The organism is Shewanella oncorhynchi, assembly GCF_012584455.1.
GTDB classification, from domain to species: Bacteria; Pseudomonadota; Gammaproteobacteria; order Enterobacterales; family Shewanellaceae; genus Shewanella; species Shewanella oncorhynchi.
The window spans coordinates 170,449-228,119 of the sequence record NZ_JABAEB010000008.1 but is presented as its reverse complement, the minus strand read 5'-3'; the positions used below and the strand labels follow the sequence as shown (position 1 = coordinate 228,119).

General features: G+C 44.7%; 50 protein-coding genes (2 of these 50 only partly in view). 30 read left to right on the top strand and 20 right to left on the bottom strand.

The window, feature by feature from the left end; genetic code table 11:
• Positions 1-540, top strand: the 3' portion of a protein-coding gene (locus HGO26_RS14625) for a DJ-1/PfpI family protein (protein WP_168826043.1). 165 nt of this gene lie to the left of the window's left edge; the window shows 540 of its 705 coding nt (coding positions 166-705); its start codon lies beyond the left edge, outside the window; its stop codon occupies positions 538-540.
• A gap of 65 nt (positions 541-605) precedes the next feature.
• On the opposite strand, the gene HGO26_RS14620 is transcribed toward HGO26_RS14625, so the two are convergent.
• Both HGO26_RS14620 and HGO26_RS14615 read right to left on the bottom strand, forming a co-directional pair.
• Positions 606-2,252 (bottom strand): BamA/TamA family outer membrane protein, encoded by a 1,647-nt coding sequence (locus HGO26_RS14620; RefSeq protein WP_168826041.1) that lies wholly within the window; start codon positions 2,250-2,252, stop codon positions 606-608.
• A 191-nt stretch (positions 2,253-2,443) separates the two neighbouring features.
• On the bottom strand, positions 2,444-3,664 hold the full coding sequence (locus HGO26_RS14615; RefSeq protein ID WP_168826039.1) for a threonine/serine exporter family protein: 1,221 nt from the start codon (positions 3,662-3,664) through the stop codon (positions 2,444-2,446).
• Positions 3,665-3,821: 157 nt separating this feature from the next.
• Here HGO26_RS14615 and HGO26_RS14610 point away from each other — a divergent pair, with 157 nt between their 5' ends.
• The 3 genes from HGO26_RS14610 to gntR all read left to right on the top strand — a co-directional run bounded on the left by HGO26_RS14610 (position 3,822) and on the right by gntR (position 8,091).
• Positions 3,822-4,232: an MAPEG family protein gene (locus HGO26_RS14610; RefSeq protein WP_113941441.1), complete on the top strand. Its 411-nt coding sequence runs from the start codon at positions 3,822-3,824 to the stop codon at positions 4,230-4,232.
• Between the two features lie 215 nt (positions 4,233-4,447).
• Entirely contained in the window at positions 4,448-6,871 is a 2,424-nt protein-coding gene (locus HGO26_RS14605; protein ID WP_168826037.1) for a YgiQ family radical SAM protein, read from the top strand.
• A 221-nt stretch (positions 6,872-7,092) separates the two neighbouring features.
• A complete protein-coding gene (gene gntR / locus HGO26_RS14600; protein WP_168826035.1) occupies positions 7,093-8,091 on the top strand; it encodes a gluconate operon transcriptional repressor GntR in 999 nt (332 codons plus the stop codon).
• A gap of 53 nt (positions 8,092-8,144) precedes the next feature.
• Here gntR and gntU read toward each other — a convergent pair whose 3' ends face one another.
• The gene (gene gntU, locus HGO26_RS14595) at positions 8,145-9,488 is read right to left on the bottom strand and encodes a gluconate transporter (RefSeq protein WP_105250511.1); all 1,344 of its coding nucleotides are present in this window, start codon (positions 9,486-9,488) and stop codon (positions 8,145-8,147) included.
• Between the two features lie 70 nt (positions 9,489-9,558).
• Here gntU and HGO26_RS14590 point away from each other — a divergent pair, with 70 nt between their 5' ends.
• Positions 9,559-10,134: a gluconokinase gene (locus HGO26_RS14590; RefSeq protein ID WP_211085921.1), complete on the top strand. Its 576-nt coding sequence runs from the start codon at positions 9,559-9,561 to the stop codon at positions 10,132-10,134.
• Between the two features lie 374 nt (positions 10,135-10,508).
• Here HGO26_RS14590 and HGO26_RS14585 read toward each other — a convergent pair whose 3' ends face one another.
• The 4 genes from HGO26_RS14585 to speFL form a co-directional block, all read right to left on the bottom strand.
• The gene (locus tag HGO26_RS14585) at positions 10,509-11,663 is read right to left on the bottom strand and encodes a porin (protein ID WP_168826031.1); all 1,155 of its coding nucleotides are present in this window, start codon (positions 11,661-11,663) and stop codon (positions 10,509-10,511) included.
• Between the two features lie 124 nt (positions 11,664-11,787).
• Positions 11,788-13,107: a putrescine-ornithine antiporter gene (potE, locus tag HGO26_RS14580; protein ID WP_105250509.1), complete on the bottom strand. Its 1,320-nt coding sequence runs from the start codon at positions 13,105-13,107 to the stop codon at positions 11,788-11,790.
• Between the two features lie 86 nt (positions 13,108-13,193).
• Positions 13,194-15,356, bottom strand: coding sequence for an ornithine decarboxylase SpeF (speF, locus tag HGO26_RS14575; protein WP_105250508.1), 2,163 nt, complete (start codon positions 15,354-15,356; stop codon positions 13,194-13,196).
• 321 nt (positions 15,357-15,677) lie between these two features.
• The gene (speFL, locus tag HGO26_RS22565; RefSeq protein ID WP_224022194.1) at positions 15,678-15,761 is read right to left on the bottom strand and encodes a leader peptide SpeFL; all 84 of its coding nucleotides are present in this window, start codon (positions 15,759-15,761) and stop codon (positions 15,678-15,680) included.
• Between the two features lie 503 nt (positions 15,762-16,264).
• On the opposite strand from speFL, the gene HGO26_RS14565 reads away from it, so the two are divergent.
• The 10 genes from HGO26_RS14565 to HGO26_RS14520 all read left to right on the top strand — a co-directional run bounded on the left by HGO26_RS14565 (position 16,265) and on the right by HGO26_RS14520 (position 30,775).
• Positions 16,265-16,807 carry a YbhB/YbcL family Raf kinase inhibitor-like protein gene (locus HGO26_RS14565; RefSeq protein ID WP_168826029.1) on the top strand — a complete coding sequence of 181 codons (543 nt, stop codon included), beginning with the start codon at positions 16,265-16,267 and terminating at the stop codon, positions 16,805-16,807.
• A 24-nt stretch (positions 16,808-16,831) separates the two neighbouring features.
• Positions 16,832-17,590, top strand: coding sequence for a helix-turn-helix transcriptional regulator (locus tag HGO26_RS14560; RefSeq protein ID WP_168826027.1), 759 nt, complete (start codon positions 16,832-16,834; stop codon positions 17,588-17,590).
• A gap of 49 nt (positions 17,591-17,639) precedes the next feature.
• The gene (locus HGO26_RS14555) at positions 17,640-17,990 is read left to right on the top strand and encodes a YkvA family protein (RefSeq protein WP_168826089.1); all 351 of its coding nucleotides are present in this window, start codon (positions 17,640-17,642) and stop codon (positions 17,988-17,990) included.
• 200 nt (positions 17,991-18,190) lie between these two features.
• Positions 18,191-19,588, top strand: coding sequence for a hypothetical protein (locus tag HGO26_RS14550; protein ID WP_168826026.1), 1,398 nt, complete (start codon positions 18,191-18,193; stop codon positions 19,586-19,588).
• A gap of 2 nt (positions 19,589-19,590) precedes the next feature.
• The gene (locus HGO26_RS14545; protein WP_113941433.1) at positions 19,591-20,628 is read left to right on the top strand and encodes an acyltransferase family protein; all 1,038 of its coding nucleotides are present in this window, start codon (positions 19,591-19,593) and stop codon (positions 20,626-20,628) included.
• A 97-nt stretch (positions 20,629-20,725) separates the two neighbouring features.
• Positions 20,726-21,331, top strand: a complete 606-nt coding sequence (locus tag HGO26_RS14540) for a hypothetical protein (protein ID WP_168826024.1) — start codon at positions 20,726-20,728, stop codon at positions 21,329-21,331.
• Positions 21,332-21,914: 583 nt separating this feature from the next.
• Positions 21,915-23,135: an EAL and HDOD domain-containing protein gene (locus tag HGO26_RS14535; RefSeq protein WP_168826022.1), complete on the top strand. Its 1,221-nt coding sequence runs from the start codon at positions 21,915-21,917 to the stop codon at positions 23,133-23,135.
• Positions 23,136-23,167: 32 nt separating this feature from the next.
• Entirely contained in the window at positions 23,168-25,837 is a 2,670-nt protein-coding gene (locus tag HGO26_RS14530) for a hybrid sensor histidine kinase/response regulator (RefSeq protein ID WP_168826020.1), read from the top strand.
• Complete coding sequence (locus HGO26_RS22530) at positions 25,830-27,080, top strand: response regulator (RefSeq protein WP_168826018.1); 1,251 nt, start codon at positions 25,830-25,832, stop codon at positions 27,078-27,080. Before HGO26_RS14530 ends, HGO26_RS22530 begins: the two co-directional genes overlap by 8 nt.
• 587 nt (positions 27,081-27,667) lie before the next feature.
• On the top strand, positions 27,668-30,775 hold the full coding sequence (locus tag HGO26_RS14520) for an EAL domain-containing protein (RefSeq protein WP_168826015.1): 3,108 nt from the start codon (positions 27,668-27,670) through the stop codon (positions 30,773-30,775).
• Between the two features lie 157 nt (positions 30,776-30,932).
• Here the strand turns inward: HGO26_RS14520 and arsH are convergent, their stop codons facing one another.
• From arsH to HGO26_RS14505, 3 genes are all read right to left on the bottom strand, one after another.
• A complete protein-coding gene (gene arsH / locus HGO26_RS14515) occupies positions 30,933-31,655 on the bottom strand; it encodes an arsenical resistance protein ArsH (protein ID WP_371134955.1) in 723 nt (240 codons plus the stop codon).
• Positions 31,652-32,095: an arsenate reductase (glutaredoxin) gene (arsC, locus tag HGO26_RS14510; RefSeq protein ID WP_168826013.1), complete on the bottom strand. Its 444-nt coding sequence runs from the start codon at positions 32,093-32,095 to the stop codon at positions 31,652-31,654. The genes arsH and arsC overlap by 4 nt, the downstream gene beginning before the upstream one ends.
• A gap of 78 nt (positions 32,096-32,173) precedes the next feature.
• The gene (locus tag HGO26_RS14505; protein WP_168826011.1) at positions 32,174-33,457 is read right to left on the bottom strand and encodes an arsenic transporter; all 1,284 of its coding nucleotides are present in this window, start codon (positions 33,455-33,457) and stop codon (positions 32,174-32,176) included.
• A 357-nt stretch (positions 33,458-33,814) separates the two neighbouring features.
• On the opposite strand from HGO26_RS14505, the gene HGO26_RS14500 reads away from it, so the two are divergent.
• The 5 genes from HGO26_RS14500 to arsJ all read left to right on the top strand — a co-directional run bounded on the left by HGO26_RS14500 (position 33,815) and on the right by arsJ (position 37,707).
• Entirely contained in the window at positions 33,815-34,162 is a 348-nt protein-coding gene (locus HGO26_RS14500; protein WP_105250495.1) for a metalloregulator ArsR/SmtB family transcription factor, read from the top strand.
• Positions 34,163-34,252: 90 nt separating this feature from the next.
• Positions 34,253-35,251, top strand: coding sequence for a permease (locus tag HGO26_RS14495; protein WP_168826009.1), 999 nt, complete (start codon positions 34,253-34,255; stop codon positions 35,249-35,251).
• 11 nt (positions 35,252-35,262) lie between these two features.
• Positions 35,263-35,376, top strand: coding sequence for a thioredoxin family protein (locus HGO26_RS22525; RefSeq protein WP_168826085.1), 114 nt, complete (start codon positions 35,263-35,265; stop codon positions 35,374-35,376).
• A 64-nt stretch (positions 35,377-35,440) separates the two neighbouring features.
• Positions 35,441-36,451: an ArsJ-associated glyceraldehyde-3-phosphate dehydrogenase gene (locus HGO26_RS14485; protein ID WP_168826007.1), complete on the top strand. Its 1,011-nt coding sequence runs from the start codon at positions 35,441-35,443 to the stop codon at positions 36,449-36,451.
• A gap of 5 nt (positions 36,452-36,456) precedes the next feature.
• A complete protein-coding gene (gene arsJ / locus HGO26_RS14480; protein ID WP_168826005.1) occupies positions 36,457-37,707 on the top strand; it encodes an organoarsenical effux MFS transporter ArsJ in 1,251 nt (416 codons plus the stop codon).
• Positions 37,708-38,016: 309 nt separating this feature from the next.
• Here arsJ and HGO26_RS14475 read toward each other — a convergent pair whose 3' ends face one another.
• The 4 genes from HGO26_RS14475 to HGO26_RS14460 form a co-directional block, all read right to left on the bottom strand.
• Complete coding sequence (locus HGO26_RS14475; RefSeq protein WP_105250489.1) at positions 38,017-38,601, bottom strand: YSC84-related protein; 585 nt, start codon at positions 38,599-38,601, stop codon at positions 38,017-38,019.
• A gap of 152 nt (positions 38,602-38,753) precedes the next feature.
• Positions 38,754-39,668 (bottom strand): hypothetical protein, encoded by a 915-nt coding sequence (locus HGO26_RS14470; protein WP_168826004.1) that lies wholly within the window; start codon positions 39,666-39,668, stop codon positions 38,754-38,756.
• 57 nt (positions 39,669-39,725) lie between these two features.
• Positions 39,726-40,124 carry a nitrous oxide-stimulated promoter family protein gene (locus HGO26_RS14465; RefSeq protein WP_071940633.1) on the bottom strand — a complete coding sequence of 133 codons (399 nt, stop codon included), beginning with the start codon at positions 40,122-40,124 and terminating at the stop codon, positions 39,726-39,728.
• A 147-nt stretch (positions 40,125-40,271) separates the two neighbouring features.
• The gene (locus HGO26_RS14460) at positions 40,272-40,631 is read right to left on the bottom strand and encodes a DsrE/DsrF/TusD sulfur relay family protein (protein WP_006083495.1); all 360 of its coding nucleotides are present in this window, start codon (positions 40,629-40,631) and stop codon (positions 40,272-40,274) included.
• Positions 40,632-40,904: 273 nt separating this feature from the next.
• Between HGO26_RS14460 and HGO26_RS14455 the strand changes: the two genes are divergently transcribed.
• From HGO26_RS14455 to HGO26_RS14425, 7 genes are all read left to right on the top strand, one after another.
• Positions 40,905-41,741, top strand: coding sequence for a hypothetical protein (locus HGO26_RS14455; protein ID WP_168826003.1), 837 nt, complete (start codon positions 40,905-40,907; stop codon positions 41,739-41,741).
• A 143-nt stretch (positions 41,742-41,884) separates the two neighbouring features.
• Positions 41,885-42,196, top strand: coding sequence for a hypothetical protein (locus HGO26_RS14450; protein ID WP_113941607.1), 312 nt, complete (start codon positions 41,885-41,887; stop codon positions 42,194-42,196).
• A 9-nt stretch (positions 42,197-42,205) separates the two neighbouring features.
• Positions 42,206-43,660: a protein adenylyltransferase SelO gene (locus HGO26_RS14445; RefSeq protein WP_168826002.1), complete on the top strand. Its 1,455-nt coding sequence runs from the start codon at positions 42,206-42,208 to the stop codon at positions 43,658-43,660.
• 13 nt (positions 43,661-43,673) lie between these two features.
• Positions 43,674-44,021, top strand: a complete 348-nt coding sequence (locus HGO26_RS14440) for a DUF3630 family protein (protein WP_168826001.1) — start codon at positions 43,674-43,676, stop codon at positions 44,019-44,021.
• A 2-nt stretch (positions 44,022-44,023) separates the two neighbouring features.
• Complete coding sequence (locus tag HGO26_RS14435; RefSeq protein WP_113941609.1) at positions 44,024-45,046, top strand: serine/threonine protein kinase; 1,023 nt, start codon at positions 44,024-44,026, stop codon at positions 45,044-45,046.
• Between the two features lie 129 nt (positions 45,047-45,175).
• A complete protein-coding gene (locus HGO26_RS14430) occupies positions 45,176-45,784 on the top strand; it encodes a thiol:disulfide interchange protein DsbA/DsbL (protein ID WP_168826000.1) in 609 nt (202 codons plus the stop codon).
• A 505-nt stretch (positions 45,785-46,289) separates the two neighbouring features.
• Positions 46,290-46,502 (top strand): DUF1107 domain-containing protein, encoded by a 213-nt coding sequence (locus HGO26_RS14425; RefSeq protein WP_006083486.1) that lies wholly within the window; start codon positions 46,290-46,292, stop codon positions 46,500-46,502.
• On the opposite strand, the gene HGO26_RS14420 is transcribed toward HGO26_RS14425, so the two are convergent.
• Complete coding sequence (locus HGO26_RS14420) at positions 46,499-46,720, bottom strand: cell division protein ZapB (RefSeq protein WP_006083484.1); 222 nt, start codon at positions 46,718-46,720, stop codon at positions 46,499-46,501. The genes HGO26_RS14425 and HGO26_RS14420 overlap by 4 nt on opposite strands.
• Positions 46,721-46,899: 179 nt before the next feature.
• On the opposite strand from HGO26_RS14420, the gene HGO26_RS14415 reads away from it, so the two are divergent.
• The gene (locus HGO26_RS14415; RefSeq protein ID WP_168825999.1) at positions 46,900-48,393 is read left to right on the top strand and encodes a Na+/H+ antiporter NhaC family protein; all 1,494 of its coding nucleotides are present in this window, start codon (positions 46,900-46,902) and stop codon (positions 48,391-48,393) included.
• An 81-nt stretch (positions 48,394-48,474) separates the two neighbouring features.
• On the top strand, positions 48,475-48,828 hold the full coding sequence (locus HGO26_RS14410) for a RidA family protein (RefSeq protein ID WP_168825998.1): 354 nt from the start codon (positions 48,475-48,477) through the stop codon (positions 48,826-48,828).
• A 162-nt stretch (positions 48,829-48,990) separates the two neighbouring features.
• Here HGO26_RS14410 and HGO26_RS14405 read toward each other — a convergent pair whose 3' ends face one another.
• A complete protein-coding gene (locus tag HGO26_RS14405) occupies positions 48,991-49,332 on the bottom strand; it encodes a hypothetical protein (RefSeq protein WP_168825997.1) in 342 nt (113 codons plus the stop codon).
• Between the two features lie 13 nt (positions 49,333-49,345).
• Positions 49,346-49,618 (bottom strand): Rho-binding antiterminator, encoded by a 273-nt coding sequence (locus HGO26_RS14400; RefSeq protein ID WP_105251101.1) that lies wholly within the window; start codon positions 49,616-49,618, stop codon positions 49,346-49,348.
• A 218-nt stretch (positions 49,619-49,836) separates the two neighbouring features.
• On the opposite strand from HGO26_RS14400, the gene HGO26_RS14395 reads away from it, so the two are divergent.
• On the top strand, positions 49,837-50,928 hold the full coding sequence (locus tag HGO26_RS14395; RefSeq protein ID WP_168825995.1) for a branched-chain amino acid aminotransferase: 1,092 nt from the start codon (positions 49,837-49,839) through the stop codon (positions 50,926-50,928).
• An 85-nt stretch (positions 50,929-51,013) separates the two neighbouring features.
• Here HGO26_RS14395 and HGO26_RS14390 read toward each other — a convergent pair whose 3' ends face one another.
• From HGO26_RS14390 to acnD, 3 genes are all read right to left on the bottom strand, one after another.
• Positions 51,014-55,540, bottom strand: a complete 4,527-nt coding sequence (locus tag HGO26_RS14390; protein WP_168826083.1) for an EAL domain-containing protein — start codon at positions 55,538-55,540, stop codon at positions 51,014-51,016.
• 371 nt (positions 55,541-55,911) lie between these two features.
• Positions 55,912-57,120, bottom strand: a complete 1,209-nt coding sequence (prpF, locus tag HGO26_RS14385) for a 2-methylaconitate cis-trans isomerase PrpF (protein ID WP_168825993.1) — start codon at positions 57,118-57,120, stop codon at positions 55,912-55,914.
• Positions 57,121-57,213: 93 nt separating this feature from the next.
• Positions 57,214-57,671 carry the end of a Fe/S-dependent 2-methylisocitrate dehydratase AcnD gene (acnD, locus tag HGO26_RS14380; protein ID WP_168825992.1) on the bottom strand. It continues 2,146 nt past the right edge of the window, so the window shows 458 of its 2,604 coding nt (coding positions 2,147-2,604); the start codon falls outside the window, past its right edge; the stop codon is at positions 57,214-57,216.

Genomic DNA, 57,671 nt, shown 5'->3' with positions numbered 1-57,671 from the left:
AAAACCAGCACGCTATTACCCTGTGATGCGGGCGTTAACTTACAACCTAATTACGATTTCGATAATTGTCCGTCGATAGATATCCTTTTAGTGCCTGGGAGCGCAAATCCTTTGGTGCAAATACAGGATGAGCAAGTCATTTCTTTCTTAAAATGCAAGGGGGAGCAAGCCCAATACATTACATCTGTATGCACTGGTGCCTTGATTCTTGCGGCAACAGGTTTACTTAATGGTTATCGCACGACCACTCACTGGGCTTATGCTTCAGTATTGGCACAATATCCTCAAATTACTTTTGAAAATAAACGTATTGTGATTGACCATAATCGGATCAGTGGCGGCGGTATTACTGCAGGGCTCGATTTTGCATTGACTCTTATTGCCAATATAGAGGGGGAACAACAGGCGAAAACTCTGCAGTTATTGTTTGAATATGATCCTAAACCGCCCTTTAATTGTGGCTCACCTATATTGGCTGATGCTCTTTTGGTACAGAGGGTTGAGCAGGAGGTTAGGCAGATAGCGTCAGGATTATTTTAGGCCACAAGGCGTCAAGAATTGTCTTAAAAAGTACATAGTTCATACGATTATTATGTACCTTAGGTTTAAAAACTGCTTTTCACTAGGAATCGCCATTCCCAGCTGTTTACTGACTCGCCGCCCGTATAAGGGAGTGAAAAATCAATATGGGCTACGTTGCCATAGCTGGATCGAGAGGAATAAATCCGTGCGCCTATACCTATGCTACCCAGTGGACCGCTGACTTCGTTATTCTCGGCGAGTTTGCCGCCGGAGGCTTGACCCAGATCGGCAAAGACTGCCCAGCCTAATTCAGCCAGTTGGTATAAGTTGATATTGGGGTAGTTGCGTATCTCGGCGGTCAGTAACCACTGATTATCCCCTTGCTGGTATTCGTTTGGATAACCGCGCACGCCAGTTTCATCCCCTAATCCTTTTGTTAGATCCAGATAAGTGTTCTGTGAAAGGCTAGCCCAAGCTTTGCCATAAGCCGTCCACTTAGGATGGATTTGATAGAAGTATTCGGCTTGAACATCGACCTTATAAGTATCTTTTTGGGTGGTACCGATAGTGCTTGTTCCCCCCATTTCTAACAGCCACAGTTGATCGTTAAACTTATACCCGCCAGTGCTTTGCCAGTTAACGTGGTAGCCTAAGGGATTATTATCACCTATATCATTGGTTTCTATGCCGAATTGCACATAGTGATGCCAACCTAAGTTAAAGTCTTCATTGTTGGTGATCAGGTGAACATTATTCAGTACGTGGAAATCATCTTCGATAAACTCGTAGGCGACCCAAGGGTACATAAAGTCCCTGTCTTGAGGGAGCATGGACGTAGGATAGCGCTCAGAATGGGCAAACTCGTGCTTGTCTTGGGTGACACCAGTAATAAAGCGAGAAAGGTGCTGACTGTTTTTATTAATTAACCAGCCATATTGCAGATTGAGATAGTCGACTGTGTGTGTAAACTCATTCACCTCTTGCCCATTTTGTCTGAGGGTATCTGTACGGTTATCGTCTAAAAACTCCGCCGAATACATGGTACTCGTATTGAGGGAATAGAAGGGCTTACTCACATAAACGTGTTTAGCTTGGCCGTCGCTATTGTCGTAGAACTCAGCGGCAACTGTGCCGTGTTCAATAATGCTGAGCGGCGCTTCAAAAGCAAATTTATAGCCATTCCGGGATTCATTGGATTGATATTTAAGTCGAGTGCGGATCCCCGTTCCAAGCAAGTTGTCTTCTTTGAGCCCGAAGGAGTAACGGGTGTCGCCACCTGAACTACTCAAACTCGCTGTCGGTAATAATGACCAATTATCCCAGGTCTCCACCACCACGGACTCAACGGATGGATCGACATCGGCTTGGGGATCTTTTTCTGCGATATAAATTTTCGCATCGCGAATGTAAGGCATTGCCCGCAAAAGTCGTTGGGATTCGTCGAGATCTTTTTGTGTGACAGTATCATTTTCGCTGAAGGTTAGATTATCGAGAACCACATATTCTTTGGTATTGATATGCAGGGCGTTAGCCCAGCGATGGATAAAAAAAGCATCGGGATCTGACTCATCAAAAATGGGGTTGTTGACCACCACAATCTTGCTGACTTTTTGTTTGGTTTGATCTTGGTTTGAGGGATCGGCGAGCTTAGCCTCTTCTGCTTGGGCAACCCTGATTAGGTTGCCAACACAACAAGATAGGATGCATGCATACTGAAAAAATTTCTGCATAAAAGGCCACTCCCATGAAATCGACGACTGCAGCGAAAACAATTTCACGTTGCAATTCACAATTTAATAACACATGGAAAACGAGTGTTAGTCAAGGAAACATTTTAATAAGTTTCTTATTTTACTTAAGGTTAGCTTAAGATTATCTTGAGGTGGCGGCTGGGCGCGGGCTCCAGCCGGATTAGCGATTGTTACAGTGTACGCCTAGGTGGGACAGCGACGTTAGCAAAGATGAGCCCCGCAATTAGCGACATAAAAATCAAAAAGATTTGCGAGCCTATGTGCGACTGATTGAGCATGGTCTCACCTGAGATCAGTGCATTGAGTCCGATATAGGTTTTACTGCCGGGGACTAAGATCACTATTCCCTGCAACAGGGCGATGGAGGCTGGCGCCTTCATCCAGCGGGCGAAGAGATTAGAATAAATTCCTACTGCCAAGGCACCAAAGAAGATCCCCACCGAATCACCAAAATAATGTCCGCCGAGCATGGCTGAGAAAAACGCCACTATCCCAGCCAATACGCCCCAAGGCGAATCTTGCATCCTTGCTTTGAAGATAAAAACCAGCGCCATAGATAGAATCGGAACCGCCGACCAAATTGCCCAGCGAGGTAAACCCTCAGGTTCTATGTGAATCGCTTCGCCGAACATAGCCTTACCGATTGCCATGCCGAGCACTGCGCCAAAGTACAGCTTAAATAATTGCATGCTCGCATCCATGATGCGCGCCGTGCCAGAAATTAAATCCCGTGCGGCGAGTTCGGCTAAACCTAAGGTTAAGGCTAAGCCGGGAATAAAAATAATAATGGAGGAGAGGATCACTACTGGGATATTAATATTTGGATCGATACGCGCTATGCCACAGGCTGCGATGGCGCAAAGGATAGTGGCGAAGGGTTCGAGCACTTCGGCCATGCGGGCCGAGCGTTCGGCACGGTATACCAAGCCATAGACGAATAAGCCTAATAATCCTGACCAAAATACATCGTTCCAACCCGTGCCCATCAGCATAGCGAAAGCGGCGGCAGAAGTTCCAAAAGAAAAGCAAGTTAATACAGGGCCATAGGGATTGGGTTTATTGGCAATTTCTTCTAAGCGATCTAAGGCCTCGGCCAAAGTGCGTTTACCTGAGGTTAACTCATCGACCAATTCATCGGTGCGGGCGAGTGAGCCTAAATCGAGTTCACCGGGCTTAACGCGAGCGGCATGGTTATATTCTTGATCGGTATCATGTTGCAAAACGAAGGTCATCGACGTTGGAGAAATAAGGAAATAGCCTTCGATACCTAAGGTGCGAGCAACGGTTTGTAAGTGGTTTTCTAGACGATAAGCGGGTGTGCCAAACTTATGCAAGGCTTTGCCTAGCTTTATGATAAATCTGCGTTTTTCGATAAACTCGTCGTTATCCAATCGGGGTATTCACTGTATAAAAAGTTGTAGGGAATGACGCGCGCATATTAACCTATCTTGTCTATAAAAGGTTAATGGCTTTTAACCTTAATACAAATAAATTGCTGATTTTTTGCAGCTCGGGCTATAGTCAGCTTTTTGATAAGGGGAAATAGGCATGTCTTTGATGGTAACGGGTCTTTACGCTAGCCTCACAGGGCTATTAATTGTCGCTTTGGCTTATCGAGTAGTTAAATTAAGGCGAGGTCAGAAAATCGGCCTAGGGGATGGTGGTAACAGCACCTTAGCTTTGGCTAATCGAGTGCATGTTAACCTGATCGAAAATGCGCCTATCGTATTGATTTTAATGCTGGTGGCCGAAGCGGGTGGCTTGCCTGCATTTTATTTACACTGTTTTGGGACTGTGTGGATAGTGGCGCGCTTACTCCATGCTATTGGCTTAACTCAAGGCCAAGGTGGTTACCATTTTGGTCGTTTTTGGGGCGTATTGCTCACTTGGCTAGTGATTATCAGTTTGGCGCTGGTGAATTTGCTGCATTTTGCTCAAGGTTTAGGAAAGGGTCTCTAGGCTCGCAGGTTTGGGCGGTCAATTCCGCCCTAAGCCATATCCATAGCGGATTTAGGGGTATTACGCTTCTGGCTCAAATACCCCTGAAAATGCCTCGAGTGGTGTTTTTTTAATCGCATCTATCCTCCATTCCCTGCTATACTCCGCGTCCCTAAATTGGCGTAACTTATTTTCGTGGCGCCTTTATTTGACATTACGTTTTCGGGTCACAATCCATGCAAGTTGAATCCACACTCTTTAGTCATCCCAAGTATTGGGCCACGGGCGACAGCACTGCGCCTTTCTTACCTATGTCTCGCAAGGAGATGGATAAGCTTGGTTGGGATAGCTGTGACATCATCATAGTCACAGGCGACGCTTATGTGGATCACCCAAGCTTTGGCATGGCAGTGATCGGCCGTATGTTAGAGGCCCAAGGTTACCGAGTCGGCATTATTTCCCAGCCCGATTGGTCGAGCAAAGACGCCTTTATGCAATTGGGTCGTCCAAACCTGTTTTTTGGCGTCACCGCCGGTAACATGGATTCGATGATTAACCGTTACACCGCCGACCGTCGTTTACGTTCTGACGATGCTTATACCGCGGGTGATATTGGTGGTAAGCGCCCAGATCGCGCCGTGACTGTGTACACCCAGCGCTGTAAAGAAGCCTTTAAAGATGTGCCTGTGATTATTGGTGGTATCGAAGCCAGTTTACGCCGTATCGCCCATTACGATTATTGGTCGGATAAAGTACGCCGCAGTGTGATTTTCGATGCCAAGGCCGACATTCTGATGTACGGCAATGCCGAGCGTCCTTTAGTCGAAGTGGCACGCCGCTTAGCTGCCGGTGAACCGATAAGCTCGTTGCACGATGTGCGCGGCACAGCCGTTATCCGTAAAGAGCCACTGCCCGAATGGCGCGGTATGGACTCGCGCAAGATTGACCAATTGCACAAGATAGAGCCGCTGCCGAATCCTTACGGCGCCGATGATGTGGGTTGTGCTAACTTGTCCGGCCCGTCGGATGTGAAAATTTTCGATAACGAAGCCCCTAAGCCTATTAGCGTTCAACCGCCTAAACCTAAGCCATGGGATAAAACCTATGTGCTGCTGCCAGCGTTTGAAAAAGTCTCTGAAGACAAATATTTATATGCCCATGCTTCACGGATTTTGCACCAAGAGCAAAACCCAGGTTGTGCCCGTGCGTTATTTCAACCCCATGGCGACCGCGCCGTTTGGGTGAATCCGCCTGCATGGCCGCTTAATACCGATGAGATGGATGCCGTATTCGATTTACCTTACCAGCGCATTCCTCATCCTATCTATGGCAAGGAAAAAATCCCTGCCTATGACATGATCAAGACGTCTATCAACATCATGCGTGGTTGCTTTGGTGGCTGCTCTTTCTGCTCGATTACCGAGCATGAAGGCCGAATCATTCAGAGTCGTTCACAAGAGTCGATTGTTAAAGAAATCAAAGATATTCAGGATAAAGTGCCCGGCTTTACTGGAGTGATTTCCGATTTAGGCGGCCCTACAGCCAACATGTACCGTTTAGGTTGTACCAGCGAAAAGGCTGAAAAAACCTGTAGGCGTTTATCCTGTGTGTTCCCATCAATTTGCGGCCACTTAGGCACAGATCATAAACATACTATCGACTTGTATCGCGCTGCGCGTGCCGTACCTGGCATCAAGAAAGTATTGATTGCCTCTGGCGTGCGTTACGACTTGGCGATCGAAGATCCGGCTTATGTTAAAGAGTTAGTGCAGCACCATGTGGGCGGCTACTTAAAAATCGCCCCTGAGCATACCGAAGAAGGTCCGCTCAGCAAGATGATGAAACCTGGCATGGGCGCCTACGATAAGTTTAAAGAATTGTTCGATAAGTTTTCTAAGGAAGCGGGCAAAGAGCAGTTCCTGATCCCTTACTTTATTTCGGCGCATCCAGGTACGACCGACGAAGACATGGTGAACTTAGCGTTGTGGTTGAAGGAACGTAAGTTTAAGCTCGATCAAGTACAGAATTTTTATCCGTCACCGATGGCGAATGCGACCACGATTTATCATACCGAGTTAAACTCGCTGAAAAACGTCAAGCACACCAGCGAAGTGGTATCTGTGCCGAAGAAAGGGCGCCAACGTCGCTTGCACAAAGCATTGCTCCGTTATCACGATCCTGCGGGTTGGCCATTAATCCGTGAAGGGTTAACCGCCATGGGGCGTGAAGACTTGATCGGTAATAGTCCGCATCAATTAGTGCCGCCAGAAGGTCGAAATGAGCGCGGACCTAAGTGGATGAAAGATGCCAACCAAGGCCAAAAAGCCTTTACTCGCTTCTCGGGCAATCAATTTGATGACCGCAAGGGCGATGGCAAATCTAAAGGTGCGGCGAAAGGCGGCGCGCAAGCTCAGGCTGGTGCTGAGTCAAAACCCGCCGCTAAAGGCGGAAAACCTGCAGCGAATGGCGCTAAGCCAGCGGGAGCTAAACCCAGTGGCTCTAAACCCAGTGGAGCCCATTCGAGCCGTCCGGGAGCGAAAGCGCCTTTCGGCCAGTCTGGTTTTAAGGCAGGAGGCTCTCAGGCTAAAGGCGGAAACCCATCAAAAACGGGTGGCAAATCTGCAGGCAAGCCCTCTCAGGGGCGCCAACAGGCTAAGTAACACTTTTCGCCATCACAAATAATGTTTAAAGGCTGCTCCAGATATGGTTTGGAGTGGCCTAGCTAGCATGGTCATTCCGCTAAAATAGTCCTCAACTGGTATCGCTGGGCGAACTATTATAAGATCCCTGTCTGATGTTTATGTCTACTATTTGTTTATATTCGATATTTTAGCTATACATCTCACCCATATCCGCGGTTCGTTAACTAACATTAGATATTATGAATAAAAAGCGTAGACCCAGTCTTCAAGACGTTGCCGATCAAGTTGGGGTCACCAAAATGACGGTGAGTCGCTATTTAAAAAATCCAACAAGGGTGGCGCAAAGCACTCAAGAGAAGATTGCTGTCGCACTAGAAACCTTAGGTTATATTCCTAATCGCGCGCCGGAAATTTTAGCGCAAGCAACCAGTCGCGCTATTGGCGTGTTAGTGCCTTCGTTAACCAACCAAGTATTTGCTGAAGTGCTGCGCGGTATTGAGAATGTGACCGGCAAACGCGGTTATCAAACCATGCTGGCTCACTACGGGTATCAGGCCGAATTAGAAGAAGAGCGGGTTGCATCACTGCTCTCTTACAATATCGATGGCTTACTCTTGTCCGAAAGTTACCACACGCCGCGTACCGTGCGAATGATTGAAACGGCGGGCATTCCGGTCATCGAAATGATGGATAGCGTGTCGCCTTCGATTCAACAGTGTGTGGGTTTCGATAATACAGCGGCCGCATGCGAAATGGTTAAGGCCATGATTGCACAAGGCTATCGCCACATTGCCTACCTAGGCGCGCGCATGGATATTCGCACTCAGCTTAAGATGCGAGGCTACGAGTTAGCGATGCAGGAGGCTCAGCTTACACCTTTGGCGATGACCACAAATGAGGCCTCGTCGTTTTCCTTGGGGGCGTCGTTATTGCAACAAACATTAGCGAAATATCCCTATGTGGATAGCTTTTTTTGCACCAACGATGATTTGGCTGCGGGGGTGATATTTGAGTGTCAAAGACAAGGCATCAAGATCCCTGAACAAATTGGCGTTGCAGGGTTTCATGGCCATGATATTGGCCAATCTATGACGCCAAAATTGGCGAGCATTATTACGCCGAGAAAAGAGATTGGTCGAATTGCTGCTACTGAGCTATTAGACAGGCTAAATGGCAAAGAGATAGCAGAATCGGTTATCGACCTGGGCTATCGTATTGATTTAGGGGAAACACTGTAGACTTCCCCTTGTTCTTTCGCTTAACGACTTATGTTTGTCATCACAGGTTATCGTTAGAGAAACGCAGAGATGATGACTGCGACTATGCCGCCCGTCGTACCAATAATGGTCTCCATTACAGTCCAAGTTTGCAGTGTTTGTTTTTCTGACAATCCAAGAAAACGGTTAGCGAGCCAGAAACCTGAATCATTGACATGCGAGAGCACAATCGAACCACCGCCAATGGCAATCGTAATTGCCGCCAATTGAGCACCATCTAAGTTTAGTGGTTCAAGTATCGGGATGATAAGGCCGCAAGCCGTTAACATGGCCACGGTTGCCGACCCTTGGATCACGCGCACCGACGCCGACAAAATAAATGCCAGTATTACAATCGGTAATCCCGAACCTGCCAACATATTGCCTAATGCATCGCCGACACCCGAGTCAATCAGCACTTGCTTGAACACGCCACCAGCACCGGTGACGAGAATAATGATCCCAGCAGGTTGTAACGCACTGCTACAGATTTCCATGATGCGCTCATTGGGAATATTGCGTCTAACGCCTAGCACATAGAATGCGATTAAACAGGCTAGCAAAATGGCGGTGAAGGGATGACCTATCAAGGCGAGCCAATTATGCAGATCGGATTTTTCATCAATAAAGCGTGACACCACTGTCTTTAAACCGATAAGCAGCAGTGGGAACACCACAATACTGATTGATAGCGCGAATGAGGGGATCGGTCCGCCTTCTCGTTCACCTTTTTCCTGCTGCTCGTGGGCAGGCAGCTCAACATGGACTTTTTGGGAGATGAGGCTGGCAAAGAGCGGGCCGCCTAGAATCATCGCCGGAATCGATGCCAATAAACCGAAGACTATCATGTAGCCAAAGTCGGCATTGAGCTGGGAAGCGACCAAAATAGGCCCTGGTGCAGGGATGAGAAATGCCTGACAAGTGGCAATACCCGCGAGCAGTGAAATACCAATTTTAACGACACTGCCGCCCCCTTTACGAACCACGGCAAAGGCGATGCCAATCAGCAGTACCACAGCAACATCGAAGAAGAGGGGGAGTGCACAGATAAAGCCTGTAAAGGTCATGGCCCAGTGAGCTTTGTCGTTACCAAATTTATTCAGCAGTGTATGGGCTATCTGATCTAGCGCGCCAGTCTCTTCCATTACCCGGCCAAACATGGCTCCCAAAGCGACCACTACCGCCACAAAGCCCAGTGTTCCCCCCATACCTTGTTGAATCGTATTGGTGATATCGGCTGGGTTCATGCCAGAGAAAAGGCCGGCAATGATCGACACCAGTATCAGTGATACTACTGCATGTAATCTCACTTTCATCACTAAGAACAGTAGCAGGGCAATTGAACCCAGTGCTGTCAGAATCAATGACATATCAGACATTAGAGGACTTTTCCTTGTTAGTTAAGTTGTCCACATTTTTGTAGGTTACCGGTAACATGTTACCCGTAATATGGTAGAGTGGGAAGTGACTAAATTCGAGAATTGGCATGAGGTTAACAAAGTGACTGAGAGAAAAAAAGGCAATAGCTATGTGTTCATGGGCGTCTCTAGTTGTGGCAAATCTTCGATTGGTGCCGCGGTCGCAAAGGCGTTAGAGACGAAATTTATTGATGGTGATGATCTGCATCCTAGAGCCAATATTATCAAGATGAAATCTGGCTCACCGCTCAACGATAGCGATCGCGCTCCTTGGCTTGAGCGTATCAACGACGCTGTGTATAGCATTGAGCAAAAGGGGGAGCAGGGGGTTATTGTCTGCTCTGCACTGCGGCGCCAGTATCGTGACTTAATCCGTCAGAACAACAGCAAGCTGGTGTTCATTCATCTATACGGAGATTTTGAATTAGTCAAAACACGCATGTTTGCCAGAAAAGCCCACTTCATGCCGATTGAGCTACTCAAGAGTCAGTTCGACACGCTGGAAATGCCCGCGACTGATGAAGCTGACGTTATCCAAGTGAGTATAGATGGCACTTTCGAAGAAGTCGTACAACGCTGTATTAATGCGATAAATGGCGAAGGGTAAGGTCAACGTTGGCCATTGAAGTCAAGCGCAAAGTCGTAATGCACATCGGCTTAAACCGCTCAATTTTTTAGAAAAAAAGCCACTCCAGAAACTAACTTGGAGTGGCGTAGAGATAATGGTAAGCCTGCGGTACCATCTAATGAGTGTTACGGCGAGCGTTTGTAGACGGAACGTGCGCCGCACCTCAGTCTCAAATAAGCTCACGCATATGAGCGATGACGCGAGCTGCCTATCTTGCTAAACATGATTTAACTCAACATATGATTAGAACTGTCACTAAAGACTTATACTCAAAATCGTCCTGCTTCATGCGATTAAGCAATGCCAAAGTAGAATGAGCGCTTTAGAAACCTTAGCTAACATCTCCTTTAGTCCTAAAAAAAGTAGTTGATCCCCACTGCGAAGCTGTTGTCTTCCTGTGCTTCGAGTGCAGGATCATCCATATCACTGAAATCTAGCTTCATCTCGGCAAACATCACAGTGTCGTTACTGTAGCGATAATGCAGTCCCAGCATGGCAAATTGGCGAGTCCATTTACCTTGGATAGGCGTAGTTGCATCTGTGTCTAAATCTAAATAACTGAGTACAACCATGGGCACAAAACCGTTGTCGAATTGATAGGCCGTCATCAACTCGGCACCAGTGGCGTCGTAGAGATCGCCGTTGACCAGTTCATTATTTTTACTTTTGTGAGCGTTAAAGCCCACATAGAGACCGTTGGCCTCACGTCCTTCGGCATAGTGATAGTAGTCACCATACATGGCACCAATGCCGACAATTTCATTGGTTTCATCGACTTGAGTGTTGCCTAAGTGGCCTTCAAAATCACCGCGGTTAAAACCTGCGAGTAGCTTAAATTTATCGGTTACCGCATAAGTGATACTGGCGCCGTAGCTGCTGTCAAAACTCAGTTCTGAGTTGGTCATCTCGCTACCATCATCGTTCTTTAGGCTGACATCACCATTGGTTTTGGCGGCATATTGCAGGGCGATTTGTACTGGGCCTAAATTATTACGGTAAATGAAGGCGGAATCGGCACGACCTGTACCTGTGAGGCTGCCATCACCGAAGGTGTAAGCGCCAACGCTGTAACCTGCAAATACGTTCGGTAAATCTGTAGTGCCTGCGACATCGTAATAGGCGCCCCATTGTTTACCGAAACTCAGGTTGCCCCATGTATCATGGGACATGCCAACATAACCTAAGCGGTTATAGAGAAAATCATCGGTTTTTTCGGCGGCGAGTTTGCCCCCTTGCATCACTAGCCCATCATCGCTGGAGACCATGTTGATCCCCCATTCTGTGGTAGCAAAAGCGGTCCAGCCATTTTTCTCGCTGCGCTCGAAGCTGAATCTTAGGCGTGATGAGTCGTCGATAACTGAAGTATCGTGGCTGTCATTTAATGCTGCAAACCCTAACCAACCCGTTAAATCTAAGGTGTTTTTTTGATCTTTATAGAGCTCTACCGCCTGACTGCTGGTGGCCGTTAATAGCATAGGTAACACTAAAGCGAGACAAGTCTTATTCATAAATCCCCCGATAATGAGCAAGTATTCTTCAGGGGATCATAGGCTTGGCCTATGATCCCTGAGTTATCGTTAGTCTTGATGTGGATGTTGGTATTAATTGTTTCCGAGCATGCGTTAGTCGTATTTAGGCTGGACGTGTGTCGGCAACAGGCGCTTGGTTAGAGATCACGCCGAAAATTGTCCAACCGAAGAAGGTGGCTATGGCGCCAAGCATCACTGCGGTTTCGCCTGAGCTGTACAGAGCGTAGAAGCTATATAACGCACCAATTACGGCGATCACGTTGGCAACGCGGGCTTTATTGATAGGTACTTTTTGCTGTCTTTGCATTATGCCAAGCGCGGCCATAGATAAGATATAAGGCACAATGTTGGTGACGACGGCGAGGTTAACGAGTGCTTCGAACTGTTTGCTCAGTGATGGGCTAATGGTCATCAGCGATAGTGCTGTTTGGATCGAGACGATAATAGTCATGCCCCAGATTGGCGCATCGGCTTTGCTGACTTTAGAGAAAATTTTCGGAAAAAATCCTTCATCGGCAGAGGCTTTAAACACTTGGGCAATAGTGAACTGCCAACCTAAGAGTGATCCAGTACAGGAGATAATGGCGCAGGCCATCACGATTTTACCGACTACTGGATTAAACATTTGTGCAAAGGCTAAACCGAATGGCGCATTCGACATGGCAAGCTCGGCATTTGGCACAATACCGGCAATGACGTTAGTGGAAACGATATAAATCACTGCTGCACCTAAGGTACCGCCCATCACGGCGATAGGTACGTTTTTTTCTGGGTTATCGACGGCTTCTGAGTTTGCACAGGCCGATTCTAAACCGAGGAACGCCCACAAAGTCATAGCGATAGAACCGCCTAACGCTTTGAAGAATGGCATATCATGCGGGTTCCATGCACCTTTATAGAGGTCGATGTCAAACCAGAACCAACCAATTAAAGATACGCCAATCACAGGCAGAATAATCCCCCACACAGTCACGCTACTGACGCGACCCGTGATGCGGGCACCACCGAAGTTAGCAATGGTTGCCAACCAAAGTACGCCAATGGTCGCAAGACAAATTGCCATCGGGCTTAAGTTAACTTCCAGCAACACGGCAGCGTAACCCACGGCAGAGATGGCAATCGCGACGTTGGCGATTAACAGCGAGACGGCATAGGTGTAGTTGGCCATAAAGTTGCCAGAACGGCCGAAGGCATACTCGGCATAACCGCCCATACCACCGGATTTTTTACTGAACATACCGCACTTAGCAAAGGCGAAGGCGAGGGCCGTTGACCCTGCTGCTGTTACTAACCAAGATAAAATGGAGATAGTACCGACTTGAGCTAATTGGGTTGGCAGCATAATAATGCCCGAACCCATCATGTTGACTATGGTGATAATAGTTAATTGGACGACGCCAATTTTATTTTCTGATTTACTCATACTAATAACCTAATTTAGGTGACTTATTATAGGAGGCATGAATTTGACTGCAGAGTGGGGTTAATAAACTCTGCAGTCAGTCTTCATTATTTATTTAGTACATAGCCCATTGCTTGAATTTTGCCGTCTGCGGTATTTTCGAGATAAACACCTTGCAGTTCTGGTGAGAATCCAGGTAATAGGTTGATGCCTTCTTCAAGGGCAAGGAAATAACGCTGAACAGAACCGCCCCATATTTCACCTGGCACCATACATAACACGCCTGGTGGGTAAGGGAGTGCGCCTTCTGCTGCAATTCTTCCTTCAATTTGCGAGAGTGGGACTAATTCTACTTTGCCACGAATAAACTCTAGGTTTGCTTCCTGCGGGTCCATCACTTTTGTAGGGAAATGCGCTTTACGGAACATTTCTTTCTGCAGTTGTTTTACGTCATGGCTGACATAAAGATTGTGCATTTCTTGGCAGAGTTGACGGATAGAATAGTCTTTATAACGGGCTTTATTGGCGTTATAAACGTTAGGTAATACTTCAGATAATGGCGCATCTTCATCGACTAATTTCTCGAAACGAGATATTTGTGATACCAGATGTTGCATCTTGGCCATATCTTCCGCAGGTGTCATTAGGAATAAAATCGAATTCAAGTCGCACTTCTCTGGAATAATATTATTTTCCCGTAAGAAGTTAGCCAGAATAGTCGCTGGAATACCAAATTCGGTATATTTGCCTGTTTCAGCATCTATGCCCGGTGTTGTTAATAAGAACTTACAAGGGTCAACAAAGTATTGGCCTTTTTCATAACCTTCGAAGGAGTGCCATTTCTGACCAGGTTCGAATTCGAAGAAACGTAAGTCATCGGCCATTTGTTCGGTTTCATAGTCTTGCCATAGGCGGCCGTCGATCATTGTTGGCACGAATGGCTTGATATATTTACACTTTTTGAGCAATAGCTTACGTGCTTCGATACCCGCTTTTACCGCTTCGCGCCACAGATAACGACCGCTTGCGCCTTCATGCATTTTCGCGTTTACATCTAGCGCCGCAAATAAAGGATAGAAGGGACTGGTAGAGGCATGCATCATAAAGGCGTTGTTGAAGCGTTTATGGTTGCAATATCTATCTTGGCCTTTGATATGTTTATCTTTTTTATGGATTTGCGAGGTTTGTGAGAAACCCGCCTGCTGTTTATGTACCGACTGAGTCACGATAATGCCTGGATCTTCAGCAGTCAGTTCGAGCAAGAGTGGTGAGCAGTCATTCATCATAGGGATGAACTGTTCATAACCCACCCAAGCAGAGTCAAATAAGACATAGTCACAAAGATGACCAATTTTATCAATCACTTGGCGAGCATTGTAAATGGTGCCGTCATAGGTGCCGAGTTGGATTATCGCCAAGCGGAACGGGCGTTTTTCATCGGCTCTTTCTGGCGCGACTTCACGAATTTGCTCTCTTAAATAGGACTCTTGGAAACAGTGGGCATCAATGCCACCAATAAATCCGAAGGGATTACGTGCCGTTTCTAAATAAACAGGTGTAGCACCTGCTTGAATTAATGCGCCATGGTGGTTTGATTTGTGGTTATTGCGGTCGAATAACACGAGGTCGCCTTTCGCTAACAGTGCATTAGTCGCGACTTTATTTGATGACGAAGTGCCGTTAAGTACGAAATAGGTTTTATCGGCATTAAAAACTTTGGCAGCGTATTTCTGTGCTTCCAGTGGAGCGCCTTCATGGATCAGTAAATCACCCAGTTTCACGTCGGCATTACACATATCCGCACGGAAAATTGTTTCGCCAAAAAAGTCGAAGAATTGGCGACCCACTGGGTGTTTACGGAAGAATTGTCCGCCTTGGTGACCAGGACAAGCAAAGGTAGAGTTACCCATTTCGACGTATTTTTTTAACGTACCGAAGAAAGGTGGCAATAGCGCTTGTTCATATTTACTTATTGCAGTCTCAACCTGTTTTCCGTAGAAGTCAGTGTTATCACCGCAAAGTTCAAATACCCCTGTAATCGATGAGCAAACATCATCAGGGAAGGTTTCTTCACAGCAAACTGAAACGAAAATGGGCAGTTTCAATCCGGTGTTTTTAATCTTTTCAACAATACCATTTCTAACATCATCAACAGAGACGACAGCCGCGCCCACATCGCAAAAATCTGTGGTTAATACATTGACAACTTCTCTGTCGATATCGAAACAAGATCTAACAGATAAGCTAGCGGCTACTTTTAATGATTTCATAGTTAATTTCCCTTTTACTTTATAAAAAATAGATACAAGTGTGCCTATACCTAATTAAAAACATTAATGGTATGAAAATTAGATATAGCTATTCCGTGCGCAGATTAAATGTGGTTATGCCAAAGTTACGAAATAAATATAAGTAGAAATATATTTATTGAGCGTATGAATAGCTTAGCCGCAGTAAAACTGCACTGATAAAAGAATGCTTTGATTAAGGTGTTAGATAATAAACCAAATGAAAACAGTACGATAAGTGTTTGCGCCTATTAGGGCAATAGCACTTTAGACTTGTTAATTGGCCTACTACCTACGCTAAGGTTAGCGGAGGAAGATAAAGGAGTGATCGAAATAGTCACGTTGACTAGGCATCATGATATGCCGTGTGCGCCTGATATGCGCCATAATTTTAGATTTCCTCTTCATATACGACTCCATTATGACTTAGAGAAAATGGTTAGTTTTTTATTACGTAATGAAGTTTATATGCGAGTTATAAATAAAATCATGACCTATGTCTTATTTTTAAATAATTAGCACGTCAATTTAACTTAATTTATCGATATTAAATGGAGTCAATCATGCTTAAGTATCTTTATCTAAATTATGAAAGTAAATATTGTCAGAATTATTTAAATAATATTATTTGCATAAAATATCTTATTTCAAATATCTAATCTTAATTTAAAGGCTGCTGTAATCATCATTCTGATTTATACCGCATTCCATATTTGCATTGTTATGCAGATATTTTCGTTACAAAATCATCCTTCTGCTTGAAAAATGCAAAAATGATAACTTTTTTCTCACATTTGAGCATTTGGGGCAGAAAGTTGTCGTTTTAGGGCAGATGTTATTTTTTTGATTGACGTAAAGTGAGTCAGGTCGAACATGAATAGGAGATAGACATGAATAAAGGGTGGTTAGGGGCGAGTTTAATGCTTGGGTTATTCGTTGGACAAGCAAGTGCTATGACATTAACGAGCAAAGATATGAGCGAGGGCAATAAACTGACATCGCAATTAGTGTTTAATGGCTTTGGTTGCCAAGGGGAAAATACTTCACCGCAACTGACTTGGACTGAGGTGCCCACAGGAACTAAAGCATTTGCAGTGACAGCTTATGATCCTGATGCGCCAACGGGCAGCGGTTGGTGGCACTGGGCCGTTTATAACTTACCCGTAGCGCAAACTTCGCTCGCACAAGGTGCGGGCTCGCATGTTGATGCACTGCCCAAAGGTGCCATTGCCTTGAAGAACGATTTTGGTACTACAAATTTTGGTGGCGCATGCCCGCCCCAAGGTCATGGTGTTCACAGGTACGAATTTACTGTGTGGGCATTACCCAGTGCTTTAGAATTGCCAAAGGATGCTAGTCCTGCCTTATTGGGCTTTATGCTCAGGGCACAAGCGCTCGGCAACGCCAAGTTGACTGCGGTATATAATCAATAATCCATTGATAATTAGGCTGGTGTCATGATCCGTATGTTTGAATATGATTCGAAGCAGGCACAATCTTTATCTCAAGTCCCTGTACATCAGCCGTCGATTATTCGGGTTATCTATGGTGAAAAGTCTCTGCTCTGGCAAGATGAATCTGTTTTAGTAGGCCAAGGGCAGTTACTGTTAATTCCTGCTGGTTCGCATATTAGCTTTGTTAATCGACCTTTTCTTGGGCGTTATCGGGCGGTGCAGTTATTACTCCCCCACGATTTACCCCAAGGTATTTTATCAAGTGCTACCGATTGGCGTGACCCTATGCCAGTCCAAAACATATCACGCGCTGTGGACTTAGCTTGGAATGCGTTATTACAGAGTTTGACCTTGTCTCTGGCCGATCCTGTTCAACTGCATTATTTGGCCGCGTTACTGTTAAGTTTGCCGGATAAACGCAGTGTGAACTGGTTGTATGGACACACCCAACGCAGCGTGACTCAAGCGGCCTTGGCCTTGATGAGTGTGAGTCCTTCGGCGTCATGGCAGCAGGAGGATATTGCCGACAAGTTACACATGAGCACGGCAAGCCTTAGGCGTAAATTGGCCTTAGAAGACACCAGTTTTAGGCAGTTACTGGCAGAAGTGCGGCTTTGCCATGGTTTAGCCATGTTGCAAAATTCGAGCGAGCCAGTATTACAAGTGGCTTTGGCCTGTGGTTATCAATCTGCGGAAAAGTTTTCCTTACGTTTTAAGCAACAATTTGGCCTGACCCCTGCGGCTTATCGTCGTACACTGTGAAGTGGCATGGGTGTATACCCAAACAACTTTAGGGTATTGGAGAAATATGATGGCGGATGAGCAATTTACTGACAGCGGATTTTGGAACAAGATCAAACTCTTTAGCCGTCAAGCAGGTAGAGAGGTCATCGAGCGGGCACTATGGCTTTATTATGCAGCGCAACAACCCAATACGCCTAAGTGGGCTAAGTCAGTCATCTACGGCGCGTTAGCGTATTTTGTTTTGCCTTTAGATGCGATTCCCGATCTGACTCCTTTAGTTGGCTTTACCGATGATTTAGGTGCCCTTGCCGCTGCCCTGACTATGGTGACCCTATATATCGATGATGAAGTGAAATCCCTTGCGGCGGATAAACTCGCACTGTGGTTTGGAGATAAGCCGAGCGAACCTAAGACTTAAACCTATTGCCTTTAGCGAACGCAATCGCCTAAGTGATGCAAAATTGTGCTAAAAATATGATTTCATTAGGAGTCGTTGATTTGGTTTTGACTGAGATTTTCTGGGGTAAAAATATTTTTTTGCAAATGTTTCACTATTGCTTGATTGCGCTATATGCTAGCGCTGTTTTGTAAACCCCTTGTGTTTGTTTAGGCAGATAAATGAAAAATATTATGGTAGTGATCCTATGGCTTTTAGGTGTCTCTGCCGCTACCCCCGCGTTTGCCGATGAGGCCTCTCCGGAACAACTCGCCCGTCTTTACCTCGATTTTATGGCAAAGAATAGTCGCCAGAGCGAAGCTTTGTGGCCTGGTTTTCGCCTTGAAGATAAAGTACACCTCTTTAGTTATGGTGGTAATGTCTGGCTTCGACAGCCTGGTGGCGAAATAATCCAAGATAACAGTGTGTTAGAGTCGGTCAATCTGCACTCTGGTCTATCGGTGAGTTTCGGCTTTCCGCAATATAATGGCCAGCCAGGCGTATTGATCCAGCTCGAAGTGCCTAACATCCAATTTACTCGCGACACTAAGCCAACGGATTTAGCTTTTTTAATCTGGGCGAGCAATGGCTTGCATGAAGCCTTCCATTTTTATGCCCAATCCGAATGGCGAGTATTAGAAGACGGTAAGCGTTATGAGGGCGAGGTCTTTCCGCTCAACTTCGATGCTCGCTATTATCGTTTACAGTTATTTGATGCCTTAATGGCGGCGCTGGCACAACCCGAGCAACAGTCATTACACCTTAGCTATGCAGCCTATTGGTTGCAGCAATGGCGCCAAATTGCGCCGAATGAAGATAAAGTCGGTTACATCAATGATCTTGTTGAAGGCAGCGCTAAGTATGTGGAATTGGTCGCTGGTGCGCGTGTGTTGAGTCAAAATCAAACTTTACTGGGTTATCAGCAAATACTGACAAAATATGTGTATGACTATTATCAACAGCAGAAGATGTGGGTTGGTTGGACGGCTGAGGCGGCAAATATTGGCGCTCTGGCGGGCATATTGTTGGATAGCACTCAAGACCCTTATGTGTGGAAAGAGTCGGTCATGTCGGGTATGTTACCTGTGGATTTACTACTGAACCGCGTAAAGCCTGTATCCCCGCTAGACAAGAAAGACGCTAAACAAAAGAAACAGCTGCAGGAGATGCTAGCGTATTACCCTGCCACTCAAGCAAAATTGTCTCAGTTGTTGTTGAATGTGCAGGATCCAAAAGTGCCGTTATTGGTTATGCCGAGCGTGAGCGATAGCAGCAGTTTTATCGATGTGGGTGACGTACGTTCTGGCTTTTATGTGGTGCCCTATCAAGAGGAAGTGACTCAAGCTTATTTAGGGATGAGTGCGCAATTTAGTAACTTGTCAGTGAGTGGCAGTCCATTACTTGATGTTCCGGTACAAAATTTTTGTGAGGGCATTGAGGCGGCAACTCTGTTACCTTTAGCATTCCCCTTTCAGCGTGAGGGTCAGTATCTGGTATTCAACGAAGCGGAAGTCCATGGAACTATTAGGGTTTCTGCGAGTGTTGTTGATGGAAGAACCCTCTACTGTGCGATGAATTAATAATGAGAAAAAATCAGCTCGAATTTACCTACATGCGTGGCATTGCGATTATCTTTATCGTGCTTGGCCACAGTATTTACAACTCTGGTGAAGGTTTCCCGCTGTTGCTGGAAAATCTATTGCGTGGTGGCACGGCGTTATTTGTGTTTATCTCGGGATACTTTTTCCACCGCATTTTTTATAAGGATTTCGACTACAGCAAGTTTATGAAGAACAAAGTACAAAACGTACTTTATCCTTTTTTAGTTGTGTCATTAATTGGTCTATTTTGTTTGTGTTTGCGCTGGATATTTATGGAGCATCAGCCGCTCGATAATGTCTTGCTGAGTATTTTTTATACTGTGCGTAACGGTTATATTCTGTATCCGCACTGGTACATTCCCTTCATCATGGCGGTGTTTTTATTCTCGCCGATTTTTTTATGGTTTATCCGTTGCTCGCAGCAGATGCGTTGGACACTATTTGTACTGAGTTGTGTGGTAGCAATTCTGTTGCATAGACCTATAGGTAACGTCAATTTTATTCACTCAGTCGTGTATTTTGTACCTTTCTACTTGATTGGTATTTTATATTCGCAAGATGAACATATTGTGACGCGCTTTGGCTCTATTTTCACCGCACTAGCGATGATTTTTTTAGTGGTTAGCTTAGTCGAACAAACTTACATAGTGCAGCATATTGGTAACTATCATAAGGCACCATTTGAGTACAACGGTATCGATTGGCAGTTTATTCAGAAACTTTGTTTATGTGTATTAGTACTGAATTTCTGTGAATGGTTGTCGGGACGAAGTCGTTTGCCTTGGTTAGTCGAAGTCGCCGAGATGAGTTTTGCAATTTTCTTTATTCATCCACTCTTCGATATGCTATTTAACACGGCTGCAACCGTAATGCGTTTCCGCTTCCCACCAGGTTCTGCTGTGACTAGCGTGCTCTTTTCCGCTGGGATTTTCATTTTCATGATGGTAGGCAGTATTATGACGGCTCGCTTTATCAAAAAGCGTCTGGGTAATCGATCGCGTACTTATATCGGCTGGTAATCACTTTGGTTTATCATCACTAACACTAGGTGAAATTCAGTTTGAATTTATTTCCTAGTGTTAGGGTGTTTTCCATCTAAAAAAAGTGGAGAACATAATGAATCCCAACATTACCCTACCGAGCCTCGGGCTTATCAGTTTGTCTTTTATCGCGTTGCCATCCATCGCTGCTCAAGTTGAGTCGCTATCCACCAAGACGCAAAATACTTTTTTCGCACAAATAGCGGCCCATTGTGGCCAAGCCTTTGCGGGAAAAGTGGTATCGGGTGACAGTGCCGATTCAGCCTTTAGCGGTAAGTCGTTAATTATGCACGTGCGTGAATGTAGCGACACTGAGCTTAAGATCCCGTTCCATGTGGGTGATGACCACTCGCGTACTTGGGTGCTGACTAAAACGCAGCAAGGACTTAAGTTGAAGCACGACCATCGCCATCATGATGGAAGTGAAGATGCTGTGACCATGTATGGCGGCGACACTATGAATGATGGGACAGTACAGAAACAATCATTTCCAATTGATAGGGAATCTATCGATAACTTCGTTAAGAATGGGCTAACCCAGTCGATCACGAATGTGTGGCACATGGAAATTACGCCAACGATTTTTAGTTACCAACTCACGCGAGAACAACGCAATTTTAAAGTCGATTTTGATCTTACCCAGCCAGTAGCATTACCACCCAAACCTTGGGGACACGACTAGTGTTGTTATCAAGCTAGCTCAAAATGGTGTTCATCACCTGCTTATGTTGCCCGTTTATGTGGATAACGACACTACACGGGCTCAGCCTCGCATCAAATCCAGTCAAATCGTTGTGACATCCTCGCCAGCAAACCCTAGTGCGGTAAGTTCTTCATCTAGTATCACTGCTATGTAATGACGCCATTAACTGGCAATAAGCCAATAAGCCAATAAGCCAATAAGTCCATTATGTCTAAAAGGATTAATAATAGTTTTTTTCAGTTTTAACTGTTCATTTTACTCATTTTATTTCGTTGCTGGGTACTAGAATAGCGGTTCATTTAATACTTAATTTTTATGGATAAACAAGATAGTCATACCTCAAAATAGGTATTTATATCTTGAGTATGATTTCTTAAATATTCACCTAAATTAAGTATAAATCTGAGATTTAAACCGGATTTAATCACTACTTCTGCTAATTTATAGTCTAGGCTAGAAAAGTGCAGTTGAAAGATGGGGCACCTAGGTCTAGACTGAAAAATTAAAGGACTGATTCACTAATGATTATAAAGTTAAGTGACCCAAAGGGAAGAGGTGAACTATGCGCTTTTATATGGCAAGACAGCCTATACTGAATAGAAATAAAAACGTTGTTGCTTATGAGTTGCTCTTTAGAAATAGCCGGGATAACTATTTTCCACAGGGTGTTACAGACAATGTTGCTACAGCTAAAGTGTTTGTAAATAGTTATTTAAGTATGGATCTAGAGGATTTAACCGAAGGGAAGCCAGCATTAATTAATTTTCCATCTCATTTCTTGCGAGACCATTTGTTATACATGTTTCCATACAAAAATATTATTGTTGAGGTATTGGAAACTGTTAGCCCAAGCGAGGATAACTTTATTTTAATTAAAGAGTTATTTAACTTGGGTTATTATCTTGCTTTAGATGACTTTGTTTATTCTCCTGAGTGGGAACGTTTTTTTCCTTTTTTTAAACTTATAAAAATTGATATAATTTCAACGCCTTTAGATAGTGTTTCTCATCTGATCCCTAAATTTAGACAGTATAATTTAAAACTACTTGCAGAGAAAGTTGAAACATTGGAAGAGTATAGGCTAGCTAAGTCACTCGGTTTTGATTATTTTCAAGGTTATTATTTTTATAAGCCAGAACTCATAGAGGGGAGTGAAATAGGTGCTACACAACATTTTGTTATGTCTATTTACAATGAGGTTTTTAAGTCTGATTTTAGTTATAAAAAACTTGAACATTATTTTTCTCAAGATTTAGATCTTACCTATAAATTACTAAGGTATGTCAATTCAAGTCAGTTTGAGCATGTGAATGAATTTACCTCAATTAAGCAGACTATGATTTTTTTAGGTGAAAATAAACTTCGTAAGTTTGTCAGTCTCATTATTTTGGCTGAACTTAATCCCAATAAACCAGTTGTGTTAATTAATAATACTATAATCAGGGCTCGGTTATGTGAAGAGTTAATATCATTAATGGGATTTCCTTTGTTGAAAGAGTCAGCATTTTTGACTGGATTATTATCTACTTTAGATGCCATTTTAGATAAGCCGATGAACAGAGCGATAGAGCCGCTTCCTCTTGAACAGCAAATAAAGCGTGCTTTACTTAATAATCATGGATATTTAGCTCATTGTTTACAACTTACTCTGGCGTATATGAAAGGTGATTGGGTTACTGTCGATTATTTCATTGGTAATTATAATATTGATCCTGAGAGGCTCATCTCTGCGTGTGATAAAGTGTATAGCTGGTTTAATCAGTATAAAAATTCAGTTCAGTAGTAATGAATGCTAGTTTGCAATAAGGATATGCGATGATGAATGGTATTGATTTAGACTTGTTTGATTCTTGTGCATTTATGTTATCACCTGAGGGGGAGTGGTTAGGCGAGAATCAAATTTTCTCAAATAATAATTTTTTAAAAAATGCCAAGAAAAAAATAATTCAGCATTTTGAAAAGATTAAACAGAATATCACGCCTAATGAATGCTTAATGATAGGAAGTAACTGTTTAAAGTTTAGCCTATTAAAGATGGCAAATAAAAATTTTATTGTGCTCTGTGTTGTAGAGCATGATGCGTCAATAACAAAAAATTTCGAGTATAGCCAATTTAGGTGTGAGAATCCTGCGGGTGATGACTCTAGATATCAGAAAATTACTTCAGATGGTGTTCTTGTCGTAAATAGTCTTGGTAATATTGATTTTATTGGTGGCGGGGTTAAATACCTTTTCCCATATTTACATTTTTATAATTACATTGGCAAGTCATTTTTTAGTTTAATTCAAGATATTGTTAGCTATGAGGTTGTTGGTAGAGATAATTATAGAATTATGAAGTGGTTTAGATATAAATGTGCAACTAATAAAAAAATATGTCTATCTTTTAAAACTAAATCAGGGTTGTATTTTGAGTATAGAGATTTCTTCCTTGATGATAGAACTCGGTTTGGGTTAATTATAGATGAATCTAAACGATATGAGAAAGAAAAAGTATTAATAGAGAAATGTTCAGAGCTGGAACAATTGAATAGCTTTAAAAGTGATTTTATTGCCACTCTAGGTCACGAGATTAGAACACCATTAAATGCAGTGCTAGGCTTAATTGAGCTCAGTTTAGGTAATGTAAGGGCACAGGATAAGAAGTTATTATCTGTCGCATTCAGTACTTCAAAACAAGTTTTATTACTCATTAATAGTATGTTGGATTTTAAAAAGACAAATGAGAGTAGTGCAGATGTTAAAAATGACTCGGTAGATGTTAGGTTGTTAGGCGAATTTGTTGTTGATGCGTTTAGCCTTCAAGCAGATAAAAAAGACATTAATTTAGACTTTTTTATGCCATTAAATTTTAATCGCAGGGTTATTTGTGATGAAGTTAAACTAAATCAAGTTATCTATAATTTAATCTCCAATTCAATTAAGTTTTCCAATAAAATTGACTCGTCGATTCTATTAGAAGTAGAAGTTCTGGAACAGTCATTCGAAAATGTAAAACTAAAGTTTTCTGTTATTGATAATGGTATCGGTTTAACTGAAGAGGAACAATCAAAAGTGTTCGGTAAGTATGAGCAGGCATCATCAAATTCTTACCGTCAGTATGGTGGTGTTGGCTTAGGACTATACATAAGTAAAAGTATATGTCGTTCAATGGGAAGTGACCTTCAGGTTATTAGTCGTATCGGTGATGGTAGCGTTTTCTATTTTGTTATTGATTTTGCTTTAGATAGTCACTTTACGGCGCATGATGTAAGCGGCTCCTATCGTTCTGATATTGATGCTTCAGTAACGGCATATACTAACAGTTCCATTTTTCACGAATCAGTTTCAAGATATTCCAAAGAGCTTGATTTCGAGTTGCTATATTTACCAAGTAATGAATTACTGGAATTTGAAACTGAAAGCTCAATACTTTTTATTGACTTGAATCAAAATGATATTATCTCAAAGAATGAATTTGTAACTAGTCTTTTTACAAGAAAAGAAAGAGTTGCAGAGTTGAGGAGAGTGTCACTTTCTAAGTTTAACTCCGACTACGAAGTGATTTCATATCCACCACTCAGAATTCAATCAGTAACTGATTTCGTTAATGTTAAAAATTATTTGAATATTATTGACGAGCAGGCTTCGGATAGTGCTGATTATAGTAATATTAGTGTGTTAGTTATTGATGATTGTCAAGAAAACTTATTTGTTATCGAAAAACAGTTATTATCTGTTGGAGTTATAGTTTCCTGTGTTCAAGATCCGATGCAAGCCATTGAGCTTTTTAAGACAAATAAATTTAATGTCGTTATTTCTGATGTGATAATGCCAACTATATCGGGCTCAGACCTCATTGGCGTCATTAGAGAGGTTGAAGGGTATCGGGAATTAGCGCCATCGATTATTGTGATGTTGACTGCTGATCATGGCGACATATGTAAAGATGAATGTTTGCAGGCTGGAGCAAATCGCGTACTTGTAAAGCCTCTGACATTGAATGATTTGATTGGCCTTTTAGATGAAGTAAAAGTCACTTTGTCAAATAATGCAAGTTTAAAAAAGTCTACAGTTAAATCTGATAATACTTCTTTTGATAATAGTTTTTTCTGTTGTGATGAAGCACCGCAGGAATTAGTGGATATCTTACAGATGGTCAACTTGTCAGATATATATAATTTTGTAGGTGAAGATATAAGCGATGAAGAGTTATCTATTTTTTTAGAGCAATATTATAGTAATTTACTTGTTAAGCGTGAAGCATTAAGGTCTGCAATTGTGGATAATGATCTTCGTATTATTACTGCAATTAGCCATACCCTTAAAAGTAATTCTCTTTACATAGGAGCAAAAAAATTAAATTTATCTTGCCAAGAACTAGAGCGTGTTTCGCGTAACAATGCTATTGATTACAAAGTTATCTTAAAATGTTGGCAAGAGGTTGATGATGATTTATTTGCGTTAATTGAGTTTTTTATGCAAAGGAGTAATGCTAGTGGATAGAGTCAATTTTGAGCATATCGTTCTCTATACGAACGACCAAGATAATGATAGATTATTGATAAGTGTTCTAATTCGTCACTTTTCTCGTATTCATGTGATTAAAACGAATGCTGAGCTTGTTGAGCAAATCAAACAATCAACCCCAAAAGTGATTCTTGTTGCTGCTGAAACTTTACAAGAAACTTTACTTATTTATTACGAAGCCATTGAGGAATTGCAGGCTGTAGAAATATGTGAGCATGCTGTTGTTTCTCTTATTCCAAAACATCAAGAAAGAGAAGCGTACGAGGCTTATCGTAGTGGTGTGATTAATGATTATTTAATCGCTAGGCCAATGTATGAAGTGCATAGAGCAATTATAATATGTACACATTTATTGCGGGAAATTGGGTTAAGAGGAAAATATAAAAAAGTAGAAGAGTTTGTAAATGTGCAAGATAACTACTCTTCGCATATCAAGGAGATTGTCCTTAAAGGTGTTCAGCGCAAGAAGGATTTAGAACATAGCTTTGAATTAAGTTTGATTGAAATCGAGCAATCATTAGATAAGGCAGAAGCGCACCTTGCAAGTAATAGAACCGCTGAGTTAGATCTGGCTTCATTGAAGAAGATATTATCATTTATTCGTTCTAATGAAATTAGACCAGCTTTGTTGAAACTACAAAGTAAGGCGTTGCACTTACTTGAACTTGTTGTTACTGATGTATCAAATGTGGCGATGGTCGCAGAAGCCCCTTTGCCAGAACAGGAGCATATTGAGGTTAGCAATAAGGCCGCTCCAACCGTGCCTGATACTAAATACACGTATAATCGATTGTATTCGGAGTCAAAAAATTCTCTTGTATCAGTTGAAGTTCCTATAGTACCAAAGATGTTAATTGTTGAGGATGATCACATTAGTTTGAATTTAACTATTATGCTTCTTAGAACGTATGCCATTGAACTTGATACATCATTGTCTGGACGTATGGCGTTAGATTTACTTTCTAAGAAAAAATATGACGTTATTTTAATGGACATAAATCTTCCTGATACTAATGGATTTTATATTATTAACCACATTAATAAGTCTAATGGAATAAATGCAATTACGCCCATTGTTATGTTGACTGGGAATAAAAATAAGTCATCAGTTCAGCAGGCAATAGCTGCAGGAGCTAAAGGTTACATTATCAAGCCACTATATAAGGATTCAATAATCAAGCTTTTTAGGAAGTATGATATTCCATTGCATTTGCGATAGTTCTATAGACATGGGTTTTAATAGTGCTTGTATATTTTTCTTTTAACCTCACAGGTATGGGCTTATATCCTTACCCGTAAAATCTACCTTTTTAGGTATTTAAATTATGGTTTTTTTATGTGTTGTAGGTAGAGGCTTTATGTCAGCATGGCTGATTCAGCACTCATCTTAGTTGGTGCGTTAGAAATGCAATGTGGTGACTGAGTTCCTAATGATTTACGCCGGGGATTTTAGATTTTCATCGCACTGTGAGTCAGATATGCTGTGCATTTACTTAGAAAATTTACTGTAAGTTAGCAATATATTGCTTTCTATCGTTAATGATTGAATGCTCAATAATCATTTTTAGATACTGTTTGCAGTTTAATATCTGATAGCTATATTTTAGGCATGTATTTGATTTGCATTTTTATGTTGTACATTGTTATTTCGGGTTTTTATTAGATTATACTGATGCTTTTTAAGTTATAGTCTTTAGCTTGAATATGATGTTCATCTGTGGAATGACCACCTATTGTTGGCTGGCGTTAGTGTCAATCATAGATCAAGTGAGTCGTTTTGATGGCGCTAGTTGTGATGGAGTTAGGATGGTTGACAATACTGTACATAATCATAAATCTCGGACTCAATATATTATTTTAGCTGTGGCTATTTATGCGCTTGCAGCGCTTGGATGGATCTTTTTATCCGATCAATTGTTGCTTGTATTTACGGACACTGAAACTGTGTTTCGTCTATCCCTCGCGAAAGGTTTTTTCTTTGTATTTACCAGTGCCTTTATCCTACTTTTTGTTCTGAATGCCGTTCCTGACCGTCATAATGCTCCATCGGGTAATTTGCTAGAAATAACCTTTGCGCGCTCTGTAGCGATAAGCAATATCTCATGGCTTAAATACATTGCGATATTGAGTTTTACGCTGATAACGCTATGGTTTGCCAATTCACTTTCAACTGAGCAGCACCAGCGTTTATTATTGCTGATTTTTATGTTGCCTATTTCATTAAGCGCTATTGGTGGCGGATTTGCGCCTGGATTAGTCGCGACATGTCTCTCTGTTCTGTGTGTCTATTATCTTCATCCAACCGCCAATAGTCTCGATAATATTCATTCTGTCGATTGGTTACAGCTTATTAGTCTAAGTGTTTACGGCATAGTGATCAGTGCACTAAGCGGCTATTTACGTGCCTCATTACAGAAATTGGATGTGAATCATCAACTGCTCGATTCTGTGGTTTCTCAAACAACCGATGGTATTTTTGTGAAGGATTTGGCGGGGCGTTATATCTTGGTCAACCAAGGTGCCGCTACCTTTGTCGGCAAGAGTATGAGTGATATCTTGGGCAAAGATGACACTGATATTTTTGATGCTGACTCTATTGATATTATCCAAGAAAAAGATCGCACTGTATTAGTGTCCGCAATGGTCACCACACATAAAGAGTATTTACATATTCAGGGTGAAGCAGCCATTTTTCAAGTGACCAAAGGTCCTGTGTTTGACGCTCAAGGTGCAATTTGTGGCTTATTTGGAATAGCAAGGGATGTCACGACTCAAGAAAAAAATGCTGAACATTTACTCATTAGTGAGTTGGGATTAAAACAAGCACAACAATTATCAGGGATTGGCAGTTGGGAGTGGGATTTAGTTACTGATTCGCATACTTGGTCTGAACAGGTTTTTGTGATTTATGGCTTGCCATATAAAGAAGCCGCCCCTTCGATAGAACAAGTGCAGAAATTATTTACTCCTGAGAGTTGGCAAGCGTTAAGTACGCTGGTGATGCGATGTGTGCATACGGGAGAAGAGTATGAATGCGAAGCTGAGTTGCTAGATCCTAATCGTGCCCATCGTTGGATTATGGCTAGGGGTCAAGCACAGCGTGATCCGCACGGTAAGATATTTAAATTGCACGGTACAGTGCAAGATATTACCCAGGCGCGACAGCTTCAACAACAACTAGCGGCTCAAACAGCACAATTGCAAAGGGTTATTCAAGGTTCTGAACAAGGATTCTGGGACTGGAATGCTGTTACTGGAGAAGTGCAAATCAGCCCAAGATTTGAAGCCATTTTGGGATATCAAGCTGGCGAGATGAAGCTGACGGTTAATAATTGGCGTCAATATGTGTATGTCGAAGATGTGCAAAATATAGAGCAACAGGTTCTACAGCATCTCATCCATAAAACAAGCAGTATAGAGTTGGAAGTGCGCTGCATTAAAAAGACTGGCGAGCTGTGCTGGATATTGTGTAAGGGGCGGGTCGTTGAAGAGGATAGTCAAGGTCGAGCGTTGATGATTTCGGGAACCCAAGCCGATATCACGTTATTAAAGACCCATGAGACTGAGTTAGATCGCGTGGCAAATTATGATGCACTTACAGGATTACCAAATCGTCGCTTACTTTTAGACCGTTTTCAGCAAATGATTGCCCATGTTCAACGTAATGGCAGTATCTGTGCAGTGTGTTTTATGGACCTTGACGGGTTTAAGGTGGCCAATGATCGTTATGGCCATGAGGTTGGTGACCAACTGTTGATCGCGATTGCAAATAATGTGTCTGTGGTGATTCGGCAGCAAGATACGTTGGCTCGGGTAGGAGGCGATGAGTTCGTTATCTTATTTGAGATGATGTCTGAGGAAGAATGTACTCAAGTATTATTACGAATACTGGCGGCGGTCGATCAGCCGATATCAATCGGCGATATAAATCTTTGTTTAACGGCTTGTATTGGCGTGAGTTTGTATCCAGAGGATAACGTTGACCCCGACATTTTATTGCGCCATGCCGACCAAGCCATGTATATGGCAAAATCGGCAGGTAAGAATCGTTTCCAAATGTTTGATCCTGACATTGATCGTAACATTATTGCTCGGAGAACTTGGTTAGAAGAACTTAAGTCAGCTTTTGAACGTCATGAATTTGTGATGTTTTACCAACCTAAAGTGAATCTCGCTACCGGTAAAATTATTGGCGCGGAAGCCTTAATTCGCTGGCGTCATCCACTGCGAGGCATAGTCGGTCCGAGTGAGTTTTTACCGGATATTGCAGGCAGTGATCTTGAAATTGCTTTAGGTGAATGGGTTATCAATACTGCAGTAGCGCAATGGCAGAATTGGCAACAGAGTGGTCGCCCGATAGCAGTAAGTATTAACGTAAGCGCTCGGCAGCTATTGGCTGAACACTTTAGCGCATTCTTAAAATCGACGTTAATGCAATATCCCGATTTGACAGCCTCGGATCTAGAATTGGAAATTTTAGAGAGTGCCGCCATTGAAGATATGACATTGGCAATTGATATCCTTCAGGAATGTAAGCGTTTGGGAGTCCATTTTTCCCTAGATGATTTTGGTACAGGTTATTCGTCGTTAACGTATTTACGCCAATTACCCATATCGACGATAAAAATTGATCAGAGTTTTGTGCGAGGTATGCTCGATAGCGAAGATGATTGGCGTATCGTGGAGGGTGTTATCCGCTTAGCGTCAGTATTTAATCTTAATGTGATTGCTGAAGGTGTTGAAACCATTGCCCATGGTAAAAGTTTAGCTGAATTGGGCTGCCAATTGTGCCAAGGCTATGGCATTGCTCGGCCTATGCCTGTAGAGGAGTTTGCTCTTTGGTACGATGAATGGCCATTGCAATATCAACAGATTAAACATGAATTCAAGCAAATGGACGAATTGCATCTTTAATAGCAAGTTACAGAGAGTTTTTAGCTGGCTTTAAGGATTTAGGTCTCACTCGTGTATTTGGAATGTACTTATTTGGCGTGATGGTTCTTATCTGGAGCAAAAGTTGGCGCTGGGCTAATCTTTTGCTCCATAGTTGAGAATACTTTTAGTGTTTAATCTATATTTCTTTTTGATTTACTCGGATTGATAGCTCTGAAGCGCTTTCTTTGCGTTCGCTATATCGGTTCGTGAGGAAATTAACATTGCCCCTCAGGAGTAAAGTGAATTTCATCAATTCCTCCATAACATCAACTACACGATCGTAGTAAGGCGAAGGTTTCATTCGGCCTGCCTCGTCAAACTCTAACCAAGCTTTTGCGATTGAAGACTGGTTGGGTATGGTGAACATGCGCATCCATCGGCCCAATATACGCATTTGGTTTAGTGTGTTGAAGGACTGTGAACCACCACTCACCTGCATTATTGCTAATGTCTTACCTTGTGAAGGCCGGACAGCACCTTCAGCCAAAGGGATCCAATCGATTTGAGCTTTCATAATACTGGTCATCGCACCGTGGCGTTCTGGTGAACACCACACCATGCCTTCGCACCAACGTACCATTTCTCTTAGTTCCATGACTTTGGGATGACTGTCAGGCGCATCATCAGGAAGTGGGAGTCCAGAAGGGTTAAAAATACGCACCTCTGCGCCCATGTGTGTTAATAGCCGAGCGGCTTCTTCCGTCGTCAGTCGGCTATAGGAGCGTTCTCGTACTGAGCCATAAAGCATCAGTATTCTAGGCGGATGGGTTAGAGGAGTTAGATTAAAACAGTCCATATCCATGTTATTAACCATTAATTCTTGTTTGAGCGCTGGCATATCGTGGTTTAGTGGTTTCATGTGCGAACTCTTTGTCCCTGTTCATTAATGATGATTTCGCCATCTTCTTTGGTGAAAGGTCCTTGTTGTGCTTTGGTCAAAATATCAAGCACAGTCTCAGACGGGCGACAGAGTTTTGTGCCTCGCGGCGTAACGACGATAGGACGGTTAATTAAAATGGGATAAGTCAGCATGAAGTTAACCAGTTCTTCATCATTAAATGTGTCTTCAGAAAGTCCTAGTCGTTCAAATGGTTCAACATTGTTACGTAGCAATGAACGCACAGAGATTTTCATCTCATTAATTAATTTAAGTAATTCATCGCGGGAGGGGGGCGTTGCTAAGTAGTGGATGATTTGGGGTTCGACTCCACTATTACGGATCAATGCTAAAGTGTTGCGCGATGTTCCACAGGCTGGATTGTGGTAAATCTTAATGCTGTCATCAATCATATTAGTCATAACATGTCTCTGAAAAATAATCGCTTATAAATTTATCCATAGGCACTAAACAGATGCTCTAGTGCCCATGGACGAAGATTAGAAGGAGAGGCGCAGTGCCAGTGCCGCTAGGGTGACAAATAGCACAGGTAGCGTCATCACTATGCCGACGCGGAAATAATAACCCCAGGTAATATTGATATTTTTCTGCGCCAGTACATGCAGCCATAGCAGGGTTGCTAAACTGCCGATGGGGGTGATTTTAGGACCTAAATCGCTACCAATCACGTTAGCGTAAATCATGGCTTCTTTAATCACGCCGGTCGCATTGCTACCGTCTATCGAGAGGGCGCCAATTAACACCGTTGGCATGTTGTTCATGAGGGACGATAAAAACGCGACCAAGAAGCCCGTGCCCATAGTGGCAGCCCAAAGCCCTTGTTCAGCCAAACTATTTAATACGCTTGATAGGTAATCGGTTAAGCCTGCGTTGCGAAGACCATAAACAACCAAATACATGCCTAATGAAAAGATCACTATCTGCCATGGCGCGCCGCGCAGTACCTTAGTGGTATCTATGGCTTGGCCTTTTTTCGCGACAACAAACAGGATCAGGGCACCCACGGTAGCCACTAAACTCACGGGCACACCGAGCGGTTCTAAGCCAAAAAAGCCCACCAAGAGTAAGATTAATACGCCCCAACCGGTTTTAAAGGTGTTGAGGTCGCGAATGGCGGCCTTAGGTTCGCGTAGTTTTTGCAAGTCGTAGGTCGCGGGAATATCTTTGCGGAAAAACAGATGCAGCATGACTAAGGTGGCACTAATAGCAGCAATATCGACAGGCACCATCACAGAGGCGTATTCGTTAAAACCTATGTTGAAGAAGTCCGCTGAAACAATATTGACTAGGTTAGAGACAATTAACGGCAAACTTGCGGTATCGGCAATAAAACCCGCCGCCATTACAAAAGCTAAGGTTGCTCCGGCGCTAAAGCCCAGAGCCAGTAACATAGCAATCACTATGGGGGTGAGGATCAGCGCCGCGCCATCATTGGCAAACAATGCGGCAACAGTCGCGCCGAGTAATACTATGTAAGTAAAGAGTAAACGCCCACGACCTTTGCCCCAACGGGCCACATGCAGCGCGGCCCATTCGAAAAATCCCGACTCATCCAATAATAAACTGATGATGATCACGGCAATAAAGGTGGCGGTCGCATTCCAGACAATATTCCATACCACAGGAATATCCCCTAAGTGGACCACACCCAGTAGTAGGGCCAATACGGCGCCCAAGGTAGCACTCCAACCTATGCCTAACCCCTTAGGTTGCCAAATTACTAACACTATGGTGAGAACAAAAATTGCCCCTGCTAACCACATACAAGCTCCTCAAAGAGTAGAGATTGTCTACCCGTAACCATAAAATAATGCCCTCACCTAACGATATTGTCGGTGGGTCTGAATGATTTTTTATATGTGAATTTTCGTATGTATCTTAGTGTTGAACACTATACTCAAACACCATTTTGATTAATGCGTGAAACTTAAGGTGATCTTATATACGGATATTTACATATATGAAAATTCGTATATATTGTACAAGGTCTTTCCAAAAGATCCATAGCCATGAAAAACGAGTGTTGTTTCTTACCGCTCACAGCTTGCTGTTTGAATGAACCTTTAGGAAAGTTAACAAAAGGATCAAAATGTTTGTACTAGTTCAGTCTAAGGGCATCAATGATTAATCCAACCCAGTTTTTTAAATGTTTAGCCGATGAAACCCGCTTGCGTTGCATGATGTTGATCCAGCAAGAGGGGGAGCTCTGTGTCTGTGAATTGACCGAGGCATTGCAAGAGACTCAGCCTAAGATTTCGCGACATTTGGCCCAATTACGTAAATGCGGTTTATTAGTTGATCGCCGTCAGGGGCAATGGATTTTCTATCGTATCAATAATGACTTACCCGAATGGAGTCAGTTAGTGTTGAGTGAAGTTACCAACCAAAACACTGTATTCCTTGAAGAAAATATGCGTAATTTGTGCAAGATGGGCGGGCGTCCTGACCGTGCTAAAGCTTGCTGCTAGAAGACTAGCAGCAAAAATTTAACCTCAAATATACGTTTTTTCATATGTTTACGTGTCTAAAGTTTTGCTTAATATTAAGGTGGCGTAACAATGCTGCAAATATTTTCAGATTTAGCGGGCTGGTTAACTTTTGATTTGATGGGTTTAGAGCCCAATACTAAGCTCGCCGACGCCATCCATTTTTTTATTGAAGATACCACTAAGATTTTTGCGCTCCTGTTGCTGATGATTTATGGCATCGCTTTGGTGCGGGCCTCGCTCAATGTCGAGCGGGTTCGGGATTACTTGGCGGGTAAAAATCGTTTTGTCGGTTACGTTATGGGATCGGGTTTTGGCGCTGTTACCCCATTCTGCTCATGTTCGAGTATTCCGGTTTTTTTAGGTTTCACTTCCGCGGGGATCCCCGTTGGGATCACTATGGCGTTTCTGATCACTTCGCCGTTAATTAATGAAGTCGCCGTACTGTTGCTTGTGAGTCTGCTGGGCTGGCAGTTCACTGTGATATACGTGCTGGTCGGCATGTCAGTGGGTATGTTGGCGGGGGCATTTTTGGACACAATTCGCGCTGAGCGTTGGCTGCAGTCCTTTGCCGCCAAAGCACTCGAACAAGGTAAGGCGCAAGCAAGTCACGATAATAGCGAGAGTATGACATCAACATCTATGACGTTAACCGAGCGACATGAGTTTGCGAAAGGCGAGACCCTAGAGATTTTTGGCCGAGTGTGGAAATGGGTCATTATTGGGGTTGGGCTTGGCGCCGCACTCCATGGATTTGTGCCTGACGGTTGGATTGAAGCTCACTTAGGCGATGGTCAATGGTGGTCGGTTCCTGCGGCGGTATTGATTGGTATTCCTCTGTATTCCAATGCCACAGGGGTTATCCCTATCATGGAGAGCCTTATCACTAATGGCTTGCCCGTAGGGACGACATTGGCATTTTGTATGGCAACGGTTGCCGCCAGTTTTCCCGAGTTCATTTTGCTCAAGCAGGTGATGCAATGGCGTTTGCTGGCCATCGTTTTTGCCATTTTATTGATTTCATTCACCTTAATCGGTTGGATCTTTAACGCTATAGGTCCCCTTCTGTGAGAATTATAAAAATGTTAAATATCAAAGAATTAGGTAGTGGATGCGCTAAATGCACTAAAACCGCTGAGATTATTACCGCCATTGCCAACGAGAAGGGCATCAACGCGGCTATATCGAACAGATAACGCTTTAATCTTAAACAAATAATATAAAACACCTAATATAAAACTGAGTGTGAAGGATGCAGGTATGACAATCAAAATCGGGATAAATGGCTTTGGCCGTATGGGACGTTTAGCATTACGCGCTGCTTGGGGCTGGGAAGAGGTTGAGTTTGTGCAGATTAATGATCCCGCTGGGGATGCGGCGACCTTAGCCCATTTGCTCACATTCGACTCTGTGCATGGTCGCTGGCAGTACGAGGCTAATGCCGAGGGTAATGACATCATTATCGATGGTAAGCGTATTCGCTGTACTCGCAATAAAACCATCGGGGAAACCGATTGGTCCGGTTGTGATGTTGTGATTGAAGCCTCGGGTAAGATGAAAACCAAAGAAGTGCTGCAAGCTTATTTAGATCAAGGCGTTAAACGCGTTGTGGTCACAGCGCCCGTTAAAGAAGAGGGCGTGTTAAACGTTGTCATGGGGGTGAATCATCAACTCTATGACAAAGCCATTCATCCGATTGTGACTGCGGCCTCCTGTACCACTAACTGTTTGGCGCCAATCGTCAAAGTGATCCACGAAAACCTCGGTATAGTGCATGGTTCCATGACAACCATTCATGATATTACCAACACTCAAACAATTTTAGATGCGCCGCATAAAGACCTCCGCCGTGCACGGGCCTGTGGTTTAAGCCTAATCCCTACGACAACAGGCTCAGCGACGGCAATTACCCATATTTTCCCTGAACTCAAAGGTAAGCTTAACGGCCATGCGGTGCGGGTGCCATTAGCGAATGCCTCATTAACCGATTGCGTGTTTGAGGTGAGTCGCAAAACGACCGAAGCTGAAGTCAATCGCCTGTTAAAAGAAGCGGCAGACGGACCGCTAAAAGGCATTTTAGGTTATGAGGAACGTCCATTAGTCTCGGTCGATTATAAAACCGATCCGCGTTCGAGCATTATCGATGCGTTATCGACCATGATTATCAATGGCACTCAGGTCAAACTCTACGCTTGGTATGACAACGAGTGGGGCTATGCCAATCGCACCGTCGAACTGGCCCGCATGGTCGGTCTGATGGATAAGGCATAAGCTTTATGGGTAAGCTGACTGGTTTTTTGTCTAACATATCACCCGAGATCCGCCAGTATTTGGTGGTCACAGGCAACTATTGGGCATTCACGCTCACCGATGGCACATTACGTATGTTAGTGGTGCTCCATTTTCATGGCTTAGGTTATAGCCCACTGCAAATTGCCATGCTATTCCTCTTCTATGAAATCTTTGGGGTGGTAACGAACTTAGTCGGCGGCTGGCTCGGGGCGCGTTTAGGCTTAAATAAGACCATGAATGTGGGCCTATTTATGCAGATTGTTGCCCTTAGCATGCTGCTTGTGCCTAGCGGTATGCTGACGGTTGCTTGGGTGATGGCGGCGCAGGCCTTGTCGGGTATCGCTAAAGATCTCAATAAAATGAGTGCAAAAAGCAGTATCAAGTTGTTGGTGCCCAATGATGCTCAGGGTGAGCTGTATAAGTGGGTTGCCATGCTCACTGGATCCAAAAATGCGCTAAAGGGCGCGGGGTTCTTCTTGGGCGGCGCCTTGCTGACCCTGTTTGGATTCCAGCTGGCCGTGTTAGGCATGGCGATTGGCCTATTGCTGGTGTGGATTTTTAGTCTGTTAAGTTTGCAGCGCGATTTAGGTAAAGCCAAAAACAAACCTAAGTTCACGGAAATTTTCTCTAAGAGTCCGGCGGTAAACACGCTTTCTGCCGCACGCATGTTTTTGTTTGGTGCGCGGGATGTGTGGTTTGTGGTGGCTTTACCCGTTTATTTGGCCTCAACCTTTGGTTGGGATCATTGGTATGTCGGCGGTTTTCTCGCACTCTGGGTGATAGGTTATGGCATAGTGCAAGGCTTTGCGCCTCGATTGACGGGGACAAAGTCGGCGGGCAAAAACAAGGTTCCCGATGGACGTAGCGCCTTAGGTTGGGCGGCGATATTGAGCATAGTGCCAGCAGGCATTGCGCTGGCGATAAGTTATGACTTTCATGCCGAGAATATACTGATTTGGGGATTGATGCTGTTTGGCGCCTTATTCGCGATCAACTCTTCATTACACAGCTATCTTATCGTCAGTTATGCGGATGAAGATGGCGTATCGTTAGATGTGGGTTTTTACTACATGGCGAATGCTATGGGACGCTTGATCGGCACTGTGTTGTCTGGCTGGGTGTATCAAGTGTATGGCATGGCGGCTTGTCTGTGGATATCGGCGGCATTTATTGCGTTAGCGGCGCTTATCTCAATCAAACTGCCTCGGCATAAAGCGATATCAGATGGTGCTTAATACTTACCTAAGCTATCCCTGAGTTGTTGCGGTTGTTTTTATTCAATGCCCACCAAAGTATGGTGGGTATTTTGTTAACTGAAGTTTTTTGATTTTGAGCAAACAACTCTCTCTATTTCAGCCTGTTTTATACACGTCATTATGTCGCTATTCCCAATCGCACAACTATATGCATTTCAACTTATTTCGCTCAATCCTAATGACTTGGTTTTAGTTAGAACATCTGAGTCAGAAGCTTGAGGTAATCATTTAAGAAAAAACGGCGAGCATTTAGGCTCGCCGTTTGATATCACAGTCGAATGGTTCGTGTTAGTTAGCTTTAGGCTCGAAGCTAAAGGCTTGACCCGCAAGAGCGGCTTCAAACATTAAGCCGCCTTTTGCTGCGGTAAATACCGCCATACCGTTGATATAAGAGCCGCTTGCTGAGCGATTACCACCCGATTGGCCTGCGCCTGCTGAGTTGCCTGTGGTTCCTGCTTGAGCGCTTGCTCCCATGTTGATGGCAACTGCCGACGCTTGGGCGTCAAACTCGAAACTGCCGCTCGTGAAGGCTTCATAGGCTTTGGCATCTTTAAAGAAGATGATCTCGCTGTAGGCCTGCCCACCTAATTGAAAACCGATGGATAATTGAGTCAGACTCGAATCACCCATATAGGCACCGCCTTGGTAGACTCGGCCTTTGCCATAGGCTGCACCGATCCCAATTCCGCCTTTACCCACAGTTGGGAATAAAGCATAGCCATAGGCTGTGTCGAAAAATTTACTGGTTTCTTTCGCTTTTTGGAAATTGACTACTGCCTGATCGTAGCTTTCATCTGCATGTACAGTTGGGGCAGCAAATAGGCTCACAATAAGGCATGTTGATGCCGCAATGGCTGTTAAAAATGATTTCATGGTAACGCCTCTTCAAGTCTTTAGTTGTTCCAGACTAGCCTTTATCGACACAAATGACAGCCAAAAGTGACATATGTGTCAGCTTAGGTTCAGTGTTCGACTTAATGGTTGGAGTGATATTGGTGGTGATGATTGGAGTGCAGTTTCGCCAATTAGTTCTTAGGTGGCGAAGAACCTTGGTTTTTTTCTGCATCGTCCTGCTGAACTTGATGCAAAAATTCATACTCCTCTGGGGTGAGAATATTTTCAATGACGAGTGGGCGTTGCTCTAGCTCTGGTTCGGCCATGCGGCCTTTTAAGTAGGCAGAGCGGGTGATTTGCTTTAGCCCATATACCGCCAGCATATACATGCTCAGTAGTAAGGTCAGCCTTGGCAATGCGTGGGAAAGTAGCGATAGATTATCACCAAGATAGAAAGGCAAAATCACCACAAATACGCGGATTAACCAATTCAACAACATGGCCAAGGTCAAGCTTATCAGCCAACGAAACCGAATGGTGCCGAGCGCCTCTTGGGTTTGAGTGACATCTCTTTGATTGCGTTTATGTCGACGAAACAACATCCACAGCGCGATAAAGTAAAAACAGGTTTGTACAGATAACAGCGCTGGGAGTAGAGCACCCCATTGGCTGATACTCATTTCTTTAAGCATCAGAGCTATGGGTTGCCACTCGTTAATGGGATGCGCAGTTAATCTTAGGGCAATATCTAAAATGGCGAAAACTAATGTTAATGCAGATGGCCAGTAATGCTTTGAAAACCCTAGCGGTTTATTGGTTGGTGCTAAACTGCGTTTGCAATATAGATAGAGCAAAGGCATGAGCAAAAAATAGATGGGGTTAATCAGATTGAATAGGATATGAATGGGAATTGGACTGTTATCGCGGTTTAACATACCCGTGAGGAAGTATAGAGCAATAAGACTTAAGAAAGCGGCGAGGAGTTTTTGGTTAGCGTCTGGGTGATAAAAATAGCGAATATAAATAGCTAACGCGAGGCAATGTACGCCTCCAAATAATGACAACCACCAGTAAGCTTGAGTGAAAAAACTATGAAACTCGTTCATATGCGATACCTCGAGCCCTGTTATATCAGGGAAATCGGCTCGGTAAAAGTATCGCCGTTAGTTTTTCTGTTGGCTTGCTATGCGCTGATGACGATTTGAAGCCGCCTCGGGCACAACGCTGGGAACAGGAATGCGTTCCGCGAGTAAGTGTTTGATTGCACGAACGGGATGCGGTAATAACATCCGTGGACCGGAGAAGATCATGATCTCTTTGACGATTTGTTTCTGCGCGGGTTTGTAGCAATGCACTGGGCATTTATTACAGGTGGGTTTGTTTTGTCCGTAGGGGCAGCGATCTAGGCGTGTTGCGGCATAATCCAATAACTCAATGCAATCTGCACATAGGCTCGTCGCGTCTTGGCCTTGGTGTTTCGCCTTGCAATAAATTGTCACCATTGCGGCAATGGTTTGGTGTTCGTACAGGAGTTTGCCCGTAAGCAGTGTGGCTGTGCCCATTGGAATACCTTAGCTTGTCACTCGGATATCCCATCATAGGTAGTGAAATTGGCGCTGACAAAACGAAAGCGCCAATTTATGAAGGTGCGCACAAAATGGGGCTTTAAATAATCCAACTATCCCCAATGTCACACCTAAAAATAAATCTTAGATATGCATCACTTTGTCGGCGGCCAGTGTCCAGCGAGTTAAATCTTGTAGTGTGCCTATGTGCGCACCTTCGATAATCATTTCCGCTGTGACGCCTCGTGCTTGAGCGCAGGTCTTGCAAAGTAGAATCGGAACTTGCTGTGCCGAGAGAATTTCAAACATCTGCTGCAGGTTGTAGCTTAAGTCAGGTGTGGTTTGATTTTTGAGTGCGCCAAACACGGCATCTGACATGAGAAAAAGTTTAAGATCGACCGCTTGCTCGTCCTGATCCTTCAGGGCTAATGCGATGCGTAAGCTATTAAATAGCTTTTCTGTTCCGTAGGGACTGGCATGGGCCACGATAAGAATACTTTGCATCAGGTTTTCCTTATGTTTGTTATAAGCAGGTGGATGGGGGGATTAGGGAACTCGATTGTGCCAGTCTAGCGCAATTGGCTATAACTATTTGAGCGCAAGATCGTATAAAAAGGCATAAATACTTGATTTGCACCGACACAATGGACTTTAATAGCGGTTAATCTCTGCTCAATTTTTAGCTAGACTCGGTTGCCATGGACACTGTCCTGATGGACGTTGGCAAACCCATTGACACGGCTTCTGATGAGAAGCGGCCATCAAAGGTGAACAAGAATGAAGATCTTAGTCGTATTTATACTGATTGCTGTCGGGGTGTTTTTATTCCTTCGCGCGCAGCGATTGGCGAAAGAAGAACAAGAGGCGATGAAACCCAAGTCGACCTCGGTAAAACCTGTAGTTCCCACCGAAGAGGCACCTATTTTCTCCGCTGCTGAGCCCGAGCGTTTAGAACCTGAGCCAGTTAAAAGGGTTGAGGATACTGGCGTGGCTGAAGTAGAGCCCGTTATCGAAGTTGAAGCCGAATTAATGCCCCGTGAGACCGAAAGCCCTGCGAGCATTTCGGTGGCGCTAGACACAGATATCATCGAAGTCGATATACCTGCAGCCCATAACGAAGAGGCGGTGATCATTTTAGGCACTACGCCTACAGATGAACAAGCTGACACCCAAGATGACGCAGAGCCAGCATCGAACACACGTTCTGAGGTCGGTGCGCCAGGGGCTTGGGCGAATGTGACCTTAGTTCGTGCCTTTGAGGAGTATCAAGGAGCGACGTCAGCCAGTGCTCGCTATACCGCGCTGCAAAATATGATTGCTGAATGCTACAAACAGCGTAAATCGGCGGATTACCTCAACTATGGTGCTCAATTAGCGGAAGAGTATATTGCACTGTTCCAAGCGGCTAGCGCCGAGCACGGCAAAGATACTGAGCTTAAATCTTCCGGTTTCCTGCATTTAGCCACCTTGCTAAATGATACCCAAGCCTTCGATGCCGCCATTGTCATCTGTCGTAAAGCACTTGAGCTTGGGCTGAGCGATGGCACTGTCACTGGCTTTGAGGGCCGAATCAACCGGATTGAGAAAGCACAGACTAAAGCAACCACGGCTTGATATGTTGTAGGGAGCGCTTAGCGGGTAAACCCTTAGTCGAAAAGCGGTTATTTCCCTCGTCTAAGCAGTGTAGAATCCCTGCTAACTGAATGCGCAAAAGGCGAACTAAGGTTCGCTTTTTTTATGGGCTTAATAGGGGAAAAATGAAACTAAGCTATGCCTTACCGAATGTCTTATTCGGGCTTGGATTATTGCTACTCAGTGGCTGTACTAAAACCCCAGAATGGACCCTATTTTATTATCCCGATGTGAGTGCCATTCCGGTGACACCTTTGCAGGCCGAAGATATTAATGGTTACTACGATACTCTAGAGCAATGCCAGAGCAAGGCTCATGGTATGCAACGTCTAAGTCGTTCTGGCGTGAGTGGTTTTGGCCTTGGATCTTACCAATGTGGGCACCTATGCGAGTTCGACGATAAATCGGTGCTGGTTTGCAAGACCATGAGCCAATAGGTGGACAAGATGAAGTTTAAACAGGATTTTTTTACTCAGCTGCCTGAGTTTTACTCGCAAGTATATCCACAAGGGATAACTAAGCCTGAATGGCTGGCATGGAGTAATGACGCCGCGCAATTGATTGGCTTGAGCCAACCCACCGATGAGCTGTTATTGGGCTTATCTGGCAATGCTGCCGTCGATGGCGCGACTTACTATGCCCAAGTGTATAGCGGCCACCAATTTGGCGGTTACACGCCGCGCTTAGGGGATGGACGCTCGATCATTTTAGGTGAAGCGATTGGTCCAAATGGCGCATGGGATGTCGCCCTTAAAGGCGGCGGTCCGACGCCTTATTCGCGCCGTGGTGATGGCCGCGCTGTGATGCGCTCCGCGGTGCGTGAGTTTTTAGTCTCTGAGGCGCTGCATCATTTACATGTGCCGACGACTCGCGCTTTGGCCGTGATTGGCTCTGACTTGCCCGTATGGCGTGAGAGCCAAGAAACTGCAGCCATTACCGTGCGTTTAGCCCGCAGCCACATTCGTTTCGGTCATTTCGAGTTTTTCTGCCACAGTGAGCGCGGCCGTGCCGATAAGCTGATTCAATTACTCAACTTCACTATTACTCAGCATTATCCCCATTTGAGTTGTGATGCCGCAGGCTATAAAGCGTGGTTTTTACAGGTAGTGCAAGATACCGCTAAGATGATTGCCCACTGGCAGGCGGTCGGTTTTGCCCATGGCGTGATGAACACAGACAATATGTCGATTCTGGGTGACAGTTTTGACTTCGGTCCCTTTGCGTTCCTCGATACATTCCAAGAAGACTTTATCTGTAATCATTCTGATCCCGAAGGTCGCTATGCCTTTGGTCAGCAGCCGGGAGTCGGTTTGTGGAACTTGCAACGTTTAGCGCAGGCGCTCACACCAGTGATCCCATCCGATGACTTAATTGCCATTCTTAATCAATACCAAGAGGCGCTAGTGCAGCCTTATTTGCGCTTGATGCGGGCAAAACTAGGTCTATCAGCAGTTGATGTGTCGTCGGTAGAGCAGGACAAACAGGATCTCGAACTTATAGGTCGATTCACTGTGCTGATGGAGAAAAATCAACTCGATTACACTCAGACTTGGCGTCAATTAGGCAAGTTAGATCCAACCAGCAAACACAGTGCGCTACGGGATGACTTTATTGATGTCAGCCAGTTTGATGCTTGGTATCAAGCTTATCAACAGCGATTGGGCGCAGTAGCGGATATCCCAACGTGGCAAACAGAGCGCAATAGTGTGAATCCCAAATATATTTTGCGTAACTATTTAGCCCAAGAGGCGATAATCGCAGTGGAAGAGGGTAATCTTGCGCCGCTGCATTTGCTGCAAAAAATCTTAACTCAGCCCTTTGCCGAACACGCAGAGCATGAAGACTTGGCCAAGCGTCCACCGGACTGGGGCCAAGGTTTGATCATGTCATGTAGTAGTTGATGGGATAACAAGCATGAAATTACCAAGCACGCATTTAAAAGCCATAAGCTTAGATACCATTAGCTTAGATACTATTCGCTTAGATAGAAGTGCCTTAAGTTTAGCGGTCAGTGCGGATATCGATTTTGATCGTTTCGCCGATTTTGCCGAACCCTTAGCCGCGGCGCTCGATTGCACTGTGCGCGAGCGTCAGTGGGGCGCCGATAGGCACCAATGGTTATTAGAATTTGAAGGCAGCCAGTTATGGCTCAATTATGAGTTTTACGGCAACATTTGCTGGCTCTCGACCGAACGAGAAGCCGATTTTGAGGTGCTGGAATACTTAGCCACTTTGCTGCAACCTCACCTAAGAGTGAACTGAATATGAGTCAGAATATGACGCCACCGGCCACGAGTTCTAGCGGCGCTGAGTTCCATTTTCAAGCCCTAACACCGGATTTGATCTTAGATGCGATCGAAAGTCTGGGCGTGTACCCGGAAACGGGCTTACTCGCGCTGAACAGTTACGAGAACCGCGTGTATCAGTTCCGTAGCGATGAAGGGCTGCGTTATGTGGTGAAGTTCTATCGCCCAGACCGTTGGAGCGATGCGCAGATCCAAGAGGAACATGATTATGCGCTCGCACTCGCGGCAGAAGATATCCCGATTGCCGTACCTGTAATTATCGAAGGCCATACGTTACACAAGTACCAAGGTTATCGATTTACCCTGTTTCCTTCCTTGGGTGGTCGCGCCTTCGAAGTCGATAATTTAGAGCAGCTGGAATTAGTGGGTCGGTTTATTGGTCGGATACACCAGTACGCGGCGCAAACGGTATTTGCTGAACGTGAACCGCTGAATCCGCAGATTTTAGGCGCCGAGCCGCTCGCGTGGTTAAAGCAATCTAATCTGGTGCCTAATAGCCTACGCTTGCCGTTCTTTACCGTCGTAGAGCAGGTGCTGGCTAAGGCGAATGCGATTTGGGATCGCCAAGATTTTGCGGCCATTCGTTTGCACGGCGATTTACACCCAGGCAATATTTTGTGGACGCCAGACGGTCCCGGATTCGTCGATTTAGACGATGCTCGCATGGGACCGGCGATTCAAGATTTATGGATGATGCTAACCGGGGATAGAGCGCAGCAACTGATGCAGCTTGAGATCTTACTCGAAGCCTATGAAGAATTTTGTGAGTTTGATACAAGACAGTTAGCCTTGATTGAACCGCTGCGGGCGCTGCGTATGGTGCATTACAACGCGTGGATTGGCCGTCGCTGGGACGATCCGGCCTTCCCGATGAACTTCCCTTGGTTTGGGGATGAAAAGTATTGGGAACAGCAGATTTTGGCGTTCAAAGAGCAATTATTTGCCCTTAGCGAACCACCACTGAGCCTAGTGCCGTATTAGCATTGAGCAAAATATGATTTCACAGACGTATCTTGTGACATTAGATTGAACTCTTAAGCTTGAGTTACACTCAAAAAATGGAATATGTTAGTCTCCAGCCAATTTATCAAAATGATTTAAGGAATTTTCATGAAAAAAGTATTACTCATGGCCGCGGCTCTGTTACTGGCGCCACTGGCAGTATCGGCTGTGGAATACCAAGAAGGTGTGCATTACACAGTGATTAACGATGGCCCAGCAACAGCGAAGCCTGAGATTACTGAGTTTTTCTCTTTCTATTGTCCGCATTGTTTTACTTTCTCTAAAACCGTAGTGCCAAAAATTCTCACCGATAAGCCAGAAGGCGTTGCGTTTAACCAAGCACACGTTGATTTTATCGGCAAAGAGATGGGGGTTGAAATGTCACGCGCATTTGCAGTCGCACATCAGTTAAACGTCGATGAGAAAATGGATGCGGCGTTATTCTCTGCTATTCATGAGAAGAAACAGCATTTTACTAATCGCGATGATGTTCGTGCTGTGTTTATTGCTAACGGTGTCGATGGTAAAACCTTCGATGCGGCCGCAGAGTCTTTCATGGTAAAGGCGCAAATGGCAAAGATGAAGCGTGATACTGAAAACGCTAAGCTGACGGGTGTACCTGCTCTGGTTGTTAACGGTAAGTACCGTGTTGAAACAGGGGCAATCAAATCCTACGACGAGCTGTTAGAAATTGCTTTCTACCTAGCAAAAAAATAGTTCGATAGGCGTTACCCGCACTGCTGTCATATGAGCGGATGATAATGTTGTATCGATTGCATGTTAAAGAGAGCCTAAGGGCTCTTTTTTATTGGGGGGTTGGCAACAACAAGGCAAATAAAGCTTTGATAGGGAGTTTAACGTACTGAGTTAGGCCTCTGTAGGCTAGTCGTTTGAACTTATGGAATAAAGACGAGGCAAAAAATGGGCAAAAAAAACCGTACTTCTTGTAAAAGAAAGTACGGACTTGAGCCAGAGGACTCATTTTTACCCTGAGTAACGCTAATAATTTAGCAGAGTGTCAAAAAATTGGCAAGTGACATTATTATGGCGATCTTCTTTTTTTGCTCACAGGGTGACATATTCATAGTTTAACTAAATCAAACGATTAAGTATTTTTGGCGATAAAAGATAAAAAATACCACTCTAACGATGAAACTCAAGTGGCAAAGCTTCTGTCAAACAACTGTAATCAATAACAACAAGAATGCTTGTAGGTGGTCATATGAGAGTTTTTCCTGTCTACGCACCTAAGCTTATCGTTAAGCACGCGCGTATTTTTCTCACTGGTGTTATTTGGGTTAAAGATTTAGGACGATTGGAATTTGAGAAGGGACGGTTTTTACTGCCAAGAAAAAGCCTGCCAAAAGTGAAGCAGGCTATTTTAGAATTGAACGAACTGATCGAAGCGCAGCATCATCAAACTAATGCAGTTTAGATTTCGCTGTTTAACAAGCCAACAAGGCCAGTCACTTTTTCGTTCCAAGAAGTGAGTTCTTCTTGTAGTTGCTGGTTTTGCGCATTCAATTGTTGATTGTGCTCACTCAGCGTAGACGCTTTTTGCTTCTCTTCTTCAAGCTCCATTTTTAGAAGCTCGATAGTTTCGAGTGCAGCCTGGATTTTGGTTTCCAGTTTGGACAGTAATTCAAGGCTCATCTGGAGAGTCCTATGGTTTCTGGATGGGACTGTGATTCTAGCAGTGCCTAGAACTTAAGGAATAGCGATTCTTGCCGTTTGGTTAAAAAACACCCTATTACTGGGTTCTAAATTAAGTTTTTTTGCATTTGTTATTAACTCGTTAGTATTCTTGGTTTTATTTTTTATCGGAATGGTCCATGTCGCCTAGTTTGCTCGCCATACTCCCGCTACTGTTGACCTTAACTTTAGCGCTATTTTTACGCCGCACGCTGGTGGCGTTAGGTGTAGGTATTGTCTCTGGTGCCCTATTAATCGCCCAATTTGATCCTCTGCAAACTGGGTTGTATTTGCTTGATATCGGTGTAAAACAATTTTATGCCCAAGGTGTTTGGCAAGCGTGGCATCTCAATGTGCTGTTCGCCATGTTATTGCTCGGTAGCATGACGCAATTGTTAGCACGTGGCGGTGCCGTGGGGCAGTTTGGTGATTGGCTGTATAGCCGTATTCGTACTGAACGTCAGGCGCGTCTTGGGGTCGTATTTCTCGGTTGGTTAGTGTTTATCGATGGGATTTTCAGTTGTCTTGCTGTCGGCCATGTGTGTCAGCCGCTCAGCCAGCGTTATGGTATTCGCCATGAGCAGCTCGCCTATTTAGTTGATTCCAATGCTTCGCCTTTATGTGCGCTATTGCCTTTCTCCAGTTGGGGCCCCTATGTGATGGCGCTTATCGCGGGGATCAGCTTTTTGCCCGTGTCGCCGCTGGAAGCCTTTATTGAGGTGGCCTTATTTAACTTTTACGCCATAGTGACCTTAGGCTTGTCCGTACTCGTCGCTTGGTATGGCGTAGGTTTTCACTCTTTTGTTGCTGTTACTGCTGTGGAATCCTCCAATACGGTCGAGGTTAAGGGAAATCCTTGGCTGCTCGCAATCCCTATGCTGACTCTGCTGTCTGCTTCAGTGGGATTAACTTTGTGGTCTGGGGCTCAGCAGGTCTCTTCTTGGGATGTGTCACTTTGGCTTGCTAAGGCTGATATTGGCGCTTCTATGCGCGATGCTTGTTTGTTGGCAACCTTAGTCACTCTTGCCATGTTATGCTTGTCTGGGCGACGTTTAACGGCGTTAGTGGGGGATTTGAGCTACGGAGTTCGCATGATCGCCTTCGCCATTGCGATTTTACTCTGCACTTGGATGATTGGCGCTGTGATCCAAGATCTTGGCGTCGCTAAATTGTTGGCTGCTTGGGCTAAGGCTTATCTTTCCCCGCACCTGCTGGTAGCGGGAATGTTTTTACTCTGCGCGATAATGGCTTTTGCGACGGGTTCAAGTTGGGGAACATTTGCAATTATGATCCCGATTGGCGCAGAGATTGCCCATAACTTAGATCCTCATTTGTTGTTACCTGTACTGAGCGCTGTGATGGCGGGGTCGGTTTTTGGCGATCACTGCTCGCCCATTTCAGATACCAGCGTGCTCAGTGCGACCAGCTCAGGTTGCGCTCCCCATGACCATGTGGTGACTCAGTTGCCCTTTGCTTTGATCGCGGCATGCGCAGCATTAGTCGGATTTCAATTAGTCAATTTTGCCGTGGCGACGCCGTTAGTGTGGCTGGCCGTGGTGAGCTGTAGTCTAGGATTATTTGTCTTGATGGCACGTTTTTATTCACCTTTGCCCAGATTCGTGGCGCAGACATAAAGCCAGTTTATCGCTAAAATGGCCGATTCGGTTCTTGCTGAGCCATTTATTTAAGTGCATCTGATTTAAGAGATTATCAATATGAGTATTACCCGTGTAGATGTCGGTACCCGCATGAGCAGTATAGTGATCCACCAAGGTACTGTGTATCTGTGTGGTCAAGTGGCGAAGGACAAGTATCAAGGCATCACCGAGCAAACTGTCACTATGCTTGAGGAGGTCGATACCTTGTTAGCGCAGGCGGGGAGTTCGCGTGAGCATTTACTGTCAGTGACTATTTATCTGAAAGATATGGGTGATTATGATGCGATGAATGCGGTATGGGATGCTTGGGTGCCTAAAGGCCATGCGCCAGCCCGCGCTTGTGTGCAAGCCGCTATTGCCGAGCCAGAATATTTGGTTGAAGTTTCTGTGATTGCGGCGGTTGCGGTTTAAGCGCTAAGCTATTTTTCGTCCCGTTAAGAAGCCTGTTTCGATCCCTATTTCGAATCCTGTCACCGAGTGTCATGACTCGGTGAAGCTTTTCCGCAATACACCTCGCTAACTAAGCCTGTATTGTTCAGCAGGTCCACTCTCTTCTAACAAAACCCTTTAGCTTTAACCTAATAAGTATTCCATTAAATGTGCAGGGACAAGCGGCGGATGATCCCCATATTGTTCTGAGAGTGCGGTGGCGATAGTCTCAATATCTTGTTGGGCTAGGCCTTGTTCGATAATGGCAAACGCCCAAGGAGCCTCGGTTTTGAGTTTGAGGAAATAAGGCGTTTCGACAAATTGTGCGAGTGAGTAAGCGAAGCCTCCTAAACCATGCCCCCAACCTTCGCTGACCTGAAAGGGTCTATCCAGATGCGCCATATCAAATTCAATGAGATGGGGGTATTGGCCGTTATGCCCACCGATCCAGTGACCGATTTCAACCGATAAAATCATAGTTGCCATGTTATATCCTTTGCTAGGGTTGCTTGGCCGCAATGAGTACTCGGCTAAATTCAGCATTAGGCTCGAGGGGGGTGATGGCGGCGATATGGTCGAGTCTAAGGGATTGTTTAGTTTGTTGCAGTTGGATGATAAGCCACTCAGTTTTGTCGGCTCTTGTCTGCGTGGTGATAGCTTTACCTTGGCATTGGGTGCCATCAATAAGCTCAATGTTGAGTTGATAACCACGCAGACAGGCGAGTTCGAGATAGTCGTAGTGGGCGCAGGGGATCATTTTATAATCTGACATTGGATCATCTCATTGGGAGTTCGACCCTATTGTGGCAAAAATACTTGCCATTGGCATTATTGTGGATTGTTTTATCCTGTCTCTGAGGCCGTGTGAAAAGTTGAACCAAGCGTGTTAGCGAGTTTTTTATTTGCTTAGACCTTTAGATATGCGCGCCCCTCTTGACTTTATTCCTGTCGCTCCCTAGTCTGCTTGTTCAGTAATCAAGGTGGTATGCGATGGAAATAACCTACAATTTAAAACCTGCGTCCGAGCGCCGTACTGAGCAATTCAAGCCCGAGGGGAATGTGGGCTTTGGTAGACTCAGAACCGATCATATGTTTTTGATGGATTATCATGATGGACAATGGTGCGATCCGCGCATCGTTCCTTATGGACCATTTGAAATGGCACCGGGTGCAATGGCGTTGCATTATGGCCAGTCGATCTTCGAAGGCGCGAAAGCCTTTATGCACGAAGATGGCGAGATTTATACTTTCCGCATTAATAAGAATGCCGAGCGGATGAATCGCTCCGCCGATATCGTTTGTATTCCTAATATCGATGAACAAATGCAGATGGATGCGATCAATGCGTTGATTGATGTCGATCGCCTGTGGTTCCCGATGCAAGAAGGCGCGTGTCTGTATATTCGTCCTTTTATTTTTGCGACCGAAGACCGCCTCTCTGTGAGCCCAAGTTCGCGTTATACCTTCTGTGTCGTGTTAAGCCCAAGTGGCGCTTATTACGCGGCTGGCGTGAACAAAGGCATACGCTTGCTGATCAGCAAAACTTTCCATCGTGCAGTATCGGGTGGCACTGGCGCCTCAAAAGCTGCGGGTAACTATGCGGCTTCGTTGCGTGCGGGTAAAGCGGCGGCAGCCTTTGGTGCATCGCAAGTGTTATATCTCGATTCAACCAATCAACAGATTGAAGAAGCGGGCGCGATGAATCATTTCCACATTCTGAAAGATGGCACTGTGATTATTCCAACCTTCACAGATACTATTTTGAAGTCGATCACCTCGCAATCTATTATGGAATTGGGAGATATGCTCGGTTGTGAAGTGCGCCAAGAGACTGTCATGCTTGATAAATTTATCGCTGATATTGAATCTGGTGAAATTGTCGAGGCTGGTGGTTTTGGGACGGCGGCCGTGGTTTCTGCTGTAGGCTCCTACATTTTTGAAGATGGCCATGTTGTCACTGTCGGTAATGGTGAAGTGGGCGAGCATGTTCAGCGCATCTATAAACTGTATACCGAAATCCAAAAGGGCCATATTAAAGGTCCTGAAGGTTGGGTTAAGCGTGTTGAACGTTTAGCAAAGTAAGGAATTTGTGGTGATGTTTAAAGGCTCCTAGGAGCCTTTTTTATTGGCTGAATTTTGCGATGACATTTGTAGACTTCGCCTTAAATCAAAGTGGCTGTGGCTTAGATTGATTTTTGAGTAAGGTTAAACAATCTTCGGCATTTAAGGGTTTACTCAGTAAAAAACCTTGTACTTGATCGCAACCCTGCATCGCCAAGAAGTTGAGCTGTTCTTGGGTCTCTACGCCTTCGGCGACGACATTCAGTTCTAAGCTGTGAGCGAGGGCAATAATGGCGCTGGTGATGGCGGCATCGTCGGGATCGTTGGTGATGTCTCTGACAAATTCTCGATCGATTTTGAGTGTGTCTATCGGGAAGCGTTTGAGATAGCTTAGGCTCGAATAACCCGTACCAAAATCATCCACGGCTATGGTCAATCCTAGGGCCTTGAGTTTAGATAGGATGCTGACCGATTCCTGCGGATTGCCCATGATCATTGATTCAGTAAGCTCAAGCTCAAGGGATTGAGCCGGGAGACCTGATACGGCTAAAGCAACTTCGATGGTGGAGATAATGTCCGCTTTCAGTTGGCGAGCCGATAGGTTGACGGCGATAGTGATCCCGTTAAATCCTAGGCTATTCCATTCGGCTAATTGCTGGCAGGCGTGGTTGATCACCCAATGGCCAATTTGGGTGATGATGCCGGTTTCTTCCGCCAGTGGAATAAACTCGACGGGGGAAATGGGGCCAAGTTCAGTGTGATACCAACGTAAAAGTGCTTCCAGTCCTGTGAGTGAACCATCTCGTAAACAGAATTTAGGTTGATAAACCAAGCTTAGTTCTTTGCGTTGGATAGCTTCCTTTAAACCACTTTCGAGTTGTACATGACGGGTGGCGATTTCATTTAACTTAGAGGTATAAAACTGAAAGTTATTTCGACCTGATGATTTTGCGTGGTACATGGCGGTATCGGCAAATTTAATCAGTGAGTCGGCATTGTCCGCATCGTTAGGGTATAAGCTGATACCTATTGAGGTCGAAATGGTCAGCGTTTTATCGTCCAATAGGAAGGGCGTTTGGAATGCTCTGAGTACTTTTTCTGAGATCAGGGTTGCGGCTTTTGTTTTCGCAACACCTTCTAAAATAATAGTAAATTCATCGCCACCTAAGCGTGCGACAGTATCGCCATCACGCACTGCATTTTGCAGTCGTCTTGCCACGGCTTTCAGTAACAAATCCCCGACATGATGACCCATAGAGTCGTTGATATGTTTAAAGCGGTCGAGGTCTAAGAACAGCAAGGCAACGATATTATTCGCTCTGTGCGCTTGAGTAATCGCGTGATTGAGCCTGTCTTGAAATAAGGTTCGGTTCGGTAAGCCAGTTAATGTGTCGAAGCTGGCGAGGAAACGCAGATCTTCTTCGGCTTTTTTCCGCTCTGTGATGTCGGTAAATACAGCAACGAAGTGACTGGTTTCGCCTTTGATATCGATCACTTGGTTGATTTCAAGCCAGACTAAAATGGCCTGACGTTGTTTATTGCGGATCCACAGTTCTCCGACCCAATGTTTGTGACGCAGTAGCTGTTGTTCAATTGTATTGAACAACTCCCGCTGTTGGCGACTAAAGGCTAAGTGAATGAAATGCCTGTCGGTTATTTGGCGTTCTGTGTACCCTGTAATGGCACAAAATGCTGGGTTGACCGAACGAATTCGATAATTTAATCCTCCCACTACAACGGCTTCGTTCATACTGTTGAGCACTTGTGATGACAGTACCAACTCGTTTTCAATCAGTTTGCGTGAGGTAATGTTGCGGTTGGTCCCTGTCATGCGGATCGGATTATCTAGGCTATCTTTTTCCACCACTTTACCGCGGTCTAAAATCCATACCCAATTACCGGGGGAGCGTTCGACTCGGTACTCTGCTTCGAAGAAAGGCGAACGACCTTGAAGGTGTTCGTTAAGCTCAAATTTGAATCTTTCCCTATCCTCTGAGTGCATGCTCTCATGGGCTATATTGCTGCTATTCCAATGGGGGACTGAAGAATCCATATTGGTACGATAGACTCGATTTTCTGGTATGTTCCAGTCCCACATGCCATCGCCAGAGGCCCAAAGTGCAAGTTTGAGTCGCTCCTCTGAGGCGCGGATACTGGTTTCAAATTCGCGCTGTTGCTGACGTTTCCTTTTACGCCAGATAATGATCCAAGCCAACAGCCATAGAGAGAGCAAGCTGTAGAGGGCGTAGGCGAACTGAGTTCGATAGAAGGGCGCTTGTACATGAAGATCGACAGAAAGGGCGTAGTCACCTTGAGTGTTGTATTGCAGCCCATGGCGAACATGCAGTTGGTAGTGACCAGGATTAATATTGGTGAAAGTGATTTCATTACCTGTGGGGAGCTCATGCCACTCGTTATCAAATCCCTCAAGAAAATAGCTGAAGCGGTTTTTACCCGTATAGCTGAAATCCAATGAGGTCACCTCAAAACTGATCAGCTGATCGCTATAGTCCATTACTATACTAGGTGGATGGCTCAAATCGAGAATAGTGTGCCCTTTACCCGCAATACTATAGCCAGTGAGTGCGACTTTAACATCGGGTCGTTGATCTGGAATTGACTTTGGATTGAAACGATTTATGCCATTAATGCCACCAAACCAGAGATCGCCATCGCTGTCTTCAAGTTTTACGCCACCGTTAAATTCCAGTGCTTGTAGCCCTTCTTGCTCGTTAAATATGATGACACGATTGGTTTTAGGATTGAGCTTTCCTATCCCCGCATTACTACTAAACCAAATGTTGTGTTCTTGATCCTCGAGTAAGGCATAGATGGTATCACTTGGTAATCCCTGATTGCGGGTATAGTGGCTAAAACTTGCATCAGTCTCTTGGGACGGTAACTTGCTGATCCCACCATGGGTGGCAAACCATACCTCGCCCGACTTTGTGACTAAAATATCGCGGACACGGTTGTTGATCAGGCTGTTTTTGTCTGAGGATTGATGGAAGTAGGATTTACCTGTGCCTATTTTCATATCCAGTTTAAGTAGGCCATCGAGAGTACCTATCCATAGCGTGTCTTTGTGTGTTCTGAGGATTAAAAACTGGTTTTGTGCCGGATAGAAATTATCAATATGTGCTAATGAGATAAAAGTAAATTCATCGGTATCTATCGCCTTACGGTAGAGGGCATTGGTTGTTGCCACCCAGAGGTGACCTTGCTCATCAATATCTAAACTACGGATATAATTGGTTTCTGCGCCTTGATCAGTGCGTTCTGTCACCTTGAGTAACTGGAAGTGGCCATCTAGCGCCAGTCGACCTAGCCCATAGTTAGTGGCAAACCAAAGCACGCCATTTTTGTCTTGGTCTATATCTCGCAGGATAAGATTCAAGTTGCGTTGATGCATCCCTAAGGCGTTAGCAAAGAGCTCCGTGTAGTGTTCATATTTTCCATTGGCCAACATGCGTTTAAGCCCAGCACCTTCGGTTCCTATCCATAGCGCATTATCTTGGCTGCGGAACAAGGTGCGAATGTTGTTACTTTGTTGCGACAGGTTAGGGGTGGATTCGTAAATATGCTGAAAATACTGACGACGGGTATTAATTTTATCTAGACCAGAATAACTGGCACCTAACCATAAATTGCCAAAGGGATCTTGCAGTAAGCTCAGCATGTTATTTTCACTGATACTGTTGGTACGCTTAGGATCATACCTGTGGTAGGTCGCAGTAAATGCCTTATCGTTTCTCTCGAGTTGAATAAGACCGGCTTCTGGCCCAACAACCCAAAAGTCACCCTGCTCAGTTTGGATAAAATCTTTAATGTAAGGCACATTATCGTCTGTCTGCCAGAGGATTTCGCCCTGTTGTGACGCCAAGTTGTAATGCCATAATTGCCCACCCAGAGCTAAAGTGATCGCATTAGCGGAATGTGCCCTAATTTGATGTGCAGTGAGATTCTGCGGGACATTTAAGCGAGTAATAGTATTGGCACTGACAGCAAAGGTGCCGCTATCTTGTGTTCCTGCCAGCAGGTAAGTGTCTTCAACATTGGCTAAGCTGGTGATGTGGGGTTGAACACTATTACCTAAGTTCACTTGGGTAATGCGTTTGGTTTTGGTCGATAGGGAAAATAGTCCTGCTTTAGTACCAATCCAGAGTGTATTGCCTACAACGCTGAGTTTGGTTGTGCGTGGATCGGTAAGCCCTTGTTCTTGGCCAAAGTGTTCAAAGGTCCCTGTGCTCAAATCGAGTCGATTTACCCCTTGGCTGAAAGTCGAAACCCAGATATTACCTTCTGAGTCTTGAATAATGTCAGAGACATAGCTCTCAGAAATACTCCTCGGATCATTGGGTGAATGGGGGAAAATATTGAAGCTGTGACCGTTATAAGCATGCAAACCATCTTGAGTGCCAATCCATAACATACCTGCATTGTCCATAAACAGGCTGGTAATCGTATTTTGGGTAAGGCCATCTTCACTGCGAATATGTTCAAATTTGAGCTGTGTGGAAGCCGCGCTCAATGGTTGAGCTAATCCATTGCACGAGATCCCCCACAAACTTAGGATAAAAAGCGTACTAAATATTAGCTTGTGGATTAGTTGACTCAAATTTTCCCCTACCAAAAACGGACCCATCCTGATTAGGTTTCTATTTAGTTTAGTTCTTAGCCTAGACCTTACATGCCATTTTGCTGTAAAAATGCGACTTAAATTGCTGACTTGGTTTAAAAATAACCAAAATCGATGGGCACGATTCTGTAATAGATCATGCAATATATTAACTGTACCGTTTTACTGCCAATATTCTTTTTATGACGAGTTTGTATTCTGGCGTTTTTGCTAAAGGATCTTAGCATTGTTTCAGGTATGTCAACATATCATGCTAAGACAAATACGGGCGAAGCAGATTAAAATGATGGGCGAGAATAGAAAAAAGACCTTGCCGGAAGGGGGAGAAGCAAGGTCTTTGGTTGAACTGTTTTACTTAGATAAAGTTACGCAGCGGGCACCCGCACAAAACCTTCCATCAGCACGCGGGCGCTGCGGCTCATAATGGCTTTGACAACCGTCCATTCTCCATTCACTAAGTTTGCCTCAGCGCCAACGCGCAAGGTGCCTGAGGGATGACCGAAACGTACAGCATCTATCGTTTTGTGAGTGTCTCCGCCTGCGGCTAAGTTGACTAAAGTGCCGGGAATTGCCGCCGCCGTACCAATCGCAACGGCAGCCGTGCCCATCATTGCGTGGTGCAGTTTGCCCATAGACAAGGCGCGTACCAGTAGGTCAATTTCATCTGCATTGACGGTTTTGCCGCTCGATGACACATAGGCTTTAGGTTTAGCGACAAAGGCGATCTTAGGCGTGTGTTGGCGTGCAACTGCTTCATCAATATGCGAAATCAAGCCCATACGCACGGCGCCATAGGCGCGAATGGTTTCAAATTTGGCAAGGGTGGCATTGTCACTATTAATATCATCCTGTAGCTCAGTGCCTGTGTAGCCTAAGTCTTCTGCGTTGATAAAAATGGTGGGAATGCCCGCGTTGATCATAGTAGCGTTAAAGTTGCCAATGCCCGGCACTTCTAGCACATCGACAAGATTGCCCGTAGGGAACATGTTGCCACCGCCACTGCTGGCATCCTCATCGGCAGCCGGGTTCATAAACTCGATTTGCACTTCGGCGGCAGGAAAGGTCACACCATCGAGCTCAAAATCACCGGTTTCTTGCACTTCACCCTTGGTGATGGGCACATGGGCGATAATCGTTTTGCCTATGTTGGCTTGCCAAATTCGGACTGTACAGACGCCATTGTGTGGAATACGGGCCGTATCAATTAAGCCATTGCTGATGGCAAAGGCACCGACAGCGGCGGTCAAGTTGCCACAGTTACCGCTCCAATCGACAAAAGGTTTATCGATCGCCACTTGGCCGAAGAGGTAATCGACATCGTGATCGGTTTGGGTGCTAGGGGAGAGGATCACGGCTTTGCTGGTGCTCGAGGTGGCTCCACCCATGCCATCGATTTGTTTACCGTAAGCGTCTGGGCTGCCTATCACTCGTAGTAACAAGGCATCACGTGCAGGACCTGCAACTTGTGCGGCTTTAGGTAAATCCTGCAGACGGAAAAACACGCCCTTGCTGGTGCCGCCGCGCATATAAGTCGCGGCGACTTTGATTTGTGGCGGGAAAAAATTCTTACTCATGCTATTAACTCCAAGGGGAATAGCGATACAGGTTAGCGTTGCTATCAAAGGTGGCGATTCACGTGTGGAGTCGCCACCTGTTGAAAGCGAGTTTTACTTCAGATTCGACTCTAAAAAGTCCTGAGCAAAACGCTGCAATACGCCGCCGGCCTCGTAGATAGACACTTCTTCGGCGGTATCGAGACGACATGTGACTGGCACTTCGATGCGCTCCCCGTTTTTACGGGTGATAACGACAGTTAAGTCTGCTCTTGGCGCTGGAATGCCGAGCACATCGAACACTTCGGTGCCGTCTATACCATAGGTGGCGCGGTTGTCACCGGCTTTAAATTCCAGTGGCAACACGCCCATACCGACTAAGTTAGTGCGATGAATACGCTCGAAACCTTCGGCAACAATGGCCTCAACCCCCGCTAAACGCACGCCTTTGGCGGCCCAGTCACGGGACGAACCTTGGCCGTAATCTGCGCCCGCTATGATGATCAGCGGCTGCTTACGTTCCATATAGGTTTCAATCGCTTCCCACATACGGGTCACTTGGCCTTCTGGCT

Coding starts and splice junctions, on each gene's coding strand:
- HGO26_RS14475 (WP_105250489.1), bottom strand. CDS start 38,601: ATGAAATCATTTTTAACAGCCATTGCGGCATCAACATGCCTTATTGTG.
- HGO26_RS14500 (WP_105250495.1), top strand. CDS start 33,815: ATGATTAATCCAACCCAGTTTTTTAAATGTTTAGCCGATGAAACCCGC.
- speFL (WP_224022194.1), bottom strand. CDS start 15,761: ATGGCGCATATCAGGCGCACACGGCATATCATGATGCCTAGTCAACGT.
- HGO26_RS14425 (WP_006083486.1), top strand. CDS start 46,290: ATGAGAGTTTTTCCTGTCTACGCACCTAAGCTTATCGTTAAGCACGCG.
- HGO26_RS14520 (WP_168826015.1), top strand. CDS start 27,668: ATGGTTGACAATACTGTACATAATCATAAATCTCGGACTCAATATATT.
- HGO26_RS14530 (WP_168826020.1), top strand. CDS start 23,168: ATGATGAATGGTATTGATTTAGACTTGTTTGATTCTTGTGCATTTATG.
- HGO26_RS14430 (WP_168826000.1), top strand. CDS start 45,176: ATGAAAAAAGTATTACTCATGGCCGCGGCTCTGTTACTGGCGCCACTG.
- HGO26_RS14560 (WP_168826027.1), top strand. CDS start 16,832: ATGATCCGTATGTTTGAATATGATTCGAAGCAGGCACAATCTTTATCT.
- HGO26_RS14400 (WP_105251101.1), bottom strand. CDS start 49,618: ATGTCAGATTATAAAATGATCCCCTGCGCCCACTACGACTATCTCGAA.
- HGO26_RS14535 (WP_168826022.1), top strand. CDS start 21,915: ATGCGCTTTTATATGGCAAGACAGCCTATACTGAATAGAAATAAAAAC.
- HGO26_RS14585 (WP_168826031.1), bottom strand. CDS start 11,663: ATGAATAAGACTTGTCTCGCTTTAGTGTTACCTATGCTATTAACGGCC.
- HGO26_RS14450 (WP_113941607.1), top strand. CDS start 41,885: ATGAAACTAAGCTATGCCTTACCGAATGTCTTATTCGGGCTTGGATTA.
- HGO26_RS14445 (WP_168826002.1), top strand. CDS start 42,206: ATGAAGTTTAAACAGGATTTTTTTACTCAGCTGCCTGAGTTTTACTCG.
- HGO26_RS22525 (WP_168826085.1), top strand. CDS start 35,263: ATGTTAAATATCAAAGAATTAGGTAGTGGATGCGCTAAATGCACTAAA.
- HGO26_RS14550 (WP_168826026.1), top strand. CDS start 18,191: ATGAAAAATATTATGGTAGTGATCCTATGGCTTTTAGGTGTCTCTGCC.
- arsC (WP_168826013.1), bottom strand. CDS start 32,095: ATGACTAATATGATTGATGACAGCATTAAGATTTACCACAATCCAGCC.
- HGO26_RS14460 (WP_006083495.1), bottom strand. CDS start 40,631: ATGCAAAGTATTCTTATCGTGGCCCATGCCAGTCCCTACGGAACAGAA.
- HGO26_RS14415 (WP_168825999.1), top strand. CDS start 46,900: ATGTCGCCTAGTTTGCTCGCCATACTCCCGCTACTGTTGACCTTAACT.
- HGO26_RS14610 (WP_113941441.1), top strand. CDS start 3,822: ATGTCTTTGATGGTAACGGGTCTTTACGCTAGCCTCACAGGGCTATTA.
- speF (WP_105250508.1), bottom strand. CDS start 15,356: ATGAAATCATTAAAAGTAGCCGCTAGCTTATCTGTTAGATCTTGTTTC.
- HGO26_RS14620 (WP_168826041.1), bottom strand. CDS start 2,252: ATGCAGAAATTTTTTCAGTATGCATGCATCCTATCTTGTTGTGTTGGC.
- HGO26_RS14485 (WP_168826007.1), top strand. CDS start 35,441: ATGACAATCAAAATCGGGATAAATGGCTTTGGCCGTATGGGACGTTTA.
- HGO26_RS14405 (WP_168825997.1), bottom strand. CDS start 49,332: ATGGCAACTATGATTTTATCGGTTGAAATCGGTCACTGGATCGGTGGG.
- HGO26_RS14545 (WP_113941433.1), top strand. CDS start 19,591: ATGAGAAAAAATCAGCTCGAATTTACCTACATGCGTGGCATTGCGATT.
- HGO26_RS14605 (WP_168826037.1), top strand. CDS start 4,448: ATGCAAGTTGAATCCACACTCTTTAGTCATCCCAAGTATTGGGCCACG.
- HGO26_RS14435 (WP_113941609.1), top strand. CDS start 44,024: ATGAGTCAGAATATGACGCCACCGGCCACGAGTTCTAGCGGCGCTGAG.
- HGO26_RS14410 (WP_168825998.1), top strand. CDS start 48,475: ATGAGTATTACCCGTGTAGATGTCGGTACCCGCATGAGCAGTATAGTG.
- arsH (WP_371134955.1), bottom strand. CDS start 31,655: ATGAAACCACTAAACCACGATATGCCAGCGCTCAAACAAGAATTAATG.
- HGO26_RS14455 (WP_168826003.1), top strand. CDS start 40,905: ATGAAGATCTTAGTCGTATTTATACTGATTGCTGTCGGGGTGTTTTTA.
- HGO26_RS14395 (WP_168825995.1), top strand. CDS start 49,837: ATGGAAATAACCTACAATTTAAAACCTGCGTCCGAGCGCCGTACTGAG.
- HGO26_RS14555 (WP_168826089.1), top strand. CDS start 17,640: ATGGCGGATGAGCAATTTACTGACAGCGGATTTTGGAACAAGATCAAA.
- HGO26_RS14465 (WP_071940633.1), bottom strand. CDS start 40,124: ATGGGCACAGCCACACTGCTTACGGGCAAACTCCTGTACGAACACCAA.
- HGO26_RS14505 (WP_168826011.1), bottom strand. CDS start 33,457: ATGTGGTTAGCAGGGGCAATTTTTGTTCTCACCATAGTGTTAGTAATT.
- prpF (WP_168825993.1), bottom strand. CDS start 57,120: ATGAGTAAGAATTTTTTCCCGCCACAAATCAAAGTCGCCGCGACTTAT.
- gntR (WP_168826035.1), top strand. CDS start 7,093: ATGAATAAAAAGCGTAGACCCAGTCTTCAAGACGTTGCCGATCAAGTT.
- HGO26_RS14540 (WP_168826024.1), top strand. CDS start 20,726: ATGAATCCCAACATTACCCTACCGAGCCTCGGGCTTATCAGTTTGTCT.
- HGO26_RS14420 (WP_006083484.1), bottom strand. CDS start 46,720: ATGAGCCTTGAATTACTGTCCAAACTGGAAACCAAAATCCAGGCTGCA.
- HGO26_RS14470 (WP_168826004.1), bottom strand. CDS start 39,668: ATGAACGAGTTTCATAGTTTTTTCACTCAAGCTTACTGGTGGTTGTCA.
- HGO26_RS14495 (WP_168826009.1), top strand. CDS start 34,253: ATGCTGCAAATATTTTCAGATTTAGCGGGCTGGTTAACTTTTGATTTG.
- HGO26_RS14590 (WP_211085921.1), top strand. CDS start 9,559: ATGGTAGAGTGGGAAGTGACTAAATTCGAGAATTGGCATGAGGTTAAC.
- HGO26_RS14440 (WP_168826001.1), top strand. CDS start 43,674: ATGAAATTACCAAGCACGCATTTAAAAGCCATAAGCTTAGATACCATT.
- arsJ (WP_168826005.1), top strand. CDS start 36,457: ATGGGTAAGCTGACTGGTTTTTTGTCTAACATATCACCCGAGATCCGC.
- gntU (WP_105250511.1), bottom strand. CDS start 9,488: ATGTCTGATATGTCATTGATTCTGACAGCACTGGGTTCAATTGCCCTG.
- potE (WP_105250509.1), bottom strand. CDS start 13,107: ATGAGTAAATCAGAAAATAAAATTGGCGTCGTCCAATTAACTATTATC.
- HGO26_RS14565 (WP_168826029.1), top strand. CDS start 16,265: ATGAATAAAGGGTGGTTAGGGGCGAGTTTAATGCTTGGGTTATTCGTT.